General features: G+C 45.3%; 55 protein-coding genes and 5 tRNA genes (2 of these 60 cut by a window edge). 14 read left to right on the forward strand and 46 right to left on the reverse strand.

All coding sequences use genetic code 11. From position 1 onward, the window contains the following. Positions 1–1010 carry the 3' portion of a PucR family transcriptional regulator gene (locus tag ATL39_RS09035; protein ID WP_147419345.1) on the forward strand. Its footprint begins 601 nt before the window's first position, so the window shows 1010 of its 1611 coding nt (coding positions 602–1611); its start codon lies off the left edge, out of view; the stop codon is at positions 1008–1010. A 49-nt stretch (positions 1011–1059) separates the two neighbouring features. Here the strand turns inward: ATL39_RS09035 and ATL39_RS09040 are convergent, their stop codons facing one another. The 7 genes from ATL39_RS09040 to ATL39_RS09070 form a co-directional block, all read right to left on the reverse strand. Further along, the gene (locus ATL39_RS09040; RefSeq protein WP_120193019.1) at positions 1060–1278 is read right to left on the reverse strand and encodes a hypothetical protein; all 219 of its coding nucleotides are present in this window, start codon (positions 1276–1278) and stop codon (positions 1060–1062) included. Positions 1279–1293: 15 nt separating this feature from the next. After that, positions 1294–2763 (reverse strand): NCS1 family transporter, encoded by a 1470-nt coding sequence (locus tag ATL39_RS09045; protein ID WP_120193020.1) that lies wholly within the window; start codon positions 2761–2763, stop codon positions 1294–1296. Positions 2764–2809: 46 nt separating this feature from the next. After that, the gene (gene hydA, locus ATL39_RS09050) at positions 2810–4228 is read right to left on the reverse strand and encodes a dihydropyrimidinase (protein WP_120193021.1); all 1419 of its coding nucleotides are present in this window, start codon (positions 4226–4228) and stop codon (positions 2810–2812) included. 15 nt (positions 4229–4243) lie between these two features. After that, positions 4244–5518 (reverse strand): NAD-dependent dihydropyrimidine dehydrogenase subunit PreA, encoded by a 1275-nt coding sequence (gene preA, locus ATL39_RS09055; RefSeq protein WP_120193022.1) that lies wholly within the window; start codon positions 5516–5518, stop codon positions 4244–4246. Positions 5519–5545: 27 nt separating this feature from the next. Then, the gene (locus ATL39_RS09060) at positions 5546–6922 is read right to left on the reverse strand and encodes an NAD(P)-dependent oxidoreductase (protein ID WP_120193023.1); all 1377 of its coding nucleotides are present in this window, start codon (positions 6920–6922) and stop codon (positions 5546–5548) included. A 19-nt stretch (positions 6923–6941) separates the two neighbouring features. After that, positions 6942–7832, reverse strand: a complete 891-nt coding sequence (locus ATL39_RS09065) for a nitrilase-related carbon-nitrogen hydrolase (RefSeq protein ID WP_120193024.1) — start codon at positions 7830–7832, stop codon at positions 6942–6944. Positions 7833–8057: 225 nt separating this feature from the next. Next, positions 8058–9425, reverse strand: coding sequence for an aminotransferase (locus tag ATL39_RS09070; protein WP_120193025.1), 1368 nt, complete (start codon positions 9423–9425; stop codon positions 8058–8060). A 245-nt stretch (positions 9426–9670) separates the two neighbouring features. Here ATL39_RS09070 and ATL39_RS09075 point away from each other — a divergent pair, with 245 nt between their 5' ends. Further along, on the forward strand, positions 9671–10060 hold the full coding sequence (locus ATL39_RS09075; RefSeq protein WP_120193026.1) for a tautomerase family protein: 390 nt from the start codon (positions 9671–9673) through the stop codon (positions 10058–10060). 40 nt (positions 10061–10100) lie between these two features. Here ATL39_RS09075 and ATL39_RS09080 read toward each other — a convergent pair whose 3' ends face one another. Continuing rightward, positions 10101–11003 (reverse strand): DUF5996 family protein, encoded by a 903-nt coding sequence (locus tag ATL39_RS09080; RefSeq protein ID WP_120193027.1) that lies wholly within the window; start codon positions 11001–11003, stop codon positions 10101–10103. Between the two features lie 145 nt (positions 11004–11148). On the opposite strand from ATL39_RS09080, the gene ATL39_RS09085 reads away from it, so the two are divergent. Beyond that, the gene (locus ATL39_RS09085) at positions 11149–11592 is read left to right on the forward strand and encodes a hypothetical protein (protein WP_120193028.1); all 444 of its coding nucleotides are present in this window, start codon (positions 11149–11151) and stop codon (positions 11590–11592) included. A gap of 41 nt (positions 11593–11633) precedes the next feature. Here ATL39_RS09085 and ATL39_RS09090 read toward each other — a convergent pair whose 3' ends face one another. Further along, on the reverse strand, positions 11634–12650 hold the full coding sequence (locus ATL39_RS09090) for a serine hydrolase domain-containing protein (protein ID WP_120193029.1): 1017 nt from the start codon (positions 12648–12650) through the stop codon (positions 11634–11636). Positions 12651–12733: 83 nt separating this feature from the next. On the opposite strand from ATL39_RS09090, the gene ATL39_RS09095 reads away from it, so the two are divergent. Beyond that, positions 12734–13183, forward strand: coding sequence for a hypothetical protein (locus ATL39_RS09095; protein ID WP_120193030.1), 450 nt, complete (start codon positions 12734–12736; stop codon positions 13181–13183). A gap of 91 nt (positions 13184–13274) precedes the next feature. Then, complete coding sequence (locus ATL39_RS09100) at positions 13275–14123, forward strand: STAS domain-containing protein (RefSeq protein WP_120193031.1); 849 nt, start codon at positions 13275–13277, stop codon at positions 14121–14123. 44 nt (positions 14124–14167) lie between these two features. On the opposite strand, the gene ATL39_RS09105 is transcribed toward ATL39_RS09100, so the two are convergent. After that, positions 14168–14638, reverse strand: a complete 471-nt coding sequence (locus ATL39_RS09105; protein ID WP_120193032.1) for a hypothetical protein — start codon at positions 14636–14638, stop codon at positions 14168–14170. Between the two features lie 63 nt (positions 14639–14701). Further along, positions 14702–15751 (reverse strand): class I fructose-bisphosphate aldolase, encoded by a 1050-nt coding sequence (locus ATL39_RS09110; RefSeq protein WP_120193033.1) that lies wholly within the window; start codon positions 15749–15751, stop codon positions 14702–14704. A 139-nt stretch (positions 15752–15890) separates the two neighbouring features. Here ATL39_RS09110 and ATL39_RS09115 point away from each other — a divergent pair, with 139 nt between their 5' ends. Continuing rightward, positions 15891–16244 carry a carboxymuconolactone decarboxylase family protein gene (locus ATL39_RS09115; protein ID WP_120193034.1) on the forward strand — a complete coding sequence of 118 codons (354 nt, stop codon included), beginning with the start codon at positions 15891–15893 and terminating at the stop codon, positions 16242–16244. Between the two features lie 51 nt (positions 16245–16295). Here the strand turns inward: ATL39_RS09115 and ATL39_RS09120 are convergent, their stop codons facing one another. From ATL39_RS09120 to ATL39_RS09130, 3 genes are all read right to left on the reverse strand, one after another. Beyond that, on the reverse strand, positions 16296–16760 hold the full coding sequence (locus tag ATL39_RS09120; protein WP_120193035.1) for a DMT family transporter: 465 nt from the start codon (positions 16758–16760) through the stop codon (positions 16296–16298). A gap of 12 nt (positions 16761–16772) precedes the next feature. Continuing rightward, positions 16773–17201: a DMT family transporter gene (locus ATL39_RS09125; RefSeq protein WP_120193036.1), complete on the reverse strand. Its 429-nt coding sequence runs from the start codon at positions 17199–17201 to the stop codon at positions 16773–16775. 71 nt (positions 17202–17272) lie between these two features. Then, positions 17273–17587 (reverse strand): ArsR/SmtB family transcription factor, encoded by a 315-nt coding sequence (locus ATL39_RS09130; protein WP_120193037.1) that lies wholly within the window; start codon positions 17585–17587, stop codon positions 17273–17275. 131 nt (positions 17588–17718) lie between these two features. On the opposite strand from ATL39_RS09130, the gene ATL39_RS09135 reads away from it, so the two are divergent. Next, positions 17719–18060 carry a YflT domain-containing protein gene (locus tag ATL39_RS09135; RefSeq protein ID WP_170146884.1) on the forward strand — a complete coding sequence of 114 codons (342 nt, stop codon included), beginning with the start codon at positions 17719–17721 and terminating at the stop codon, positions 18058–18060. Positions 18061–18099: 39 nt separating this feature from the next. Here ATL39_RS09135 and ATL39_RS09140 read toward each other — a convergent pair whose 3' ends face one another. From ATL39_RS09140 to ATL39_RS09165, 6 genes are all read right to left on the reverse strand, one after another. Next, the gene (locus ATL39_RS09140; protein ID WP_120193039.1) at positions 18100–19398 is read right to left on the reverse strand and encodes an NAD(P)-binding domain-containing protein; all 1299 of its coding nucleotides are present in this window, start codon (positions 19396–19398) and stop codon (positions 18100–18102) included. A 52-nt stretch (positions 19399–19450) separates the two neighbouring features. Next, positions 19451–19777: an ArsR/SmtB family transcription factor gene (locus tag ATL39_RS09145; protein WP_120193040.1), complete on the reverse strand. Its 327-nt coding sequence runs from the start codon at positions 19775–19777 to the stop codon at positions 19451–19453. A gap of 87 nt (positions 19778–19864) precedes the next feature. Next, entirely contained in the window at positions 19865–20974 is a 1110-nt protein-coding gene (locus tag ATL39_RS09150) for a CdaR family transcriptional regulator (protein ID WP_170146885.1), read from the reverse strand. A 25-nt stretch (positions 20975–20999) separates the two neighbouring features. Further along, a complete protein-coding gene (locus ATL39_RS09155; RefSeq protein WP_120193042.1) occupies positions 21000–22343 on the reverse strand; it encodes a (Fe-S)-binding protein in 1344 nt (447 codons plus the stop codon). Further along, complete coding sequence (gene glcD / locus ATL39_RS09160; RefSeq protein ID WP_120193043.1) at positions 22340–23746, reverse strand: glycolate oxidase subunit GlcD; 1407 nt, start codon at positions 23744–23746, stop codon at positions 22340–22342. Before glcD ends, ATL39_RS09155 begins: the two co-directional genes overlap by 4 nt. 154 nt (positions 23747–23900) lie before the next feature. Continuing rightward, complete coding sequence (locus tag ATL39_RS09165; RefSeq protein ID WP_120193044.1) at positions 23901–24899, reverse strand: LacI family DNA-binding transcriptional regulator; 999 nt, start codon at positions 24897–24899, stop codon at positions 23901–23903. A gap of 241 nt (positions 24900–25140) precedes the next feature. Between ATL39_RS09165 and hisD the strand changes: the two genes are divergently transcribed. Beyond that, a complete protein-coding gene (gene hisD / locus ATL39_RS09170; RefSeq protein ID WP_120193045.1) occupies positions 25141–26418 on the forward strand; it encodes a histidinol dehydrogenase in 1278 nt (425 codons plus the stop codon). A 61-nt stretch (positions 26419–26479) separates the two neighbouring features. Here the strand turns inward: hisD and ATL39_RS09175 are convergent, their stop codons facing one another. Genes ATL39_RS09175 through ATL39_RS09185 form a run of 3 tightly spaced genes read right to left on the reverse strand, consistent with a single transcriptional unit; the run spans position 26480 to position 29122 of the window. Next, positions 26480–27025 carry a hypothetical protein gene (locus tag ATL39_RS09175; RefSeq protein ID WP_120193046.1) on the reverse strand — a complete coding sequence of 182 codons (546 nt, stop codon included), beginning with the start codon at positions 27023–27025 and terminating at the stop codon, positions 26480–26482. 27 nt (positions 27026–27052) lie between these two features. Further along, the gene (locus ATL39_RS09180) at positions 27053–28279 is read right to left on the reverse strand and encodes an NADH:flavin oxidoreductase/NADH oxidase family protein (RefSeq protein WP_120193047.1); all 1227 of its coding nucleotides are present in this window, start codon (positions 28277–28279) and stop codon (positions 27053–27055) included. Between the two features lie 36 nt (positions 28280–28315). Further along, positions 28316–29122: an alpha/beta hydrolase gene (locus ATL39_RS09185; protein ID WP_120193048.1), complete on the reverse strand. Its 807-nt coding sequence runs from the start codon at positions 29120–29122 to the stop codon at positions 28316–28318. A 198-nt stretch (positions 29123–29320) separates the two neighbouring features. Between ATL39_RS09185 and ATL39_RS09190 the strand changes: the two genes are divergently transcribed. The 3 genes from ATL39_RS09190 (at position 29321) to katG (ending at position 33244) form a co-directional block, all read left to right on the forward strand. Beyond that, a complete protein-coding gene (locus ATL39_RS09190; RefSeq protein WP_120193049.1) occupies positions 29321–29755 on the forward strand; it encodes a DUF1801 domain-containing protein in 435 nt (144 codons plus the stop codon). 26 nt (positions 29756–29781) lie between these two features. Continuing rightward, entirely contained in the window at positions 29782–30693 is a 912-nt protein-coding gene (locus ATL39_RS09195; RefSeq protein ID WP_170146886.1) for an alpha/beta hydrolase, read from the forward strand. A gap of 355 nt (positions 30694–31048) precedes the next feature. Then, a complete protein-coding gene (gene katG / locus ATL39_RS09200; RefSeq protein ID WP_120193051.1) occupies positions 31049–33244 on the forward strand; it encodes a catalase/peroxidase HPI in 2196 nt (731 codons plus the stop codon). A gap of 78 nt (positions 33245–33322) precedes the next feature. On the opposite strand, the gene ATL39_RS09205 is transcribed toward katG, so the two are convergent. After that, entirely contained in the window at positions 33323–34294 is a 972-nt protein-coding gene (locus ATL39_RS09205) for an ABC transporter substrate-binding protein (RefSeq protein WP_120193052.1), read from the reverse strand. 331 nt (positions 34295–34625) lie between these two features. On the opposite strand from ATL39_RS09205, the gene ATL39_RS09210 reads away from it, so the two are divergent. Further along, positions 34626–35177, forward strand: a complete 552-nt coding sequence (locus ATL39_RS09210) for an RBBP9/YdeN family alpha/beta hydrolase (RefSeq protein WP_120193053.1) — start codon at positions 34626–34628, stop codon at positions 35175–35177. A gap of 92 nt (positions 35178–35269) precedes the next feature. Here ATL39_RS09210 and ATL39_RS09215 read toward each other — a convergent pair whose 3' ends face one another. Next, positions 35270–35803, reverse strand: a complete 534-nt coding sequence (locus tag ATL39_RS09215; RefSeq protein ID WP_120193054.1) for a DinB family protein — start codon at positions 35801–35803, stop codon at positions 35270–35272. A 44-nt stretch (positions 35804–35847) separates the two neighbouring features. Between ATL39_RS09215 and ATL39_RS09220 the strand changes: the two genes are divergently transcribed. Further along, positions 35848–36420, forward strand: a complete 573-nt coding sequence (locus tag ATL39_RS09220) for a YdeI/OmpD-associated family protein (protein ID WP_120193055.1) — start codon at positions 35848–35850, stop codon at positions 36418–36420. Positions 36421–36513: 93 nt separating this feature from the next. Here ATL39_RS09220 and ATL39_RS09225 read toward each other — a convergent pair whose 3' ends face one another. The 21 genes from ATL39_RS09225 to ATL39_RS09325 form a co-directional block, all read right to left on the reverse strand. After that, entirely contained in the window at positions 36514–37647 is a 1134-nt protein-coding gene (locus ATL39_RS09225) for an NADH-dependent flavin oxidoreductase (protein WP_120193056.1), read from the reverse strand. Positions 37648–37939: 292 nt separating this feature from the next. After that, complete coding sequence (gene glmS / locus ATL39_RS09230) at positions 37940–39742, reverse strand: glutamine--fructose-6-phosphate transaminase (isomerizing) (RefSeq protein WP_120193057.1); 1803 nt, start codon at positions 39740–39742, stop codon at positions 37940–37942. A gap of 432 nt (positions 39743–40174) precedes the next feature. Beyond that, the gene (locus ATL39_RS09235) at positions 40175–41632 is read right to left on the reverse strand and encodes an alpha-amylase (RefSeq protein WP_120193058.1); all 1458 of its coding nucleotides are present in this window, start codon (positions 41630–41632) and stop codon (positions 40175–40177) included. Between the two features lie 237 nt (positions 41633–41869). Then, positions 41870–42682 (reverse strand): undecaprenyl-diphosphate phosphatase, encoded by an 813-nt coding sequence (locus ATL39_RS09240; protein WP_120193059.1) that lies wholly within the window; start codon positions 42680–42682, stop codon positions 41870–41872. Between the two features lie 25 nt (positions 42683–42707). Next, a complete protein-coding gene (gene zupT, locus ATL39_RS09245; protein WP_120193060.1) occupies positions 42708–43517 on the reverse strand; it encodes a zinc transporter ZupT in 810 nt (269 codons plus the stop codon). 106 nt (positions 43518–43623) lie between these two features. Beyond that, complete coding sequence (gene glmM / locus ATL39_RS09250) at positions 43624–44973, reverse strand: phosphoglucosamine mutase (RefSeq protein ID WP_120193061.1); 1350 nt, start codon at positions 44971–44973, stop codon at positions 43624–43626. Further along, positions 44966–46531 (reverse strand): CdaR family protein, encoded by a 1566-nt coding sequence (locus tag ATL39_RS09255; RefSeq protein WP_120193062.1) that lies wholly within the window; start codon positions 46529–46531, stop codon positions 44966–44968. The genes glmM and ATL39_RS09255 overlap by 8 nt, the downstream gene beginning before the upstream one ends. A gap of 2 nt (positions 46532–46533) precedes the next feature. Then, complete coding sequence (gene cdaA, locus ATL39_RS09260; protein ID WP_120193063.1) at positions 46534–47346, reverse strand: diadenylate cyclase CdaA; 813 nt, start codon at positions 47344–47346, stop codon at positions 46534–46536. 176 nt (positions 47347–47522) lie between these two features. Continuing rightward, the gene (locus ATL39_RS09265) at positions 47523–48152 is read right to left on the reverse strand and encodes an anti-sigma factor family protein (RefSeq protein ID WP_120193064.1); all 630 of its coding nucleotides are present in this window, start codon (positions 48150–48152) and stop codon (positions 47523–47525) included. A 16-nt stretch (positions 48153–48168) separates the two neighbouring features. Further along, a complete protein-coding gene (sigW, locus tag ATL39_RS09270) occupies positions 48169–48735 on the reverse strand; it encodes an RNA polymerase sigma factor SigW (RefSeq protein ID WP_120193065.1) in 567 nt (188 codons plus the stop codon). Between the two features lie 242 nt (positions 48736–48977). Beyond that, positions 48978–49053, reverse strand: a tRNA-Ala gene (locus ATL39_RS09275). Between the two features lie 17 nt (positions 49054–49070). Beyond that, positions 49071–49144: transfer RNA gene (locus tag ATL39_RS09280), tRNA-Gly, on the reverse strand. Between the two features lie 135 nt (positions 49145–49279). Next, entirely contained in the window at positions 49280–50797 is a 1518-nt protein-coding gene (locus ATL39_RS09285; protein ID WP_120193066.1) for a NarK family nitrate/nitrite MFS transporter, read from the reverse strand. A 232-nt stretch (positions 50798–51029) separates the two neighbouring features. Continuing rightward, a tRNA-Lys gene (locus ATL39_RS09290) sits at positions 51030–51105 on the reverse strand. 14 nt (positions 51106–51119) lie between these two features. Further along, positions 51120–51205 (reverse strand) — tRNA-Tyr (locus tag ATL39_RS09295). 47 nt (positions 51206–51252) lie between these two features. Beyond that, positions 51253–51327, reverse strand: a tRNA-Glu gene (locus tag ATL39_RS09300). A gap of 136 nt (positions 51328–51463) precedes the next feature. Continuing rightward, on the reverse strand, positions 51464–52678 hold the full coding sequence (locus ATL39_RS09305; protein ID WP_120193067.1) for a D-alanine--D-alanine ligase family protein: 1215 nt from the start codon (positions 52676–52678) through the stop codon (positions 51464–51466). Between the two features lie 20 nt (positions 52679–52698). After that, positions 52699–54285, reverse strand: a complete 1587-nt coding sequence (locus tag ATL39_RS09310) for a UDP-N-acetylmuramoyl-tripeptide--D-alanyl-D-alanine ligase (RefSeq protein WP_245960963.1) — start codon at positions 54283–54285, stop codon at positions 52699–52701. Next, entirely contained in the window at positions 54278–55060 is a 783-nt protein-coding gene (locus tag ATL39_RS09315; protein ID WP_120193068.1) for an alpha/beta fold hydrolase, read from the reverse strand. Before ATL39_RS09315 ends, ATL39_RS09310 begins: the two co-directional genes overlap by 8 nt. A gap of 355 nt (positions 55061–55415) precedes the next feature. Beyond that, complete coding sequence (locus tag ATL39_RS09320; RefSeq protein ID WP_170146887.1) at positions 55416–56189, reverse strand: M15 family metallopeptidase; 774 nt, start codon at positions 56187–56189, stop codon at positions 55416–55418. A 57-nt stretch (positions 56190–56246) separates the two neighbouring features. Further along, a complete protein-coding gene (locus tag ATL39_RS09325) occupies positions 56247–57068 on the reverse strand; it encodes an MBL fold metallo-hydrolase (protein ID WP_170146888.1) in 822 nt (273 codons plus the stop codon). Positions 57069–57237: 169 nt separating this feature from the next. On the opposite strand from ATL39_RS09325, the gene ATL39_RS09330 reads away from it, so the two are divergent. Next, positions 57238–57671: the 5' portion of a potassium channel family protein gene (locus tag ATL39_RS09330; protein WP_120193071.1), read on the forward strand. The gene runs 301 nt beyond the window's last position; only the first 434 of its 735 coding nucleotides appear in the window; it begins with the start codon at positions 57238–57240; its stop codon lies beyond the right edge, outside the window.

The raw sequence follows: 57671 nt of genomic DNA on the forward strand, positions 1-57671 counted from the left end.
AGGAATGGATCGAGCACAAAACATGGCACCACAGAAGCCTGCACACATCACGTCCTATTATGGTACTCACTCATTATTTCGCCGACTTAATCGCCTACAAAGACGGTCTTGCTTTCAGCGAATTTGATGAGCTTGCATTCGACCGCTGTGCTACCGCCATTGCTCAGGAAGTGATGCGGACCACCTATATGGAAGAGCGCCGCAGACAGCAGGAGGAGCGCTGGATGCATGATTGGATCAATAACGAAAACAATCAGGAAGAAGTTAACAGTGAACTCCAACAGCTGCAAAAAGGAACGTTTCACTCCATGGCTGTCGGACTAATTTCGAAAAATCATCTTCTTTCCTCTCATAAAAATAGAGAAGGACTTTTTATTCAAAAGTCGATGCTTGCCCGTTCAATTTTTGAAGAACGGGGAATAACGCTATTAGCCACTTCTATGCCGCACGCCTATGTGTTTATTCTGCTGTACCCGGGCAGTATCAGCGCTTCTGTTTTCCGCGAGCGCCTTTATTCCGGCTACCGGGCTTTATTAAAAGAAGACGAGCGGGGCACCTTTCCTTTCTTTGAATATCTCGTTTTCGGCAAAACGGTAAAAGCACCGACGGACGTGCCGGTAAGCTATTTGACCGCAAAGGAAACAGAAAAAGTGAAAAATCGTGTACCTTCTCTTGCTCTTCCTTTTTATGAAAACCTTCATCTTTTTCGTACGGTTCTTAAAATGGAAGAAGAAGGAGATATAGATGACTTTATTGATGAACATTTAGGAGAGCTGCTCCGCTTTGATGCAGACAGACAGGGGCATTTGATTCAGACTCTGCGGGTATACCTGCAGTGCTTCGGCTCCAAGCAGGATGCAGCGCGGGAGCTCTACGTCGTGCGCCAGACCCTCTATCACCGGCTTGATAAAATCAGCGAGCTGATGGGGGAAGATTTATTTTCTTCTCCAAAGCGCCTGTCGGTAGAACTTGCGCTGCATGCCTATGAATATCAGACAGGCACTAAGTAACTGTATATATGAAAGACAAAACCCGGCCGATGAATTCGGCCGGGTTCGTTTAAGTAGAAGCTGCTTCTTCTTTTTGTTTTTTTAATAAAAAGGAAAAATATTTTCTCGCATCTGCGCTTTCTATATGCAGATGCGCCTGCTTTTCCCCATTTGAAAACTGTACGAACGCTCCTTCCAGATTTTCCTGTACTGCGGTTATCTCGTAGCCATCCTCAATCAGAGCATCAATTTTTTCTTTTTCCAGCATAAATTCTGCATGCTCCCGCATTCACACCCGCCTCCATTATTTAAATTCAGTACTAGCTACTTCCTGCTGGGCTGCTTCTTCTTCTTTTATGGCCCAGTCGCGCCCAACTGTAATTCCTAAATACTTTTCATCACTTGGATCTTCTATTTCAGCCTGCTTGTATTTAGGGAACCACCAGAATTTACCTAATACATAGTAACTTCCCCCTCCAACAACAAAGCCGACTAGAAAAGAATAGTCCATCAATAAGTAGGCACTGACTCCGCCTATTATCCAGGAAATAAACCCGGCCGCGTTAATCCCTTTGAAATAGCGGTACTGCCCATCATGACGATATAGATCAGGCACGTTCACACGTCTTTTTCGCAGCACATAATAATCAACAATTAATATACCGACAATAGCTGATAGTATGCCTCCTACTACTAAAAGGAAAGGAACGAGGATTTCAAATAGGAGCCAGGGCTGTACAACAGTTCCGACAAAGCCTGCCAGAAACACACCTACATAAAAGGGAACCTTCGGACCGCCTGTATTAGAAAAAATAGTTGCAGCCGGAATTACGTTCGCTGACGTATTGGTCGACCACTGGGCAAAAACAATCATTAATAACAGAACGGCCAGGGCTATGCCTCTTGCTGTTTCCTGCAGAGCCACCACCGGATCAAAGTTACCGAGGGCAATATAACAGACACCGCCGATCAATACCATGAACGTCTGCACGAGCGGCAGGGAAATTACACTTCCTACAAGCGTTCCCTTGTTTCGTTTCCACCAGTTTCTTTCATACTGAGGGGCTTTAATAAACCTCGAGATGGAAGGAATATCCGCCGCAAGGGTTGCCCAGAATCCCATGTTGGCAAAAAGAACAATCAGAAACGCATTGACCGCCGTCGTTCCGGATACCGGAGCCTCCACACTGTTCCATACGTTTGTGCCACCTGCTGAAGCGGTAGAAGTAAGTACATAATACATCCAGATTGAAATAATAATAATAATGGGCGCTGCCAGATCTGCAAATCGCTCGACAGCTTTAATTCCTATTGCCGTATTAATCAGCTGGGCGGTTGCAAATAAAGCGTAGCAGAGAAGCCAGTTATCGAAGCCCATCATAATATTTAATATGCCGTTAATCGCGGTAGCACCAAAAAAGGTATTAATACCAAACCAGATGGAGGCGGTGATGCCGCGTGTTAACGAAGGAATATGTGTACCGACCGTTCCAAATGGCGCCCTCATATAGACAGGGAAGGATAACCCGTGTTCAATTCCAATATCTCCTACAATCGTTATGAAAATACCAATGGCAAGAGAACCAAGCAGAGAAGCCAGTACAACCCAGCCAAGAGGAAGCGACAATACACCATCACCGCCGATAGCAAAAGCAGCAAGCACGACGGCCATACCGACCCACATCACAGCAAAACCAAAAGTGCTGATCTTTTTGCCGGCATGAGACACCGGCAGCAGATCAGGCGATTTTAAATAACGGTCTTTTTGGCTCATTCATGTATCCTCCTACATATTTTTTATCCAGCTTCTCTCCTATTAATTAAATTAATGTTTCTGCTTTAGTGGGAGCGTTCAGGTTTTGAAAGGTTTTCCGCTTCATGTACCGGCCGCTTCCGGGCTTTCCAACGGTTTCTTTGTTCCGGACAACGGCTTTTCCGCGCACGAGTACCGTTTCCACTTCCCCCTGCACTTCCATGCCTTCAAAAGCGTTATAATCTACAGCCATGTGATGGGTATCCACGCTGATCGTTCTCGTCACGCCGGGATTAAAGATCACCAGATCAGCATCACTTCCTACTGCAATGGCTCCTTTCTGAGGGGAAAGCCCAAATAGCTGTGCCGCTCTGGCAGAAGTGATTTCTACAAATTTCTGCAGGGAGATCCGGCCTTTCGCCACACCTTCTGAATAAATAATACTGAAGCGGTCTTCAATCATCGGGCCGCCATTCGGTATTTTCGTAAAATCGTCTATGCCCAGATCTTTTTGGCCATGAAAGTCAAAAGAACACTGATCGGATCCAATCGTCTGCAGATCACCACTTTGTATTGCCTTCCACAGCAGCTCCTGATTCTTCTTATCGCGGAGCGGCGGCGACCAGACATATTTAGCTCCTTCAAAATTCGGCTTTTCCATGTAGGTCTGATCGAGCGCCAGATACTGCGGACATGTTTCGCCAAACACCGCGGCGCCTTTTCTTCTGGCGTCTGCTATTTTTTCCACCGCCTCCTGGCAGCTCACGTGAACGACGTAAAGCTGGGAGTCGGCAAGAGCCGTCAGCTGGGCGGCTCTTCCTGTGGCTTCCCCTTCGATCTCCGGCGGTCTTGTCAATGCGTGGTAGATAGGCTCGGTTTTACCTTCTGCCAGCGCCTTTTCTGTTAAGTAGTGGATCACATCACCGTTCTCTGCGTGCACCATGACAAGAGCCCCTAGATCTTTCGCAGCCAGCAGCGTTTCGAACAGCGTTTCATCATCGGCCTGGAAGACATTTTTATACGCCATAAATACTTTAAAGGAAGTAATCCCATGCTCTTCTATAATACCCGGCAGCTGATTAAGGACCGTTTCATTCATTTCTCCAATCATTAAATGAAAGCTGTAGTCTACGACTGCCTTATCTTTCGATTTGTCATGCCATTCCTGAATAGACTCTTCCAGCGGCTTGTCCTTTCCCGTCAGGCAGAAATCAATAACCATCGTTGTACCGCCGTGGGCGGCCGCAATCGTCCCTGTTTCGAAGTCATCCCTTGTAACGGTGCCGCCAAACGGCATTTCCAGATGCGTGTGCGGATCAATTCCCCCTGGAAACACATAACGGCCGGCCGCATCAATTACATCGGCTCCTTCCTCCGGAAACTCACGTCCGATCTGGACAATTGTTTCCCCTTTGATCAAAATATCCGCCTCGTAAGTTTCACTTGCCGTTACAATCGTTCCATTTTTGATTATTGTTGTATTCATCCATCCCGCTCCCTTCTATTTAACTCCCATCATGGACACCAGTGACTGCCTTTCATTCCATGTCATCGGCTCTTCACCGGTTTTACGCGGTGCTTCCACCATTTCAATTGCCCCATCTACAGGACAGACGATGGAACAGAGGTTACAGCCGACACAGTCATCCTCACGCACCTGAAGAAAGTCATTTCCCTGCTCGTCTTTAAGCATATCAATACACTGATGCGACGTGTCTTCACAGGCAATATGGCATTTATTGCAGTTAATACAGGTTTCTGTATCAATCTGCGCCACGACCCGGTAGTTCAGGTCCAGCTCTCCCCAGTCGGAATACTTCGGCACCGTTTTGCCGACAAGCTCGGCCACGCTGCCTATTTGCTTTTCATCCAGGTAATTGTTCAACCCGTCGATCATATCCTCTACAATGCGGAAGCCATGATGCATGGCCGCCGTACACACCTGCACATTGGAGGCCCCCATCAGCATAAACTCCGCGGCTTCTTTCCAGGAGGAGACTCCTCCCATGCCGGAAATAGGCACATTAATATCAGGCCGTCTTGCACATTCAGCTACCATATTCAGTGCAATCGGCTTTACGGCAGGTCCGCAGTATCCACCGTGCGCCCCTTTCCCGGCGACATTTGGCACTGTATTCCAGCTGTCCAGATCCACTCCAGCCAGGCTGTTGATCGTATTAATCATGCTGACGGCATCCGCACCGCCCTCTACGGCGGCTTTTGCTGTAAAGGTTATATCCGTAATGTTCGGGGTCAATTTAACAATAACCGGTGTCTGAGCGACTTCTTTTACCCAGGCGGTCTGTTGTTTCACAAGCTCAGGTACCTGTCCGGACGCGGCTCCCATACCGCGCTCCGCCATACCGTGGGGACAGCCGAAGTTCAGCTCCAGACCATCGACTCCAACAGCTTCCACCATTTTGACAATTTCATGCCACTTTTCCTGATTTGGTTCCACCATCAGAGAAGCGATAATCGCATGATTGGGGTATTTGATTTTTGTTTCTTCTATTTCCCGCAGGTTTACTTCGAGCGGCCGGTCGGTGATTAATTCAATATTGTTAAATCCCGCTACAGCCTGGCCGTTAAACGAGGTGGCGGCAAAACGGGAGGATACATTCAGGATCGGATCGCCAAGCGTCTTCCAGACAGCGCCGCCCCATCCTGCTTCAAATGCCCGCTGCACCTGATATCCGCTGTTTGTCGGCGGAGCCGAAGCGAGCCAGAATGGATTGGGAGATCGGATGCCCGCAAGCGATGTTTCGAGGTTTGCCATATCAAATCTCTCCTTTTTTGTTTCGTATTAGGCAGAATGGACGGCGTTTTCCGTCAGCTCTGAATGAATCGCCCAGGCGGCTTTTTTACCCTGCTGGGCAGCCGACACGACCATTGCTTCCCCCTGGCCTTTCCCAAAAATAATATCCCCGATTGCATAAACGCCGGTTTTTGACGTGGCATACGTTGTCTCATCTATTTGAATGACCCCGTCGGAATGCGTCACTTCAAATGCTTCGATAAGCGGATTCAGTCGTTCCTGGCCGATCGCTTTTATTACCAGGTCCACATCCAGCGTTTCTGTGGCGCCTTCAATTGCTTTTACCTTCTGACGCCCGTCCTCTCCAGCTGCTTCCAGCTTCATTTTATTCACAAGCAGGCCTGTTACTTCGCCGCTGCTGTTTCCTTCTATTTTTGCCGGAGCCGACAGCCATTTGAATTCAATGCCATCCTGCTTGGCGAACTCATATTCAAATGCATAGGCGGTCATCTCTTTTTCCGTGCGGCGGTAAACCATTTTCACATTCTCTGCGCCGAGCCGGACCGAACAGGTAGCCGCATCAACGGCTGTGTTGCCTGCTCCAATGACGGCTACTTTTTTGCCGCTGAGATTTTCCTCCCACTTCCCGGATTTCGTCATTTTTACAAATTCAATAGCATCCCGGACCCCTTCCAATTCTTCTCCGTCGATGCCAAGTGTTGGAACTTTGCCCATCCCGGCGGCAATAATAACAGCATGGTACTGCTCAGTGAGTTCAGCGGCGCTTATATCTTTTCCAACGATCGTATTCGTTTTGATTTCAACGCCCAGGTCTTTTACTTGTTTGACTTCCCAGGCGGGAATCTCTTTAGGCAGCCGGAATGAGACGATTCCGTATGTGTTCAGGCCGCCTGCCTCCGCTGACGCTTCGTAAATAGTGACCCGGTGCCCGAAACGGGCTAGTTCCCTTGCTGCAGAAAGCCCGGCCGGGCCGCTGCCAACGATAGCAATATGCTGCTTCGTATCTTCTCCTTTTTTAAAAAGAACCTGCTCATTTTTAATGGCCCAGTCGGTGGCATAGCGCTGGAGGTCACCGATCATTATCGGAGTAGATGCATGATTCAGCACGCAGGCCCCTTCACAAAGCTCCTCTGTCGGACATACCCGCGCACAGCTGGCACCCGATGGATTGGCATCCATGATCGTTACCGCCGATCCCTTCATGTTTCCGGACGCAATTTTCTTAATAAAGGCCGGAATGTCAATATCGGTGGGACAGGCGGTAATACAGGGGGCATCGTAACAGTATAGACAGCGGTTTGCTTCGTCGACCGCATCCTTTTGTTTTAAAGCCGGATGGGCTTCAGTAAAGTTTGCTTTAATATCCTCCACCGAAATCCATGCTTCTGATTGATTCGTAGCCATTGCATCGTCCTCCTCTGTATTATGGGATCTGCTGAATCATTTCGTCGTACGTTTCCGGGCGGCGGTCCCGGTAAAACTGCCAGGTATCGCGGACTTCGCGGATCATTTTTCTGTCTACGTCTCCTACAAGCACTTCATCCTCGTCCCGGCTTGCCATCGCCGTAAACTGCCCTCTTGGATCTACAATGTAGGACTGTCCGTAAAATTCACCCATGTTCCAGGGGCCTTCTGTCCCTACGCGGTTAATTGCTGCGAGGAAGTAGCCATTTGCGACCGCGTGGGCCGGCTGTTCGAGCTTCCATAAGTATTCGGACAGGCCCGCTACCGTAGCAGATGGATTAAACACAATCTCTGCGCCGTTCAGGCCAAGCAGCCTTGCACCTTCCGGAAAGTGCCGGTCATAGCAGATGTAGACGCCGATTTTAGCGTAAGCCGTATCAAACACGGGATAACCCATATTACCCGGTTTAAAATAAAACTTTTCCCAGAAGCCGTAGCCGCTATCACCGACACCGACGTGGGGAATATGATTTTTTCGGTATTTTCCTAAGTAGGAGCCATCCGCGTCAATAACTGCGGCAGTGTTATAGTACGTTGCAATACCTTCCACTTCGTAGATAGGCAGGACAATGACCATGCTGTGCTTTTTGGCAAGCTCCTGAAACTGCCTGGTTGTCGGTCCGTCAGGCACCTTTTCCGCCGCCTCGTACCATTTGGCGTTTTGTTCCGAACAGAAATACGGCCCGTAGAATATTTCCTGCAGGCAGACAATCTGCACCCCTTTTTCTGCCGCTTCTTCAATCATGCGGATGTGCTTTTCAATCGCTTTTTCTTTATGAAGGGCGACCGGCTCCGCCCCATCTACATCATTTGAGGCCTGAATCAGCCCGACACGTACTTGATCACTCATTTATGTTCCTCCTCGTAAAATGTAATGATGATTGACGCTAATATTAAAGAATCACAGGCCGATTAACATTAACAGGATGTGGAAGAATTCCCCATGATATTTAACATTTTGTTAAATCATCTGCTGTATCAGGCTGTTCTATTGTCAGATTTCTTTCCTTTAAATTTCTGAAAATTCGTTTTATTGACAAAAAAGCCTTCCCTTTAGAAGGAAGACGCTTTTCATTTATGCGGTTACACCGGCCAGTGCCTCTTTAAATACTGCAAGAATCTGCCTGATTTCATCTTTTGTAATAATAAAAGGAGGAGCGAGGGTAAGTACGTTTTGGAACCCGGGGACCGTGTCTCCATTTTTACCAGCGATAACTCCTTTTTCCCGGCAGAAGGCGAGCAGCTGATTCATCTTCTCCACAGCAAGAGGCGTTTTTGATTCGCGGTCTTCCACCAGTTCGATCCCTGCCATGAGGCCAAATGTGCGGATATCACCAACTACCGGAAACTCCCATAACACGCTCAGCTCTTCTGCCAGAAAAGCCCCCATGTCGCTTGCTTCCTCTACTAGTTTCTCCTCTTCTATAATAGCCAGGTTTTCAAGCGCGACTGCACAGGAGACAGGGTTGCCGCCGAATGTATTTACGTGACGGAAGTGGCTCGTCGCTTCTTTTTGTTTGAACACTTCATATATTTCCTGACGAACAGCAGTCGCAGAAAGCGGCGCATAAGCGCTCGTAATTCCTTTAGCCATCGTTACTATATCAGGGATCACATCGAAATTCCGGTGCCCGAATGGTTCTCCCGATCGTCCGAACCCACAGATCACTTCATCTACAATAAGAAGCACATCATGCCTGTCGCAGATAGCACGTAATTCCTGGAGATATCCATCAGGAGGTACAATCATGCCTCCTCCTGTAATCACAGGTTCTACAATCACTGCAGCAACAGAGGCTTCACCTTCCCACTCGATCATGTTTTCTATGGCAGAGGCACATTCGAGTGAACAGCTGTTCGGCTCTTTTCCAAACGGACAGCGATAGCAGTAGGGAGGCGGCACATGCTTGAATCCTTCACCCGCCGGCTCATACTTCAATTTTCTGGACGCCTGCCCGGTTGCCCCCATGGCACCCATTGAGTTCCCGTGGTATGCGCGGTACCGGGAAAGAATTTTGTACTTGCCGTAGGTGCCTTTTTGTTGGTGATACTGCCTCGCCATTTTGAAGGCTACTTCATTTGCATCCGATCCGGAATTCGAAAAAAAGAAACGGTAATCTTCTACAAGCCAGTCATTTAGGGCCTCCGCCAGGTTAACAGCCGGCGCATGCGAATTGGAGAGCGGAACATATCCGAGTTTTTTCATCTGCATCATGGCTGCTTCTGCTATGGTTTCCCTTCCGTGGCCGACATTCACACACCAGAGACCGGACATTGCATCAAGATACTCATTTCCATCGATATCGGTAACCCGGCTGCCCTGTCCTTTTTCAAAAATAATCGGATTTTCGTTGTGCGGGGATATGTGATGCCATAAATACTGTCGGTCTTTTTCCAGCAGCTCCTGCTTTTCTTCCTGTACATGGCTTGTTTTTTCGATCATCTCCGCCTCCTTTATTTTATATTAATGATAGCACCCATTTATCAGAATATTCACGATACATTATGTGCAGAAATTTCTTCTCCTACTTAACAGAAAGTAAAATGTCTGATAAAGAAAAGGACCGTGTTGGAATATCCTGATACATTTGCTTACACGATGGCTTGCCAGTACGTGGAGGGATCTATACAATAAGGAGCTGAACGCTTCTACTAGAAGCACACTTTGATAACACTGGAGGAACCGTCATGCCACTTATGAGATTTGATGTAATAGAAGGAAGAAGCAAAGAAGACCTGAAGAAGCTGCTTGATGCCGCGCACCGGGGAATGGTTGATGCATTTGAGGTTCCTGAAAAGGACCGCTATCAAATTGTTCATCAGCATGCACCGGAAGAAATGATCATTGAGGACACCGGCCTTGGGTTTACACGCAGTGAGAACGTTGTGCTGATCAGCGTGACGAGTAAGCAGCGTACCGAAGAACAGAAAAAGGCACTTTACCGCCATCTCGTCAAAGAACTGCATGAACAGTGCGGTATTTCCGAAGAGGACATTATGATTTCTCTCGTTTCAAACGGAGATGCCGATTGGAGTTTCGGTATGGGAGAAGCTCAATTTTTAACAGGGAAACTATAACAGCACAAAAAGACGCCCCGGGAGGCGTCTTTTCTTCATTCTATTCAACGGTTGGCTGCTTTTTCATTAACAATGGCTTTCTGTAATAGTCGCAGCCTTCCCAGCCGAGCTCTTCTGTCAAAATATCAAATGTCGTATGAAAAAATCGCTGAATCGGCTCGCTGGCAGGTATATCAGTATCCAGGTTCAGGAAAAATTCACTCAGTTTTTTGTCGTAATAAGCCTGTTCCGGTTCGAGCGAGTCGTCTTTAAGCTCTTTGTTTAGAAATGGATACGGCAGAACGAAAAAAGAAGGTACATCCACCTGGTCATCGCCGAGCCAAAAGCCGTATTCAATAAACTGCTCGTCAAACGCCGCTTTTTCAATGGGTTTATCCACCGGAAATGCCTCAGGGATATTACTTACAATAAGCGTAGAAACATCAAACGTACCCCAGAACAAGCCCGGCATTACTTTCCGGCAGCGCATGGAGCTGATAAAAGCCCGCTGCTCACGAAGAGCCATTTGAAACAAAGCCAGGCCTTCCAGCGCCTCTGACTGGCGGTAGGTGTGGTTAACTGTATCTTCATCGAGCATTGCGTCTATTTTCATCTCCTGGGGTTTGGGAAAGATAGAAATAGAGACACCGTGACTAGCTAACGTCTGAAAAATCCAGTGATAATATTCTTTGATGGTTTTTCCATCTTCCAGAGAATCTGTTTCCTGCTCATCGTCAACGTGCACAATCACTTCATTGCGGCGGATGTTCACCTCCACTTGAAGAGTATGGCTGCCATGATACAATAAACCTGTAGAAAAACCCCCGGGTGTTACATTCAGCATGACGTGTGCCCACTGCGGCTCTTGAGCGGCAAGTTCCAGTCTGATTTTCCCCAGAATCTGGGACAGTAAGTGAAGGGTACGCTTCGTGTCCTTCCAGTCGGAATGCTTCAATATGCTCACTGTACTTTCTTCCTTTCTATTGTTTAATAATAGAAACTGTATTGTAGTAACTTCTCCATACCGGCTGATCTTCCTGCCGGATAAGGTTTTTCTTTACACTGTAAAAGGGAAGAGATAGGAAAGATCCTGAAGGAGGACACCGATTTTGGACTTATCAACGATTAAAGAAAAAGTAAAAGAAGGCGCTCAGGGGAAGATGACGATTACACTTACCGAAGAGATGCTTCTTAAGCTGATGAATGTTAAAAAGATCGACAACGTCAAAATTACGAATGTTACCGTTGAAAAGCGCAAGCTGCGGATAGATGGTACAGTCACAAAAATGCATATCCCCATTCATTTCAACGTTCAGCTTCGTCCTGCTTATACCATTGACCGCTCCATCTTTTTTAAGATCAAAAAGATCCGTCCCATTAATGGAAAATGGCTGCGAAAAAAGATCTTTCATCAGCCTCCAATGATGACAATGAAAGGTAAAGTCGTCGGCTTTCACCTCGATTCCGTGAAACAGCTGCAGTATATTCCGGTCGGCCAGTTTGACTCCTACTATTTTGAGAACCGGAAAGTCCACATAAAACTAAAACTTTAATACACAAAAAAGCAGCCGCTCCGGCTGCTTTTCTTTTACTATTACTTTATAAAAATCTCTTCAATTTTCCTGACCATTTCGTGAGCTCCGTCTTCTTTATTGGAACATACCGCCACAGCAAGGTTCTGATCCGGTCTGTAGAAGGATCGGAAGTTAGCTCCTGGATCGTAGCCCATTAAAATGTATTTCACTACTTCCTCTCCTTCCCTTTCCATATAACCGGCATATCCGTAGGAAATAGATTCTGATAGGGATACATGCGGCTCTAAAAAGATCGTTGTCATTTCCTTCGACAGCAGTTTACAGCTCATCAGCGCTTCCCAGAAAAGTACCATGTCAGCAGCCGTTGTATAAGCTCCGCGGTCGGGGCCGCCTTTAATCGGAATGGCATAGTGGTTGGTTTTGGATTCTCCTTCTTTTGTTTCTATGTAGCCGACTGCCGTTCTCTCCGGAAGCTGGTCCAATTTGAAATAACCAGAATCTTTCATCCCGGCTTTTTCAAACACATGCTGCTCTATATACTCACTGAAATCCATGCCGGTAACCTGCTCTATAATCAATCCCAATACAATATATCCTGCGTGGTTTGCATGAAACATGGCTTCCACCGGTGATACCATTTTCTTCTGCTGAAACAATGATAGATAATCGCTCGTTTTTTTCATCCGGTACATCGGTTTCTGGATCCATAGATCTTCATATGCCCTCATTGTTTCGTCTTCAAAATAATCAGGAATGCCCGACGTATGAAGCAGCAGGTGTTTTATAGTAATATCTTCATCAAAATAAGGGAATGTAATATCCAGACAGTCCTTTAACAATGTATCGAAATCCAGCTTTTCTTCCTCTATCAGCCGGCACACCGCCACCGCTGTGAAAATCTGGCTGCCGGACGCCATGTTAAATCTTGTAGTTATCTGGTTTTCCCATTTTTCGGGTAGATTTGCAAAACCGCTGCTGCCGCTCCCCTGCTTCTCTTTACCCCTCGCGGAGAATGTGCCGGAAAAGCCTATTTCTTTTTGCAGTGCCTGAATTTGTTCTATTTCCTTATTATTCATGTTTGTTCTGTCCCCTTTCTTCTATAGGAAATGTATCACATTTCACTGCACTGCGATAATATTCAATTAAAGGAGAATGCCGTATGGACCGTTTTTTAAATGAGATAAAAAAGAAAGTCCAGCACTATGCTGAAAATGGTGTTACTATCCCCATCAATGAAACAATGCTTCGCAAGCTTCTTCAAGTAAAAAAGATAGAACAGGTGGAAGTGACACATGCAGCTATTCTGGATCAAATGATTCGTATAGATGGGACGTTTACGAAAATGCGTATACCTGTAAAATATTCTATTTATTTGGAGCCGGCCCACACCGAAGACCGCACGATTTATTTCAGATTAAGGCGGACCGCGCCCCTCGATGCTTCCTGGATTCACAAAAAAATATTTAACCGTCCGCCTTATTTTTCCATCGATGGGGATCTAATCGGCTTTCACATGGAAGTAATTAAACAGATGCAGCATATTCCGGTAGGAAAGGTAGATACTTTTTATACAGAAAACGGGAAGATTCAAGTCGTTTTAAAAGCCTGATCTCCTGTTTTTTCAATATTTCTTGTGCTATCTCCCCCCTGCCTCTATACTGTATGAGAACTACATTATCAACAGTGGGGGAAAGTGAAGGATGGATTACGATAAAGAACAAATAAATAAGTCCCTGCATCAATACTTGTCCGAAAATCTGGATACGATGAAAGATTTATGGAAAGAATCATATAAAGAGAACGATGTTACCGTCCCCAATGCCACTATCGCTGAAAAACTGGAAGAAATGAAGGAACACTTCATTACAGAGCTTCTTCATGTATTTAAGGATGATGAAACCAGTTTCTATAATCGGTTTCAAACTAAGATCGAGGAAGTCGTCGATGAAAGCCGCGAGATTTGGAAGCCGCTTCTTCTTGTACAGGAAGAGTTCACCAGATACAGAGAAATTATTCTTGATCATATAGAATACTTTATTACCCAGTATGATAACTCGGTGCCCATCGAACATGTGCTGGAGTGGCAGCGCAAGGCGCTTCGTGCATTCGATTTTGCCAGCAGTGCTTTTATGCAGCAGGCTCTTCTGCATATGGATGAAGAAATTCAGGATAAAGAAAATATGATCATGGAACTGACTGCTCCTGTTATTCTTTTGCAGCCGGGTATCGGCCTCCTGCCGCTCGTCGGAAATATCGATGTGGAGCGGGGCGATGTAATTGTTGAGAACACATTAAAGCAGTGTGCCCTTAAACAGATGGACCGACTGTATATTGATTTATCAGGAGTACTGCATATCAATGCTTTAGTAGCTGAAAAAATTAAGCAGCTCATTTCAGCTCTGCAGCTGCTGGGCATCGAAACAACCTTGTCCGGAATGCGCCCTTATATGGCGCAGCAGGCAGTACAGCTTGGCATTTCGTTTAAAGACGTACAGGTTGTCTCTGACCTCCCCCAGGCACTGCGGACCAATCAGGTACCTGTGCAGTGAAGGTAAAAGAAAAGCCGGAGTCTCCTGAGGGAGGATCCGGCTTTTTAGGATGTCAGTTTATTAATCTCAGCCATAATTTCCTGGGTTTTCACTGTATATATATAAGAAATGATGGCAAGAGACAAGGCATAAAACAAAACAATAGCCAGATTGATGTACTTTTTTTCAGAAGCTTCTTGCTCATAGCGCCGGTTTGTAAGAAAAGCCAACAACATAGTAATAAGAAAGGTACTTAATGTGAGAAGCGTATTCTGCTGGCTGCGAATATCTGATTTCAGCATAGCCAGCTCAAGCTCTTTTGTCGTATTACTTCCGGTTGAATAAAAAGTCGTTTCATTCTGCCCCATCATGCCCTGTTGAATCGAAAGCAATTCTCCATGCTCCTCATAATCAAAAGCTCCAGGGAAGAATGTCCCTTCATAGATGACGAAATAACAAAAAAGACCTGCCCCCAGAACGGCAGTTAAATCCACTACTATTCTAAATATGCTCGGTTTTTCAAGTTTATTATTCATAGACTGCTCCTTCTATGTAAAAAAATAAAACGGCACCTGGAAAATCCAGGCGCCTTATCTACATTAAGCCAGCGTCACGGATTCATCAGCGTATACGCTCTGCACAGCACGAATGATTTCGGCGCCTTCCTTCATCGGACGCTGAAACGCTTTTCTTCCCATAATAAGTCCCATGCCGCCGGCCCGTTTGTTAATCACGGCTGTCTTTACCGCCTCTACAAAGTCATTTTCCGCGGAACCGCCGCCTGAATTAATAAGCCCCGCTCTTCCCATAAAGGAATTCATTACCTGATAACGAGTGAGGTCAATCGGATGATCACTCGTCAGGTCAGAATATACTTTATCGTGGGTTTTTCCAAAGCCAACTGCTGTATAGCCTCCATTGTTAGTAGGAAGCTTCTGCTTTACAATATCCGCCTGTAAACTTGCCGATAAATGAATAGCCTGGCTGGATAAATCAGAAGAGGTATGATAATCCGTTCCGTCTTTGTCAAAACCGGGATTGCGGAGGTACGCCCACAAAACAGTAGCCAGTCCCAGCTCATGGGCCCTTTCGAAGGCTTTCGATACTTCCTGAATCTGCCTCCCGCTTTCCGCAGATCCGAAATAAATCGTAGCACCAACGGCTGCTGCCCCCATTTTATGAGCCTGATCCACTGATCCGAACATAATCTGGTCGTGCGTATTCGGATACGTTAAAAGCTCGTTATGATTAATTTTTGCGATAAATGGTATTTTATGCGCGTAATCACGTGCGATTGAGCCTAATGCACCAATAGTAGACGCTACAGCATTACATCTGCTTTCAATCGCCAGCTTTACGATATTCTCCGGATCAAAGTAGATCGGGTTTGGAGCAAATGACGCCCCGGCAGAGTGTTCAATGCCCTGGTCCACTGGAAGAATGGATAAATAACCTGTCCCGCCGAGCTGCCCATGGTCAAATAAACTCTGCAGATTGCGCAGCACCTGCGGAGAACGATCCGTCGATTTGTATACACGATCTACGAAATCAGGTCCCGGTACATAAAGATCCTCTTTTGAAATTGTTTTGCTCTCATGTCCTAGTAAGTATTCTGCGTCCCGGCCCAGCACTTCTTCTGTTGTTGCCATTTCACGACCTCCTTACTTAATTTGAGCGTTCTTCCATTCTCATTCCCTGATCCATATACTTCATAAACAAATATTTCCACATGTTTAAAAAGGAGGAGAAGGGGAACTTGCTTAGAAGATTATAAGGAGGTTTTTTATCATGGCTAAAATAGATGCGAAAGAAATCAGAAAGCAGTACCTTGAAGGCGTGGACAGCTTCAGCGACACATTTCCGGACATCGCTTCCCAGTACAATCATTTTACCGGCAGCTGTTTTGCAGATGGTGAACTTTCCGCTGCGCAGAAGCACTTAAGTGCTCTCGCTATCAGTATCAAAGACGCTGACGACACCTGTATTGTCTATCACATGGATCAATGCATCCATCACGGCTGTACCGAGCAGCAGATTAAAGAAACGCTCGCAGTTGCAGCAGCATTCGGCGGTGGCGCAGCAATGAGCAGCGCCGTAACGTCAGGTCTTGAAGCCTATGCCCAGCTAAAAGAAGACAAATAAAAAAACGGAATGGAGCTTTCTCCATTCCGGCTTTTATACATACCTGTTACACTAAACGGCTTCTGCTGCCGTTTGTTTTTTGTCTTTTTTAAATAAGAAATATAACGCGCCCAGCAGCAGGAGCACTCCGAAAAAACGCTGCAGATCAAATGGTTCCACCGGTGTGTGGAACCAGCCGAAATGATCGACTGCCATACTTGCTGCAAGCTGTCCGACAATCACGTTAACAACCGCTACGGTAACCCCTATGCGCGGCACCGAGAAAACCATTAGAGATAAATACAAAAATCCGAATACAGCGCATATCAGCTGCCAGACAGGCACCTGAAAGACATCAAGTATCGTGCCCCCGCCGAAAAACGGGATAACGATCGTTAGAATCACGGCGCCCGTGAAAAAAGTGAGAAAAGCACTTTCAATTGTGCCAATTTTACTGCCGAGTGTGCCATTAACGGCCGACTGGAGACTCAGTCCTATACCTGCCATTAATGGAATAAATATTGCTGCTGTAAGCATACTTTCGTCCTCCTATAAAATTAAAAATAACGATGCAATCAACAATCCACCTGCAATAAGGCGGTTTACGTTAAATCGTGCCTTCGGCGTGCCAAGCCAGCCAAAATGGTCTACGATCATACTCATGACGAGCTGGCCGATAATAACAGCTGTAACCGCCGTGCCTACGCCGACAAGGTTAACGCTGATAATAAGAAAAGCCAGGTAAATCACCCCAAGAACGCCTCCGATTAACTGCCATCTCGGCACTTTTGTTATCTGCTTCACATCACCTTTACCAAAGAAAAGAGCGATAAGAAAAGTAGCCATTGCTCCAATAATAAAAATAAAATAAGTGCTTTCCAACTCGCCGATATTTTCTCCCAGAGCTCCTCCTATAGCAGCTTCCAGGCTTAACGACATGCCTGCTATCAAAGCCAGAACATAAACTATAATTTTCATGTTTCCACTCCTCATCTAAATATCTAGAATAATCGATATAAAACAGCAAAGAAAAAAACAGAAATCCGGAATCAGATCTCTGTTTCGAGAAATGAAGCAAGCTCTTTAATCGTTTTTTCGTTTCGGCGGTAGTACGTCCACTGGCCGTAGCGAACTGATTCCAAAAGCCCTGCTTTCTGCATCATATTCAAATAGTGGGATACGGTGGATTGGGAAGCATTTACTTTTTCCTGAATGTCTCCAACACACACCCCGCCTTCCAGACTTACCTCTTTCGGAAGATGAGCCTGCTGCTCTGGAAAATGCTTTTCCGGCTCCTTCAGCCACATAAGAATATTTAATCTTGTCTCGTTTGACAATGCTTTAAAAAGATCGATGTTATTCATTTGCCCATTGTATATCGCACATATTCGATATGTCAACTTTTCTATTTCCATTAAGGTTAAGAGCCCATCATTTAGGGTAAAGATTTATAATATCCGTAAGAACCAGCTGTATATTTAAAGGAGGAAAGACATTGGATCCCAAGTTTAAGCTTTTTCACAACGATGAATCATTAGGAAAGTCGATTGGCAAGCTGACGAAAGCAGGTGTCAGCGGTGAGGACTTATACGTTATTTCCTTTGACCGCAGACGCACCCGCCGCAACAAGAAAAATACAGATGCCAAGAAAATCGGCAGAAAAGAAATGGGTGTCGGTACGGTACTCAAAAATATTTTCCGGGGCCGCCAGACAAAAGTTGAAGTAAAGCTGAAAAGAATCGGCTTTGATGCTGAAAAAGCCGAAAAACTCCGCGTAGAGCTGGAAAAAGGAAAAATTCTACTTATCGTTACCAATCAGGAAAAAGTTAGATTTTAACATAAGAAACGTCCGGGAGGCTTCCCGGACGTTTTTTTATCAGGAACAACAGCCGCCTGAAACAGCAATAGTCAAAGGGGATCGAGACGCCGGTTCAGCGGAGCACACTCCGGTTTCCGGAAGCTCCAGATGCACTTCTGCGGCTTCCGCTTTGTCGCCTGCAATATATGCAGCAACCGATCTGGCCTGCTCATAGCCTGTCGCCAGCAGAAATGTAGGAGCCCTTCCATAGCTTTTTGCTCCAATAATATAGACGTTTTCTTCAGGCTGGCGCAGCTCTTTTTCCCCATGGGGCCTGACAGTGCCACAGCTGTGTACGTTGGGATCGATTAACGGAGCAAGAGCCGGTACACATTCCAATGCTGCATCTCTGTCCCAGCGCAGCTCTCCCAGGAACTCAAAAGAAGAGCGCGATCCTGTGTTGCATATAATATAATCAAACGGTTCTGTTTCAGCTGGTACATTGTTTTGTATGCCTGACAGCGTCAGCTGATCCTTTTTCTCGTTCACCGATTCAATATAAAACGATTCGAACACCTGGATCTTCCCGCTTTCCCAGGCGCTCTTAATGAGACGGCCTAACTTCCCTCTAGCCGGCAGCTGATCCTGCTCCCCTCCCCCGAGTGCCTCCAATGTGCCAGGCTTCCGGTGAATCCAGGAAATGGTCGTTTCCGGATGACTCTGCTGCACCTCCAGCAGCTCCAGAAGAGACTGCATGGCAGAGTGTCCACTTCCCACTACAGCTGTGTTTGAATTTATATACACCGATGATTCAGCGTGTTTATTGTTGGGAATTCCGTAAAAAATGCGATTCATCCGCTTTTCCGTTAATAAATCACCGCCGGGGATGAGTGAATTAGGACGCTCCCATGTGCCGGTTGCATCAATAACAGTTCCGCTCTCCAGCACTTTTCGTTCTCCATCGGCATTCTCTGTTATTATATGAAAAGGTGCTTCTTTCCGGCCTTTTGATTTCATCTTGTCGAATCCTTTTCTGGAAATATGCACAACTCTGGTGCCAAAATATATATTCGGCTTCATTTCAGGCAGCTCAGTGAGAGGAAGCAAATACTCGGTCACGATATCTTTTCCGAGCGGCAGCTTTTCCGGATCCGGAAGCGCCACTTTGTATTTAGTCAATAAACGCCTGGCAGCATTATTCATATTATATTTCCAGGGAGAAAAGAGACGGACGTGGCCATAGTTAAGAAAATTCGTTCCAGGTCCCATTCCTGCCTCTAAAACTACAAACGCTTCCCCTTTTTCATGCAGTTCTGCGGCGGCGGCCAGTCCCACCGGTCCTCCTCCAACTATAATGACAGGCAGATCTTTCGTCATAATTGCTCATCCTTTCTTTTATATCAATTTTTTTTGATATATAAATCAAAAATTAAGAAGAAGGATAAAAAATACAGCAGAGCTCCTCTGAGAGAATATTTTTGACTTCTTTTTTATTTAACCGGTAATAGTTCCAGGTGCCGATTTTCTCTTTTTCTATTAATTCCGCGTCCAAAAGGATTTTCAAATGATAGGACAGCTTGGACTGTGGGAGGTTTACAAGGGTGGTAAGATCGCAGACGCAGATGGAAGGCTTTTGATTCAGTTCGTACATAATTTGTAAGCGGATATTATCTGCCAGTGCCTTAAATTTTATTTCATAGGAGGTGAAATCCATGGCTTCTGCCGTTGAACCTGTATGAAAGTCTATTGACTTCATTTTGTTTCCTCCTTATATATCAATTTTTTTTGATGTATAGCTAGTATAAAAGAAAACCGCGCAGCTGACAAGTAACGGCACGTTTTTCTATTTTAAAAATTCCAGGGCCAGATAAAAGGCAACAATACCTTCTGTCGTTCGGGGATCAATGCCTGTGCATTCTTTGATTTGTTTTAAGCGGTAATGAAGCGTATTGATATGAATATGCATCATTGCGGACGTTTCTTTTACCGATTGGTTGCACTGCAGATAGACTTCCAGCGTTTCCACCAGTTCCTTTTTACGCTGCAGCGGCTCGATTACCCGCGTTAAGAACGTATTGCGCGCTTCGTCCGACACGTCGCTCAACACCAGATCGATCGAGAGATCTTCATAAAAAATCAGCAGCTTTGCTTCCGTCGTCACCTGAAGAGCTTTCTTTGCGTTTTTATAGGCTTCTTCCATTACGATATTGTCCCGGCTGGAGCCAATTCCAATACGAACCAGCCCATCATACTGCTTTTCCATTTCTTTGCGGCACGATTCCAGCTTTCCGGGAAGTTCTTTTCGCTGCTGAGGAGTGCTTATTTCAATCATTAATAAAAACAGATCCTCTCCCCATCTGACAAAGAAATTCTCTTTACGCGGGAAGCAGGAATGAAAAGCAGAGCGGGTATAGCGTTCTGCCTGGGCGGGCTGGTTTTTTGGTTCTTTTGCTTCTACAAGACAGCATACGTATGGCCGGTCCAGCGGTATCCCTAGTCTCATTCCATGATTCATTAATTCCTGGTCCACACTTTCTGAACGGATCCATTCATTAAAAAACACTTCAACACTCCGGTCCTGCCACTTTTGTTCTTCAAGCAGAAATGCTTCATGTATCATCAGTTCTGTCAGGCGTCTTGTAAGTTCAGCAAATGCCTCTACTTTTTCCGGAGCACCGGTAATTCCTATGATGCCGACAACACTTCCATGGTTGATCAGCGGCATTGTAATTCCCTGCTTTACTCCTTTTAATGTTCCTATATTTGAATCATCAATATACAGCTTTTGCTTTGTCCGCAGCACAAGCTGGGCACCCTCATGGAGAGTCCCCTTTCGGCTTGGGTCTGTAGAAGCAATAATGGTGCTCGTATCATCAATGAAAATAACATCTTCCTTAATAACCCGCTTTACTTCTTCTACAATATTTTCTGCCAGTGCTGTATTCACATTCACATTAGCCACCTCGTTCTATGTCCCCTTATACAGAAGATACTTCTTTTTCTTCGTATTCCACTGCTTCCAAAAGCAGATCTGCTAAATGCACGGCCCGGACCTGGTCTGTCAGTCCTTCTCTCTCTATGCCCAGTTTCATCTGCAGCAGGCAGCCCGGATTGGTGGTAACAATGGTTGCCGCTTTGGCTGCTTTCGCATTGATCATTTTCGAATCCAGAATTTTCATCGACATTTCAGATTCAACAATATTATAAATACCGGCTGATCCGCAGCAGCGTCCGGCATCTTTCATTTCTTTGTATTCTGTTCCCTGAATGCTTTGAATCAGCTGTCTCGGCTCAGTCGTTGTATGCATCACGTTTTTGAGATGGCACGAGTCCTGATACGTAATCACCTGTGCCGGCAGACGATATCCCCTGCCCGGAAAATCGAGCTCCATCAGTACGGTGGACATGTCCTTCAGCTTTCCGGCAAATGTTTCCGCTCTCTCTGTCCATTCAGGCTCGTCTTTCAGCAGATGGCCGTAGTCGATTAAAAATGCTCCGCATCCGCCTGCATTCGTTACAATATAATCAACGTTTAATTCTTCAAATGCCTCTATATTACGTTTCGCCATTGCTTTTGCTTTTTCCTTCTCGCCGCTGTGACCGTGGAGTGCTCCGCAGCAGGCCTGACTTTCCGGAATCACAATATCGCATCCCGCTTTTTGCAGGAGCTTTGCTGTTGCGTCATTTGTGCTCATGAACATCGTATCCATCAAACATCCGGAAAAGAACGCCACACGCTTTTGTGGATTTTCTGTGTGATAATGCACCGGACGGTTTTTCATGTCGCGCATTTTCGGAACCTGCGGAAGCACTTTTTCCATTGTTCCCATTGGTTCCGGCAGTCTATTCAGCAGTTTCGTTTTCCGGACCGCTTTCTGCAGTCCCGTACGCTGGTATAAGCCAAGGAAGCCTACCGCCATTCTCATCCGGTTCTGGTGGGGAAACAGCTCATAGAACACTCCGTGGCGTATCACTTTTTCAGGGAAACTGTGTGTTTTGTTCTGGTTCACTACGTCCCGTACTTCTTCCAGGAGATGACCGTATTTAACTCCGGAAGGACAGACAGGTTCACAGGCACGGCATCCAAGACATTGATTTAAAGATTCTTCTACTTTTTCATCAGGCTCTATCAGGCCGTCAGCGACCCCTTTCATGAGCGCAATTCTCCCTCGCGGGGACTGGGATTCCTGAAATCCGGATTCTTCATACGTAGGGCAGGAAGGCAGACAGAAGCCGCACCGCATACAGTTCAGCATTTCATCCTGGTCCATCCGGTTCTGCCAGTCGATAATCATTTCCTGTTTTTTCGATTCCGTACTCATGAAGTCACCTCCTTTGGCTTTACTTCTCCGAATATTTTCTTAGGATTCATAATATTTTTAGGGTCAAGGCCCGTTTTGACCGCCTGCATGGCGGCAATCCCCTCCTGGCCGAGCTTCAGGTGAAGATACGGTGCCTTCATTTCGCCTACGCCATGCTCGCCGGTAATGGTGCCCCCCATATCAATCGACGTTTGAAAAATATCAGCGAAAGCTTTTTCCACGCGTTCCATTTCTTCTTTATCGCGCGCATCCGTCAGACAGGTAGGGTGCAGGTTGCCATCACCGGCATGGCCGAATGTACAGATTGTCACCTGGTATTTTTCTGCAATCTCATTGATCGCCTTTACCATTGGAGCTACCATCGACCGGGGTACGGTCGCGTCTTCGAGAATAGTCGTCGGCCGCAGGCGGGCCAAAGCGGCAAGTGCTGATCTTCTAGCCGTGCGAAGCCCTTCCGCTTCTTCTTCAGTCGCTGCTGCCTGAACCGATACCGCCTTATTTTCTTTGCAGACCGCCGTGATTTTTTCAATATCCGAAGCCACTACCGCTTCTGGTCCATCCTGCTCAATTAATAAAATCGCGCTTGCTTCTGTCGGCAGGCCGACGTGGGCAAAGTCCTCCACGACCCGGATCGTTCCCTGATCGAGAAATTCCAGCGTAGCCGGGATAATTTTATTGGAAATAATAGCCGATACCGAATCGGCTGCAGCTTGAATATCATCATACACCGCAAGCACCGTCTGTTTTGTTTCCGGAATGGGAATCAGCTTTAAAATCACTTCCGTTACAATGCCAAGTGTACCTTCTGCCCCAACAAATAGGCTTTTTAAGTCATATCCTGCTACATCCTTAGTCAGCTTCCCGCCAAGATGAATGATATCTCCATTAGCCACTACAACGGTCATGCCAAGCACATAGTCTTTCGTCACTCCGTACTTCAAGCCGCGCAGCCCTCCGGAATTTTCACTCACGTTGCCGCCGATAGTGGAAATTTTCATAGAGCTTGGATCCGGTGGATAGAACAGCCCTCTTGCCTCAACGGCGTGAATCATATCCAGCGTGATTACACCTGGTTCTACGGTGACAGTTAAATTATCCTCATCGATTTCCTTAATACGGTTTAAGTGCTTAAAAAGCAGGACAATCCCCCCTGAAGTCGGACACGTGCCGGCAGACAAATTGGTACCCGAACCTCTCGGGACAATCGGGATTTCCTTTTCGCTGCAGACTTTAACAACAGACGCTATCTCTTCTGTATTTCTTGGTGCAATGACTCCATCCGGCATCGACTGAAATTCCGGGGTGCCGTCATAAGAATACGTAAGCATCTCTGAAGGTGAATCAAAAAAGTTATCTACCCCTACGATTTCCGTAAATCGTTGTTTTGTATTTTCATCCAGCATACTGTTTCCACCCTTTCACCGCTCGTTTCCTTTATCCTAATACGATCAGCCGTGAATAGATATAGACAAACATACAAAAATAAAGCGTTTACATTTATTATTTTATATTATCATACAAAACAAACATAAATAAAACCTTTCCATAGGGGAAAGGTTATCGTTTCGGGCCTGTGGTGTTGCGGATAATCAGCGTTGGCTGAAGAGTGAGTGCCATTTCTTTTATCTGCTTTTCTTCTTCCATCATATAAATAAGATGTTCGATCGCATAAAGCCCCATCGGTTTTTTTGATTCGTGCGTTATCGTCGTCATTTGAATGCCGGCATGGGCCGTAATATCAATGTTATCCATGCCGCAGATGCTGAAATTATCCGGGATCGTATATCCCATTTTCATCAAATAATTCTGGCAGAAAAGCGCCATCGAATCGGTAGCAGCAAAAATAGCGGTTGGTTTATTATCCAACAGCAGCAGGCTGTCGACCGCTTCCCTCACCGATGCTTCTGTCGTATCGGTTTCTTTAATCCATTCCGGATCGACCTGATGATTGGTTGCCTGCATGGCTTTTTTATACCCTTCCAGCCGCCCCTGAAATGTGGAAGCAAAGGTTCTGCCCCCGATCCAGGCAATTTTTGTATGACCGAGTTTCAGCAGGTGGTTGGCAGCCAGTATACCAGCCTTTTCATTATCTGTTTCTACGAAATTACCTCCGGCCTGATGCCGCCTGTTAAACATCACAAACGGAACACCTGAGGCCTCCAGTTCTTTATAGATTGGATCCTCAAAAAAAATAGAAGATAAAATAATGCCGTCTACCTGCTGCTTTAACACTTCTTCATAAACGGAGAGATTGTCTCCCTGATCTTCAAAATACACTAACGTATGGTAGCCCTGCTGTTTTGCATATTCAACAATTTCCATTGTGGTATCAACAAAAAATGGATTATGTAAATGACCCGTAATGAGAGCGATAGATTTCGTTTTCCGCTGCTTCAGGCTTCGGGCAATTAAGTTTGGACGATAATTCAGCGATTTCATTGCTTTTTGCACATTGGCTACTGTTTCCGGATTTACTTTCGATGGATCATTCAGTACGCGTGATACCGTAGACTGTGAAACACCGGCTGTTTTTGCTACATCTTTGGAAGAAGCCATTTTGCATACCCCGCTCTGTTTGATTAATACGTATTCATAAATATATTAAAAGCTCCGTACCAGTTTGTCAATCTGCAGGCATTCAGAACTAATATACTATACTTCTGCATACTCCTTCCACACAGGCTTTTCACAAAAAAGACGTTTCTCTTTTCTTTTTTATAAAAATAGCATTTACATATAAGCGTTTACATTCTATAATGACTACGTATTCACAATAAACGTAAAGGGCGGGTGGGCTATGGTTACTTATATAAAAGAAGGACAGTCCGATCAGCAGAAACAGGATGCCAGTTCTAAGGTCGAACAGGCTGTCAGCGGCATTATTAAGGATATTGAGGACAGAGGCGATACTGCAGTTCGGGAGCTTTCCGAAAAATTTGATAAATGGAGTCCCGAGAGCTTTCTTCTGTCCCCGGAAGATATCCAGACTATTATCGGGGAACTTCCCAAACAAGTGATAGAAGACATTCAATTCGCTCAGGAACAGATTCAAAATTTTGCCCGGCATCAGCGCAGTTCTATTCAGGATATTGAAGTGGAAACAAGACCCGGTGTTTTTCTGGGACATAAAAATATTCCTGTTAACAGCGTAGGCTGCTACATTCCCGGCGGACGCTATCCAATGGTCGCTTCTTCCCACATGAGCATTCTTACTGCAAAAGTTGCCGGAGTAAAACGTGTAATTGCCTGCACCCCTCCAAGCAACGGCGAAGTTCCTGCAGCCACGATCGCAGCCATGCACATGGCAGGAGCTGATGAAATTTACCTTCTTGGCGGTGTTCAGGCGATGACTGCGATGTCTATTGGTACAGAGAGTATTGAACCGGTTGATATGATAGTCGGCCCCGGAAACGCGTTTGTCGCTGAAGCGAAACGTCAGCTGTTTGGAAAGGTCGGCATTGATTTACTAGCCGGACCTACAGAAACTCTTGTTATAGCAGACCATACAGCCGATGCTGAAATCGTTGCTACAGATATACTCGGTCAGGCCGAACATGGACCTACCTCCCCCGGAGCGGTCATCACTACATCGCGTGCTCTGGCTGAATCCCTGGAAGAAGAAATTGCGAGACAGCTGCAGACACTTTCCACTGCGGACGTAGCGGAAGTCGCCTGGAGAGATCACGGTTCTATTCTTTTAGTGGAAACGCTGCAGGAGGCTGTAGTAGAGGCGGATAAACTGGCATATGAACATGTAGAAGTACTGACAGAGCATCCTGATTATTTTCTGCAGAACCTGACCAATTACGGCGGTCTCTTTCTGGGGCAGGAAACAAATGTCGCTTATGGAGACAAGGTTATCGGAACCAATCACACGCTTCCAACGAAGCAGGCAGCGAAATACACCGGCGGCCTCTGGGTTGGCAAATTTCTAAAAAACTGCACGTACCAGCGCGTTACGGAAGAAGCCAGTGTCGAAATTGGAAAATACGCGGAGAGGCTTTGTGAGCTGGAAGGATTTATGGGCCATAAAGAACAGGCCTCGCTTCGGGTAAGGCGCTACGAAAAGAAATAATATCTATACAGCAACAAACAAGCAGAGGCCCGGCGCCCCTGCTTGTTTATGTTTCATTTTGTCATTTCCAGATGTTCATGTACTTCTTCTGATACTTCTCCCTGTCTTCTATGTCCATTAGTTCCAGCGCCTTTGCCTTAATGGCGGCATCCCCTGTTTCGTCAAAAAGCATTTTCAGGCCTTCCAGGATATCCGAACGAATCAACGTATCATTTTTTTCGAAAATGCATTCACGGAAACGATATTCCAATGCTTCCACAACGGCCTCTTTTTGGCGTGTTCCGCCAAGTCCTATTCTCCAGAAGGATTGGAGGGCATGCCGGGCGGTCACAAATTTGGGATCTCTTGTGACGTCATACAAGTCTGAAAAAACAGCAAATATCCGCTCTTCCGGATCGCTTTTCGCCAGACGGCACAGTATCTGTGCAGCTGTTGCCCGCCGATGCGGATCACGGTGTGTTAAATCCTGCGCACAGCGATCCCATACATCATAAGACCACGTATTTTCCTCTTCGGCCGCAGCCATCACATCCAGAAACGCCTGATACCGGATTTGTTTATCTTCGTGTTCCAGCCTTTCAAAGGCTTCCCACAGCGCTTGATCCATCTCATACCCTCCTGTCAGTAACAGCTGTTATGCACGCCTTTGTTCCAATACCCCTTTTCCGTTTTTCCATACAGTCAGTCCCAGTGATAACAGTGGGGAAAAGGACGGCTTTGTTCTTCCGCCGCTTCCGAGCCGATGCAGCTGCTGGGCATACCAGGTCAGCTCCAGAATGCCTTTTGAATCAATAAAGCCAATACCCGTTTTAATAGATTTTATGGAAAAATCAGAAGCTCTTCCCAGAAGCAGCTGATTGGCATAATCCGGATAGACTGCAAGCGGACGGGCCAGTCCGATAAAATCGGTGGCGTGTTTCTGCAGAGCTTCGTTCATTCCGTGCAGAGTCCGGAATCCCCCTGTAACGATAAGCGGTACATCCGCATGCTGCTTCAGCGCTTCGGCATACTCCAGAAAATAGGCTTCCCGTTCTGCGGTCGAAGCTCTCACACCTTTTCCCGTCATTTCCGGACGCTCATATGTCCCGCCGGAGATTTCAATCAAATCCACCCCCAGCCGGTCAAGTTCCCCGATCACATACCGTGATTCCTCTTCGGAAAAACCTGCCTTCATAAAGTCGGAGCTGTTAATTTTCACGCCGATGGGAAAATCAGGTCCTGTCTTTTCGCGGGCGGCGGTATAAATCTCCCGGAGAAAGCGGAAACGGTTCTCGATGGGCCCTCCCCACTGATCGGTCCGCTCGTTATGGCGCGGCGAAAGAAACTGGCTGATTAAATACCCGTGAGCTGCATGAATCTGGATACCCGTAAATCCAGCCTGTTTCGCAAGCTCTGCGGTGCGCGCAAATTTACGAATGATTTCCAGAATTTCTGATTCTTCCAAAGCCCGGCACATCGGGAAAAACCGCTGCAAAGCAGGCTCAAAAGGAACTGCAGACGGCGCTACCGCTTCTTCCGCCACGCCTTTAATTACCTGTTTGCCGGGATGATTGATCTGCATCCACAGCTGTGTGTTATGCTTCGTTCCGGCTTCTGCCCATGTTTGAAATTCTGCCAGATGATCCGCACTGTCCAGTACAACATTTCCCGGTTCTCCAAGCGCTTTTGCATCCACCATTACATTCCCGGTGATAACAAGGCCGCTGCCTCCTTTCGCCCATGCTTCATAAAGAGTGCAGAGTTTGTCTGTAGGAAGATGATTTTTATCGGCCATTGCTTCGCTCATCGCTGATTTCACAAGCCGGTTTTTGAAAACCGCCTGCTTGATCCAAAAAGGCTGGTTTATAGTTACAACTGTCATGTTATTTACTCCTCGGCGGCTAGTCTTTATTTCTTATTATACGCGTTCATTGATCCAATCGATAACTTCACCGTAAATAGTATATCTGGAAGGCTCATTGAAAATTTCATGCATCAACAAAGCATAAATTTTTAATGTTTTATCTCTGGAAGCAATGTCTGCATAAAAATCCCGGGAATCTTTCTCTGCCACAAGACCGTCCTCATTGCCGTGCAGAACGAGCACAGGGTCTGCGAAGCTTTCAGAGTGACTCTTCAGCCAATCAATCCCGGAAGGAAATACATTCAGCAGCCCGGCGGAAATTTTCTTTTCTACCAGCGGATCATTTTCATAAGCCCTCACAACTTCAGGATCGCTGCACACCCCGTCTCCAAGCTCATTATCGAAATAAAAATCATCCGGCCTATCAACAGGAAGCGGGCCGAAAATTTCTTTATTGTATCTCGTTAATGCTCCCGATAAAATAATACCATCGACATGTCCCGGGTATTTTGTTCCAAAAGCAGCCGCTGTAAATCCGCCCATGCTGTGGCCGATTAAAAAAACCGGCAGCTTCGGGTTTTCCGTTTTGGCAGTATCAACCATCTTTTTTGCATCATCCGGCATTTCATTAAAATCGCTGAAATACACTCGTCTGCCTCCGGAACGGGCGTGCCCCCGCTGATCATAGCGGTATACCGTTATGCGATGCTTCACCAGTGTTTCTGTAAGCGCCTCGTAGCGGTCCATGTGCTCTGCCAGACCATGTACAATCACCGCAGCAGCTATAGGCTCTTCTGCCGCATTCTTTTTGCTGAATAGTTCCGTTCCATCCATTGTTGTCATTTGTCGTTCCTCTTCCATATTGACTCCTCCGTTCATTTTTCAGGATAATCAGTCAGCTGTTTCTGCAATTGTTCTTTATATTCTGTAAAACAGGCCGTGATCCCTTTCCCAGAAGCAGAAAATGTTTTGCATGAATAGAAAATGGCCTTTGATTTTAAAGAAAAATACGCTTAGGATCAAAAGAAAGAGCTGGTAAAAAAAGGAGGAGGTCACCCTATGTCCGAGGTTCAGCAGTATGTAGAAAATATAGAGAAAAAATGGAAAAACTCATTTCCGGCCCTGCTAAAAGTGATTGATCAGCATATTCCCCCTGGTTTCGAATTGAACATCCAGTACGGTATGCCATCCTTTGTTGTGCCTTTAACGCTTTATCCAGAAGGCTATCACGTTGATAAAAATACGCCTCTGCCATTCATCAGTCTTGCCGCCCAGAAAAATTATATTTCTGTATATCATATGGGTATTTACGCCGATCAGGAATTATTGGAATGGTTTCAAAACGAATACCCTTCTCATATGAACACCAAATTAAACATGGGTAAAAGCTGTATTCGTTTTACAAACCCGAAAAACATTCCATATCAGCTGATGGGAGAACTTGCTTCTAAAATGACATGCGAAGAGTGGATTAATAAATACAAAGGGAAGTAAGCAGTACACGAAGGGAGATGTCCGGGATGCATCCTTATAAAATGCAGCTGTACACGGTCGTGCTCCGCACACTGCAGAAACAGCTGAGCCGATTTTCCCCTTTTCATATCGCGCCGCCTCTATCTATTACAACGGATGTTTCTTTTATATTGGAAACAGCAGCGGGTTTTACACAAATCCATATGTATTACCCGCCGGCTGACCCGGGAACGAATATGCCTGTGTTTGTAAACCTGCATGGCGGCGGTTTTTTTATGGGACGTGCCCGGGATGACGAAGGATGGGGGAAATATGTTGCCGCGCAGACGCCCTGCATTGTTGTAAATGTAGAGTACCACCTGGCTCCCAAAACACAATTTCCTGTTACTCTTTTTGAGATCCGCGACGTTCTCTCCTGGCTGCATGAAAACCAGTCAGCGCTCGGCCTCGATATGGCGCGCTATTCGCTTGGCGGTCACAGTGCCGGGGGCAATCTGGCAGCCGCTTCTGTACTTCTTCTTAGAGATACGGGAACGCCTCTGCCAGTTGTCCAAATTCTTGATTCCCCCATCCTGGATCTGGATACGAGTCCCCGCTGCAAGCCGGTCGTTTCCGGCGCTATCCCTGCAGCAATAGCGGAATTATTTGCGGCAAGCTATTTAAAGGATTACCAGAACCGCCGTCATCCTTATATATCCCCTCTGTATGAGCCATATCTCGAAGGACTCCCCCCTGCTCTTTTGTTTACTCCCGAATTTGATTCACTTGCCCGCGAAGCCAAAGAATACGCCGGACGTTTGCGAGAGGCCCGCACGTCTGCAGATTTCTATACGTTTCCCGGTACCTTCCACGCCTTTACTCATAACGGAAAAAAAGAATCCGCCCAACAGGCGTGGGACCTTATCATTAAAACGCTTCGGACTCATTTAAAAAAACCGGACCTGTCCGCAGGAAAATAAGTGATAATGCAGCGGTAACATTCTCATTTGACCGGCCTTTTACCTGGAATCTGCACTGCCTCTTCCCCTCTTTTACGGGGCTGTTTATGCAGGTGTCGGCGTTCTCCGCTGAATGTTCTTCAGGAACACGTTTAAACAATCCACCTCCGGGGCATTTATTCAATAACTTCTGCTTTTTTGCAGGGTCCTCAAGTAATTTTTCTAAATTCCTTCATTTTACTTTTTATTTACGTTATAATTTATTATAATTACAATGTAAGAATTAATACAGCCTTTTACCATTTTAGTATAAATGACCAGAGGCTGAACATCTTTGCTGTTTTATTCTTTAAAATAGAAAGGGGAATGTACGAATATGTCAGATAACGGAACAGGCGGCCAGTGTCCATTTACGGGCGAGGGCGCTCCAAGCAAACCAGTAAGCGGAACAAAAGGAACAACAAATAAAGATTGGTGGCCGGGTCTTCTCGACCTGAACGTTCTTCACCAGCACGACACGAAGACTAATCCACTTGGAGAAGACTTTGATTATACAGAAGAATTCAAAAAACTTGATTACGATGCAATGAAAAAAGATCTTCTTGATCTTATGACAGACAGCCAGGACTGGTGGCCTGCAGACTACGGACATTATGGTCCATTTTTCATCCGTATGTCATGGCATTCGGCTGGAACATACCGTACAGCTGACGGACGCGGCGGCGGCGGAAGCGGCTCGCAGCGTTTCGCACCTCTAAACAGCTGGCCGGATAACGGAAACCTTGATAAAGCACGCCGCCTCTTGTGGCCAATCAAGCAAAAATACGGAAACAAAATTTCCTGGGCCGACCTTCTTGTTCTTGCAGGAAACGTAGCTATCGAATCCATGGGAGGAAAAACTATCGGATTTGGTGCCGGACGTCCTGACATCTGGAGCCCGGAAGAAGACGTAAACTGGGGACCTGAGAAAGACTGGCTCGGTGATGAGCGTTATTCTGGCGAGCGCGAGCTTGAGAATCCTTTAGCCGCTGTTCAGATGGGCTTAGTTTATGTAAACCCTGAAGGTCCTAACGGCAAGCCGGATCCAGCAGGCAGTGCCCGCGATATCCGTGAAACGTTCAAAAGAATGGGAATGAACGACGAAGAAACAGCAGCCCTTACTGCCGGCGGCCATACATTCGGTAAAGCCCACGGCGCAGGTGACCCATCTCACGTAAGTGCTGATCCAGAAGGCTCTCAGCTTGAGAACCAGGGCCTTGGCTGGAAGAGCACCTACGAAAGCGGAAACGGTCCTTACACGATCACAAGCGGAATTGAAGGCGCATGGACGCCTACTCCAACAACATGGGACCTGAGCTATTTTGACATGCTGTTCGGCTATGAGTGGGAACTCACTAAGAGCCCTGCCGGTGCCTATCAGTGGGAGCCTGTTTCTCCTGATGAAGACCACCTTGCGCCAGACGCCGGTGATGCTGATAAAAAAGTAAAAACAATGATGACAACGGCTGACATGGCTATGCGCGTAGATCCAACGTATGAAAAGATCTGCCGCCGCTTCTATGCAAATCCAGACGAGTTTGCAGACGCATTCGCACGCGCCTGGTTTAAGCTTCTTCACCGTGATATGGGACCACGCGACAGATACCTCGGACCGGAAGTACCGGAAGAAGTATTTATCTGGCAGGATCCTGTACCAGAAGTAGATTACGAACTCAACGAAACAGAAATTGAAGAGCTTAAAGGAAAGCTGCTTGATTCCGGCCTTTCTGTAAGCCAGCTTGTTAAAACGGCATGGGCTTCTGCAAGCACGTTCCGCCATTCCGACAAGCGCGGCGGTGCAAATGGTGCACGTATCCGTCTTTCTCCACAGAAAGATTGGGAAGTAAATGAGCCGGAAGAACTTTCCAAAGTGCTCAGCAAACTGGAAGAAATTCAAAAAGGCCTCGACAAGAACGTCAGCATCGCTGACCTGATTGTTCTCGGCGGAAGCGCAGCTATTGAAAAATCTGCGAAAGAAGCAGGCTTTGACGTGAAAGTACCATTTACTCCAGGCCGCGGCGACGCGACGCAGGAGCAGACAGACGTAGACAACTTTGAAGCGCTTGAGCCGGAAACAGATGGCTTCCGCAACTATCAAAAGAAAGAGTATACTGTTTCTTTTGAAGAGCTGCTTGTCGATAAAGCACAGCTTCTTGGGCTTTCCGCTCATGAAATGACTGTATTAGTCGGCGGTATGCGCGCTCTTGACGCAAACTACAAAGGCACGAAGCACGGCGTCTATACAGACCGTCCCGGCGTTCTAAGCAACGACTTCTTCGTGAACCTTATGGATATGAGTGTAGACTGGAAGCCGTCAGAAACCGACAACGGCATTTATGAAGCATATGACCGCAAAACAGGTGAACTTGTCCGCACAGGATCAAGAGTAGACCTTGTCTTCGGTTCTCATTCCGTTCTCCGCGCTCACTCTGAAGTGTATGCGCAGGACGACAACGAAGAGAAATTTGTTAAAGACTTTATTAAGGCCTGGGTTAAGATCATGGACGCAGACCGTTACGATGTTAAAAAATAAGTAAAAATAGAACCGGGCTTTCCTGTTATTGCAGGAAAGCCCGGTTTTTTTTATACATAGTATTAAGATTATTTTATATTAATCCACTAATGTCTCTGCCACATAATCAATCGCCATTGTTCTGGCGTGAGGACCAACCTGAATAAACCAATCAGGAACAGTGTGAACATTACCTTGTTTCACTGCTTTCGTCTGCTGCCAGACGCGACTTTCCATTAACGTATTATATCTTTCTTCTGCCTGAGTATCCTGCTGGGATGCAGTATTGTATTCAAGAAGAAAATGATCAGCGTTAACTGTCGCTATTCCTTCAAGCGAGATAGCTTTTCTTTCCTCAGGTACTCCTTCAGATGGATTCAGTCCTAAATCCTGATAAAGCGTACCGTCAATAAACCGTTGATCCGTTGTGCCATGAATGCGGAATTCTTTTGGCAGTACCCTCATGAAAGCGACTGTTTCCCCGCCAAGGGATGCAGTAATCTTATGTTTGGCTTCTGCCGCTTTATCTTCATATTGATCGAGCCAAATCTTAGATTCTTCTTCCATACCTAAAATTTGTCCAAATGCAGCGTGTGTTTCACGCCATTCATCATTTCCCAGAATAACTGTAGGAGCAATACTGGAAAGGTCGTCGTACAGCTTCCCGGCTTTGTCCTGGCCAATAATCAAGTCCGGCTCAGCTTCAAGAATCGCTTCTAAGTTAAAATCGTCTCCCCCAATAAACTGAACATCTTCATATAATTCCTGCGGCAGATGTGACGATACCTTTTCATTCGTCAGCGAGGATTCAGCTGCCAGCACAGGGATTACATCATATACATACAAATTATCAACGTAGTTAGAACTAAGTACCGCTATTCTTTTCGGCTCATCCGGAACTTCTGTTACGCCCATTTCATGTGTAATTTCATGATAGTTCTCATCTGCTCCTTCAGCATTTGTTTCGTCAACTGTATTTGTACTGCATCCAGATATGAATAGTACTATAATAAGTGCACTTATTATGAGGAAATGTGTATAAAAAAACGAATGTGACCTTAACATTTGCATGATTGTCCTCCCATTTTCAATAAACAAAATTAATAAATAGGTTTCTCGCTTTATAAATGACTTTTGCTGTATATCTCCTTTTCTATATTTTATTGATTGCCTCCCCGTTCCCGGAAAATCATATGTATAATAACCAACAAATGATATTGATAATCATTATCATTTTATATCTATATCTTTCTTTTAGTCAATGATCATTTTTACACATACTCCTCCCTGCGTTATATAAAAATCGATTCGTTTATAGTCAACTGCATAAACCGGTGTTTCGCTATGACGCTAACGGGTAGTATATAACCACCAGCCAGCCTGCAGAAAGGAGGAGAAGAAAATGACAAAACAGGTGCTGTTCATTCATAGTGCAGGACCTCAGAAACCTTCTGAGGGAAGTAATGGTCTGACAGCCTATTTAAAAGAAGCACTCGGGGCAGAATACCAGCTGCTGACCCCGGAAATGCCCAACCCGGAAGATCCCAGGTATTCCTTGTGGAAGGAACAGCTTGAAAAAGAATTTACTGGACTCGATCGTGAGGTGATTCTTGTTGGCCATTCGTTGGGAGGATCTGTTCTCGTTAAATACCTTGCCGAAAAAACGGTAATCCCGGTGATTGCTGGATTGTTTTTAGTTGCCACCCCTTACTGGGGAGGGAAAAAAGGATGGCAGGCGGAAGAATTTAATTTTCCTGTCGATTTTGCCTCCCGACTTCCTTCCATCAGCAGAATATGTCTTTACCACAGCCAGAATGATGAGGTAGTACCATTCTCTCACCTGGAACACTTCAATAAACAGCTTCCCAATGCAGAAACCCGTATTCTTGAAGGCCATGATCATACGTTTCAACATGGGCTGCCCGCTCTTGTCGATGATATTCAGCAGATATAAATCAAGCTTTTATACGCAGAAAAAAAGCTCTGTACCGGCCAAATCCAGCGCAGAGCTTCCTTTACGTATAAAAACCAGAACCGGCTGCTCGATTACTGCTTCCCGGAGGTCGCGTAACTAAACCTCGCATACCCTATCTCGGAGGCATTTTTCATCAGTTCAAGATTCAGCCACGAGGCTGATTTATGAAATTCCACTTCGTTATTAAAAGGAAAAGAACTGTGCTGGCGGCTCATCCATTCCTCCTCCGTTAACTGGGAAAGCTTTTTTTCCCATCTATCGGCCAGTTCGTACAGATGTGCTTTTATTTTTCCTGCATCAGCCGTAACTTCTACATCGTCCTTTGTTAAATTTCCTTCTCCAAACGAATGGTTAAAGACCATTTCCCACCAAAAAGTGATATGCCATAGAGTCCATGCGATGCTTGGCGGACCAATATCGTAAGACTCTGTTTCAGGCAGTTCTGCATACCATACCCCATCTGCTTTTTTGAGATACAGGCTGCTGTTTGACGGCTGCCACATATATTCTTTCTGTTCCAGCGAAGAAAGATGGTATTCCAGAAGCTGTCTGGAAATACTGAATTGAAATTGAATATTGTCTTTTAATGCATCATTATTATTCATATACAAATCCTTTCTCGTATAACTTTATTTAAGGATGTGTCTACATGGAAATCGAAAATTTAATTCGGGTAAAAACAAGGCAGGAACTAAGAGATTGGCTTGAAACGCATGCCGCGTCAGAGAAATGCTGCTGGATCATTGTAAGCAGAAGTAAAACAGCAGGCGCTCTTTCTTATCTGGACGCCGTGGAAGAAGCGCTGTGTTTTGGCTGGATTGACGGCATCGTAAAGAAGCTTCCGGATACTGGTGAAACAGCACAGAGGCTCTCCCCGCGAAAGAAGAAAAGCAATTGGACGGAATTAAATAAAGAAAGAGTAAGAAGACTGGATAAGCTGGGATTAATGAAAGAAGAAGGGCGCAGGGTTCTCCCCGACATGCAGCCGGAATCTTTTACGATTGACGAAGAGATTGAAAGCCGCCTCAAAGAAGAGAAACAAGTATATCAGAACTTCCTTCACTTCCCTGAACTGTACCGAAGAATTCGAATTGATACCATCCAAAGTTATAAAAATGACCCTGAGCTTTTTTATAAACGATTGGATAAGTTCGTTGAAAACACGAGAGAAAATAAAATGTACGGGCAGTGGAATGATAACGGACGGCTGCTTGATTATTAAAACGAAGCTTATTTTTATTTTAAAATAAAAAAACCCCTCTGCCTGTAATTAGACAAAGGGGACTCACCTTTTTTTGGCGTTTGCTTTACAGAATTACTTACCATCAGTTCTTGGCAGTGGATAGAAACCCTCATTGAATTGATTCCATAAGTTAGGTGGTAAATCATGTTTCTCTTCACTATTGGGATCAAATTTTGAAACGATATCGTTCTCTTTGCCATTTTTAATTTTATTAATGAAATGATGATCTAATAGAATTTCCCTGCCCAAAGCTAATAGTTCAACATTTTTGGATTCTACAGCTTCTAGTGCTTGTTCAGCAGTGAATATGGATCCGATAACAACTAACGGCATACGGCCATCAATCCATTGATGAAGTAATTTAACTCTTCCTTCGCCTTGATACTTACCTTCACGAGTTTCAGCATTCACATCCATTAGGGAAACATGTAAATAATCCAACGGTTTTTCAATTAAATGTTTCACCAGTTCCTCCGTGGTTTCCATACGTATACCTGGAGTTTCTGCTTCTTCTGGTGAAAATCTATAACCAACGATAAATTTCTCATCTGCGTAGGTTTTAACCGTATCAACTACCTCATCTACAACTCTCATTGGGAAGTTTAATCTATTTTCTCCCCACTCATCCTCGCGACGATTATAGTATGGTGAAACAAATTGCTGTATTAGATAATGGTTGGCGCCATGAATTTCTACCCCATCAAATCCTGCTTCGATCACTCGACGTGCTGCCTCACCAAATGCTGTAATGGTTTGTTCAATTTCTTCGTTCGTCATTTCCCGGGCATGATGTTCTTCTTTTTCGTCGAAGCTTTGTAATGTGATAGGGCTTGGAGCAGCTGCATCTCCATTTGGTGTTAAACGCGGCAGTGACTGTGCCCCGCCATGATGGATTTGTACAATAGCTTTTGCTCCATTTTTTTTCATAGCTTCAGCTAAGCGTTTTAAGCCATCAATGTCCGAATCATGTGCAACCGATGGCTGTCCGGGAAATGCTTTTCCTAAATCGGTCACATAGCTGGCTGCAGAAATAGCTAATCCTACATCTTTAGAACGTTGTTCCACATAATCAATTTCTACATCAGAAATGGTACCATCATCATTGGAAGATACATGAGTGAGTGGTGCTAAGACAAATCTATTTCTTAATTCTACTTTATTTGGTAATGTTACTTTTTCAAATAATGGTGCAAACTTCTTATCCATTGCTGCAATGCCTCCTGTAATTTACATGTATCCTCGCCAGTTATATGCAAGTTGCATATATACAAATTAAAGGTGTATCCTGCCTGTGTCAAACCAAAGTACTTTTCATGGATGGAATGCGCCGGCTTTAATCGATATTTCTGAGCCAGTCGTCTGCATTTATACGGTTCATCGAGTCACCCCTGGATGACTTGTTCTCTATTGAACAAAAAAACACCCCAAACATTAGATATTTCTCTAACATTTGGGGTGCACTATCTATCTTAAAAGTTATTTTAATCCATTTATATTCCTATTCTACCGTTACACTTTTCGCAAGGTTTCTTGGCTTATCCACGTCGCAGCCTCTGTGGAGGGCTGCATAATAGGAGATCAGCTGAAGCGGAATAACAGACACAAGCGGTGTCATCAGTTCGTTGATCGTTGGTAGAACAATGCGGTCGCCGTCCTGCTTCGTGTCTTCGGTACTGATGATGCATGCGTTGGCGCCCCGTGCTTCTACTTCGCGCACGTTGCCGCGGATATTAAGGTTTGTGGCTTTCTGCGTCGTAACCGCAATAACCGGAGTTCCGTCTTCAATAAGGGCAATCGTTCCGTGTTTAAGCTCTCCTCCGGCAAATCCTTCTGCCTGAATGTAGGAGATCTCTTTAAGCTTCAAGGCACCTTCTTGAACGACGCTGTAGTCCATAGAGCGGCCGATAAAGAAGCAGTTGCGCGTTTCGAGCAGATAATCACGGGCAATCTGTTCCATGACGTCCTTTTGGTCACACAGCACTTCCATCGCGTTTGCAATCAGGCTGAGTTCCTGGATCGCATTAAAGTCGGTCTGAATTTCCTGCGCACGGGCACTGTCCATGGCAAGAATAGAGAATACCGCCATTTGGGCTGTATAGGCCTTTGTAGAGGCTACGGCAATTTCAGGGCCTGCGTACGTGTGAAGCGTGAAATCTGCCTCACGGGAAAGCGTAGAGCCCGGTACGTTTGTAATTGTAATGGAACGGTAGCCGTTTTTCTTGGCATTTACAAGAACGCCGCGGGAATCTGCGGTTTCGCCGCTTTGTGAAATAAAGATAAAGAGCGGATTGCTGGATAGTAATGGTTCATTATAGAGAAATTCACTGGCAATGTGTACTTCTACTGGTTTTTTTGCTACTTTTTCCAGCATTTCTTTTCCAACCAGTCCGGCATGATAGCTTGTGCCTGCGGCAATGATATAAATACGATCCGTATCATTGATGGCGGCACGGATATTTTCATCAAGCTTAATATCTCCGGATTCATCCTGGTATTTCTGGATAATGTTACGGATAACAAAAGGCTGCTCGTCGATTTCTTTCAGCATGAAGTGGGAGTAAGTGCCTTTTTCTGTATCGCTTTCGTCAATATCGGTTGTGAAGGTGTCACGGCTGACCGGATGACCGTCCAATGTTTTTACTTTCACATTGTTCTGCGTCAGCACGACAATTTCGCCGTCCATGATTTCCATGAATTCTTTTGTTACATGAAGCATAGCCATTGCATCAGAAGCAATAACGTTTACGCCATTCCCTACTCCAATAAGAAGCGGGCTTTTATTTTTACCAACGTAGATCACATCAGAATCATCGTTATCAATCAACGCGGTGGCGTAAGATCCTTCAAGAACGGAAAGAGTACGGCGGAATGCATCTTCAGTAGACAAGCCTTCATTTACGAAGTGCTCGACGATCTGCACAATAACTTCTGTATCCGTATCACTTATTAGTTTTACATCCTGCAGAAATTCTTTTTTCAGCTCGTTATAGTTTTCAATAACGCCATTATGAACAATGGTAAAACGCTCAGAAGTGCTCTGGTGAGGGTGTGCATTCAGGCGGCTTGGCGGTCCGTGGGTAGCCCAGCGTGTATGGCCGATGCCGATAGTGCCGGGTGCTTCCGTACCGACTGCTTCTTCGAGTACGGCAATGCGTCCCTGCTCCTTGTATAAATCAATGCCTTCATTTCCTACCAAAGCAATACCAGCCGAATCGTATCCGCGGTATTCCAGCTTCTTTAAGCCTTTTAAAAGAATATCTGCTGCCTGTTCATTTCCTATATATCCTACTATTCCACACATATAATCATGACCTCCTAAGGCGGGCCACAGCATGTACCTCGGGGCTGCAAGCTGTGCCCCGCTCTTTTCTTTTTATTAGTTTTGGCGGCTTGTGCAGAAGGACGTTGTGCAAAGAGTTGCCTCCTTGTTTTAATCCTGCTGCTGACGATTGTGCCGGACAACCGGGAGGCATCCGCCGATGCTCGATGAACCTCCTCCTCGTCAACTGTTCGTGTTGTTCTCCGTACGGAACAGTTCAGGCGCTGTAGTATGCGGTTTTCTCTATCCCCCTGTTCGTTAAATAGAATCATGGTTATCTTACTATCTTTTCCCATATAATGCAATATCTTTTTAAAAAGAAGTAATAAGTAAAGTATCGACAACCCATCCCATTAGACGCGAAAAAAGAATCCGGGTTACAGTTTTTCTGTAATTTTCCGGATTCTACTGTTTTTATTCGTCAGGTGTGGCCCAAACACTTACACTTTCTCCCATGACAGGAAAAGAAGCCGTACCATCTTCTTCGATGATAATTTCGTCCTTGCAGTTACGGGTATAGTCGACCCACGCCTCGCCGGCATGCTCTTCTCCTACATTCATGGTTAAACTGTTATCCCCTTCATTGGAAATAACTACGGCGCAGCCGGATCCTTCCATTTCTTCTGTTCCCCGGCGGACCCAGCCGATCAGGTTCGCTTCTTCAAAATAGTCTTCCTGTTCTCCGTAGGCTTTGTTTTTACGAACATAAAGAAGCGGATCAATAGCCTCTGCTTTTCCTTCTTCCGGAGCAGGTCCGTTGATGCCGAAATAATCTCCGTAAAATACGCAAGGATAGCCGTCTTCTCTTAATAAAATTAACGCATAGGCGCTCTGTTTAAACGGCTCTTCCACCCATGATTCCAGTGATTCTTCAGGCTGGGAATCATGATTATCCACAAACGTTACCGCATGCATCGGGTGGGACTTCACGAGCGTGTCCTCAAATATTTCCCGCAGGTCATAGTCTGCCCCGGCATTGGAAGCATTGTGCAGATTAAAGTGGAGCGATACATCAAACAGGTCGATCTTATAATCAATGTTATCCAGAAAAGCCTGGCATTCTGCTAAATCAGAGAGCCAGAATTCCCCGACAATATAAAAGTCTTCGCCGCCGTGCTCCATCGCCTGCTCGGCAAATTCCTTCACAAAATCATAGTTTATATGTTTAATTGCATCCAAACGGTAGCCGTCGACCTCTAAAGTATCCGTCAGCCATTTGCTCCAGGAGATCATTTCTTCTCTGACTTCCGGATTATTGTAGTCATAGTTTGCAAACATGAGAAAGTCATAGTTTCCAAATTCATCCGCTACATTCTCATTCCAGGCCTTATCTTCTCCAAGAATACGGAATATGCCTTCTTCATCGTCGCTTGCATTATAATCTGTACCGTTAAAATGCGTGTAGTTCCATTTGAAATCGGAATGGGTGTCCCCGCGTCCCGGAAACGTAAATTTCGTCCAGCCTTCCATTTCAAAAGGCTCTCCTATGTCTTCGTTTCGGTTCTCTTCGTTTACTTTTACTACTTCAAATGTTTCTTTTTCATCCGCTGCCGCTTTATGGTTCATAACAACATCGGCATAAACGCAGATGTCGTGCTCATGACAGGAGGCAATGGCTTCGAGAAGCTCTTCTTTTGTGCCGTATTTCGTCCGTATCGATCCCTTTTGGTCAAATTCCCCCAGGTCATACAGGTCGTATACTCCATATCCGTTATCATCAGGTGTTTCTGATTTAGCCGCAGGAGGAATCCAAACAGAATCGATTCCGTTTTCCTTCAGCATTGAAGCCATTTCCTTAAGCCTGTTCCAATGGGCGCCATCTGCTTCCAGGTGCCATTCAAAAAACTGCATCATTGTGTGATTTTTCTTCATGTTCACTTCTCCTATGATTAATTTTTCCATTAGACAGCTTATCGGATTCTTAAAAAAAAGAATCTTATCCCATAAAAAGGCTGAAGCCGGTTTGCGGCTTCAGCTGCCGTTTTATGAGAAAAAATGATTCTATTCTTATAGATTACCCTAAATATCATCCCGCCGAAACCTGCTGCGGTTAAAAAATACCTGTAAGCGCATGCTTACAGGTATTTTTCCTGGCATATTTTCTGTCAATTACCCGATAAATAAAAGAACCAGGGCACCGACAATAAAGCAGTAGATCGCAAAATACTTTAGATTTCCTTTTGCCATAATATTCATAAACCATTTTAAAGAGATGTAGGAGGTAATAATAGAAGCAATAAAGGCCACCAGGTAATTCAACCACATATCAGGCAGGTTTTCACCCAAAATAGTATCAAGGGATAAAACGGTCGTCCCAATGCTGATCGGAATGTAAAGCAGAAACGAGAAACGAAGCGCCGTTTCCTGTTTTGTGCCCAACAGCATAGCAGCTACAATAGTCGCTCCAGAACGGCTGATACCCGGAATCAAAGCCACTGCCTGAGCCAGACCAATAATAACGGCATCTTTCCAGTTCAGCTGGCCGTCGTTTCTGCTGCCCCGCAGATTACGGATAATCCACAGTGCAAATCCAGTAACAATCAGCGTGGCGCCGACAATCCATACTTTATCAAGCTCGGATTCAATATAGTCTCCAAGCGTCAGTCCTATCACGCCCGCCGGTATTGTTGCGATAACCAGATACAAAATAAAATCAAAGTCATCCCGCGCAGCAGCTTTTCTCGTCGTTACGTAAGTGATGCCATTTGCTGCGAGTTTAACGATATCATGCCAATAGACAACCAGTACGGCAATCAATGATCCAAAATTAACAAGCACAAGAAATTCGAGCCCTGTGTTGCCAAGTCCGATTAACTCCTGAACAATAACAAGGTGTCCGCTGGAGGAAATCGGGATTGGTTCGGTAATCCCCTGAAAAAGCCCTAGAAATAAATATTTAAGAAGCGTCCATATATCCTGCATATCACTGAACATCCTTTGTAGGTTATTAGATAAATAAAAGCAGGCTGACAGCCATTACGGCCATACCGGCGATCAGTCCATAAATTGGAAGGTGTGTTTCGTCATACCGCTTTGCGGCCGGCAGAAGCTCATCCAATGAAATGAAAACCATAATCCCTGCCACCCCGGCAAACATAACGCCGAACGTCACGTCGTTTAAAAAAGGCATTAAAAATAAAAAGGCAATAATTGCACCAAGCGGCTCGGACAGCCCGGATAAAAAAGACAGTTTGAACGCTTTGCGTTTGCTTCCCGTAGCAAAATAAATAGGCACCGATACAGCAATCCCTTCCGGAATATTATGTATCGCAATCGCTACAGCAATGGCTATCCCAAGCGTCGGATCCTCAAGAGCTGAAGCAAATGTGGCTATCCCTTCCGGGAAGTTATGAATCGCAATCGCAAGAGCCGTGAACGTTCCCATTTTCAGAAGATCCGGCTCTTCTCTTGACCGGTTGACCGCAGACATATCCTCTACACGTTTTAATTCATGGGGATTTCCCTGCTTAGGTATCAGCCTGTCAATCGCCGCAATCAAAAGCATTCCTCCAAAAAAACCACCAGCAGTAGACCACTGCCCGCCCACATTTCCAAGAGCGCTTACGAGTGATTCCTGGGCCTTCACATATATTTCAATCATGGAGATATAAATCATCACGCCTGCGGAAAATCCAAGCGAGACGGAAAGAAATTTTGTATTTGTCGTGGAAGTAAAGAAAGCCAGAAAGCTTCCTATTCCTGTAGCCAGGCCTGCCATAAGTGTCAGCGCAAGGGCAAAGAGGACATTTTCCGGCACGTTTGGCTCCTCCTTTTAAAATAAAATAAGTTATTTCAGCGATGAACAGGAGGCATTCCAAAAAACACCTCAGGCATTCAGGCCCAAGATGCTTTTGGAGAAGCGTTTATGCCCTCTGGGTTCCCATGTGTTCTTCTACCACACTTGCTATTTCTTCTACGTAACGATTGCATAATTCCTTTGTTTCGGCTTCTGCCATTACCCGTACAAGCGACTCTGTACCGGAAGGACGGACAAGAATACGTCCATTGCCGTTCATTTCTTTTTCTGCTTTATCAATAGCTTCTTTCACATGTGGATTGGAAGCTACTTCGTGTTTATTGTGGACTCTCACGTTGATAAGCTTCTGCGGAAAAATTTCCATTTCGGAAGCAAGTTCAGACAGCTTCTTTCCGGTCGATTTCATAATATCAACCAGCTGAAGCGCTGACAGCATGCCATCCCCTGTTGTAATATGATCAAGGAAAATCAGATGTCCGGACTGCTCACCGCCAAGACTGAAACCGCCTTTACGCATTTCCTCCATAACATAACGGTCGCCTACTGCAGTTTTTTTCGTTTCAATGCCGATTTTTTCCAGTGCTTTATACAAGCCCAGATTGCTCATTACTGTAGTAACCAGTGTATTCTCGGTAAGTCTGTTTTCCTGCTTAAGATGCTTGGCACAAATATACATAATCTGATCGCCGTCTACAAGCGTTCCTTTTTCGTCCACTGCGATTAAACGATCTGCGTCTCCGTCAAATGCAAGCCCGATATCTGCTCCTTTTTCTTTAACAAAAGCAGCTAAACCTTCCGGATGCGTAGATCCTACGTTATCATTGATATTCAATCCGTCCGGGTTGTTGCCCATAGTGGAAATATCCGCTTCCAGATCTGCAAACAGGTGCGGCGCGAGCGATGAAGCAGCTCCATGAGCACAATCCAAAGCGACATGCAGTCCTGCAAAATCTTCATTAATCGTTTGTTTTAGGAAGTGGATATACTTTTGTCCGCCTTCAAAATAGTCATTGACGATACCAAGATCTTTTCCTGTTGGGCGCGGAAGAGTATCCTCCCCGTCCAAAAGTACCTCTATCTCGGCTTCCTGAGCATCTGTAAGCTTAAAGCCGTCGGAACCAAAAAATTTAATGCCGTTGTCTTCTACTGGATTGTGGGAAGCTGATATCATAACGCCTGCCTGCGCGCTGAGGGCTTTTGTTAAGTAAGCGACTCCGGGCGTTGAAACTACGCCAAGCCTCATTACTTCTGCTCCGATGGAAAGAAGGCCTGCAACTAGTGCTCCTTCAAGCATTTCACCTGAAATGCGGGTATCTCTTCCAATAAGTACTTTAGGATTTTCCGTTTCTTTTGTAAGTACATATCCGCCGGCGCGGCCGATACGAAAAGCGAGTTCCGGTGACAGCTCTGTGTTGGCTACCCCTCTTACACCATCCGTTCCAAAATATTTACCCATTATCTATCTCTCCTTCATTTTCGTTTTCATTTTCCGTTTGATTTATCTCTGCACTGCCCGTAGGATCTGAATTGTTTTCGCTGCTTTCTACTCCATTGGAGCCGTCATCCGGTTCTTCTGTAGTATCGGGTTCTTCCGGAGATTCTTCCACTGGATTTTCTTCTTCCGGCTGCTCTGGAGAAGGCTCAGACTGCGGTTCATCCGGACTTGCCGGATCGGCTGGATCCGCCTCCGGCGTTTCAGATTCCGTTTCGGCATCGTCCGGATTTTCCGGCTCTTCAGCACCGCCTCCGGATTCTTCATTACTTTCTACAGTCGAAAGCGTCACTTCAGAGGACTCAGGAAAAACTTCTATATTATCCGGACCGGATACCTGCAGTGTCAAGGTTTTGGCTTCGCCGGCTTCTGTACTTCCACCTTCCTGCCAGTCTGCACTCAAAGAAATATCCCCGGCATTAAGGCCGTCAACCGAATCAGCCGTTCCTTCTACTGATACGTTCATGGCTCCGTCTGCCGGAGACTCCCACTGTACTGTTCGTCCTTCCGGAACATTTTCAATGTTTATAGGAATATTGGAGAAGGCGGCTGTCCCGCCTTCTCCCACTTCCACTTCTACGTCTATCGTTTCCGGCTGTACAGCCTCGACTCCTTCAGGAAGGGGGATATCGACTTCTATCGTTCCGCCTTCTTCGCCGATGGCTGATAAATCAACAGGTACTTCAATTGTATTCAGACTATCCAATACGTCCTGAGGCGCTGAAACCAGCGCTTCTTCCTGTGAAGGAGTCAGGGCAGCAACGCTCGCTCCATTCTCCGGTGTTCCTTCTCTTATAAGAGTAATCGGCAGTTCTGCGGACGTTCCGCCTTCGTCTCCCATTGTTACATTTACAGCCTCGGGCTCTATTTGAATATCAAGTTCATTTCCCTGGTTATCGTAGGCGATTACTTCCTTTTCGCCTTCAATAGTATTGGCGGCTCCCGACACGTCAACAAATACGGAGACCTCATTTATACTTTCATGCACACTGGAACCAGCCTGAATGTCCACACTGCCGGGATTAACTGAGAAATCATCTGTTTGATAAGTTTCTTCCGTATCGTCTTCGTTTGTTAATTCTACTTCTACCGGATAAGACATTGTTTCCAGCTCTTCTACCACTACCGTAGCATACTCCGGAGAAACAGATACTTCAAGATCCGCCGGAAAATTCCTATTTTCAATCGGTACCTGATGCTCTCCCGGGCCAAGATCTTCAGCATTCACAAACACTTCATGAGAAGTGTTGGAAAGCTGAAATAAGGTAAGGGAGGTTTGAGAGCCGGAAAGCTGAACGATCAGATCATCCGGCGTGGTTGCCGTCGCGGAATAACTTTCCTCATCATAGTCCACAACTAATTCTACATCTTCCAGTTCTACCGTGCTGTCTTCACGATCCGGCAGTACACTTGCCTGATTGCTTACATTGTTATTCATATTAACCATCATAAACAGCATGATGGCAATGCACAGGGATATAAAACGGACAAACCATTTATTGCTGAACATATTATCCATCATAATTAGGATCTCCCCCACTGCCACAAACTACTGCTGTGACGATCATCGGAAATAAGTTCTTTTTCCAGCATGGCAAGAAGCGTATCCTCGTCTAAATTACGATGGAGCTCCCCGTTTTTGGTTACCGACACGCTTCCGGTTTCCTCCGACACTACTACCGTCAGACAGTCTGTAACCTCGCTGATACCCAGTGCAGCTCTGTGCCTGGTTCCAAGTTCTTTCGAAATAAAAGGATTTTCAGACAGCGGCAGGTAACAGGCAGCCGCTGCAATTTCATTGTTGCGCATAATCAGCGCTCCATCGTGCAAAGGGGCGTTTGGAATAAAAATATTAATGAGCAGCTCCGAGGTAATCGCAGCATTCATCGGAATGCCTGTTTCTACATAATCATTCATTCCCGTCTCTTTTTCAATAGAAATTAATGCGCCGATCCGCCGCTTGGACATATACCGCACAGATTTAGTAATCGCGTCCACTGTTTTCCGTGAACTTTCCTCTGTAGGCATTAAAGCACGTCCAAATAACCTGCCTCTTCCGAGCTGTTCGAGCGCTCTTCTAAGCTCCGGCTGAAAAATAATAATAATAGCCAGAAGCCCGTATGTAACAGCTTGGGACATAATCCACTGCAATGTTCTCAGGCCAAATACACTGCTTAAAAACCATATAATAAGAATAAATAAGATCCCTTTGACGAGCTGAACAGCTCTTGTTCCCCTAATTACGGTAATTAATTTATATAATACGTAGGCAACAAGCACAATGTCCACTACTGCGCCAAGGGTTCGCAACAGGTTAAAATCCTCTCCAAAAAACATGCGCTTTTCCTCCATTTTTGTCTAGCGAAAAAAGAAAACAACAGATCCATTATAGCATAAGTTCTCTATTGTTCTTCTCGAAAAACGACAGTGGTTTTTTCTTTTTCTGAAGTAGGTATAGACGTTCTTCATTCCATATTCGTTTCACTGCCGAAGAAAAAACAGCACATTTGATTTTATTCTTCTGTATTCCATGTAAATGCTTCTGTCGTGAATTTCTTTGTGTAATACCACATCCACTCCAGTGCCTGGTCTACATCTTCAATATCCCCCGCTACATGACCGGCTGAAGCTAAATAAGGTTCTCCGTTTATAACGGTCAGGTCTCCTTGAATTTCTCCGTGCACCTCTACTTCACCGTTGCGGACCATCAAGTCTCCCCGGACGACTTCGCCTTCCGGCACAATGACCTTCCCGTGTTCATGATCCACTTCCACATTTTCACCGCCGGCTACTGCAATCTGGCCGGCGCTTTGATCATTCCAGATGGACATCATGCTGGATGACATTAACAGAACAAAAATAGCTGCGGCTGCCATTATTGGGTGACGCCTGCCCCATTTCCTCCAGCCTGGCTTCTTTTTTCTGGAAGGAAGGTTCTGCATGATCTGGTCGGTCATGCGGGGAGGAGCCTCTAGATGAGAAGTACTCTGGACAAACATTACTGTTTTATTTAATTCACGATAATGAGCAGCACATGCCGGGCATTTCTCAAAATGAGCAAAAAGCTCTTTTCTTTCCGCTGCGCTTAGTTCTCCATCTAAATACTGATCAATTTGCTTTTCTTCTTTTTTCTGGCAGGCCATGACAGTCCCTCCCCTCTTAAATATTTCTAAGTCTTTTACGAAGTGCTTCTCTTCCACGGTGAATGTGTGTTTTCACTGTATTATCCGGAAGATCGAGAATATCGCCAATTTCCTTTATAGATAAATCTTCAATGTATCGAAGAATAATAGCGGAGCGGTACTTGGGCGGCAGCTTTGCAATTTCAGTCTGCACCCAGTCCTGCATTTCAAAAGCTACGACCTGCTCTTCAGGAAGCAGCTCTTCAGAAGACAGCTGGGAATAGCCGCTCAGTCCCTCTGTTCCTTTAATCTCCGCATCAAGAGAGTAATCCGGTTTCTTCTTGCGGAGCCGGTCAATGCACAAATTAGTCGTGATTCGAAACAGCCATGTGGAAAATTTTCTGGATTCATCATAGCTCTCCAAATTGGCATAAGCCCGGAGAAATGCTTCCTGCGCCACGTCCTGAGCCTCATAGGAGTTTCCGGTCATCCGGTATGCGATTTGGTACACTTTGTCTTTATACAGGTCCACAAGCTCTGCAAAAGCATCCTGATCGTCTTCTTTTTTTATCGCCTTAATCAGGCGTTTGACAACCGCATCCATCTCTTATGACCTCCACCCTTTCCGGGTCTCTTAATTACGCAGAATAAACCCTTTCGTTTCATTACGGATATATGTATGGTTATTTACAGTTTATTTTTCGTGCTGAATCGTCGTCAGTTCCCATTAAACACAATTTATTGTACCACGGTTCGCTGGTTTCGGATAATAGAGGCTTGCTGCACGAAAAATCCATACAAAAAAAGCCGCCGGCCTACAGCCGACAGCTTTGTATCTTATAGAATTGGTGGAGCCTAGCGGGATCGAACCGCTGACCTCCTGCGTGCAAGGCAGGCGCTCTCCCAGCTGAGCTAAGGCCCCTTCTATCATAGTATGTATGGAGCGGGTGATGGGAATCGAACCCACATCATCAGCTTGGAAGGCTGAGGTTTTACCACTAAACTACACCCGCATAAACATTCCCTTTTTTCTAGGACATGTTCCACTATACCATTCTTATTTTTTAACGTCAACAAAGCTTTTATTTTCAACGGATTACAGACAGAAAGCCCCGTTTCTCCCGGAGCTCCGCTGTCCAATTAAAGTACTACCTTTTGTTTGCCGCTACTTCTTTTGCTGCTATTTTTTCATCTGATTCCTGCGCAAGCGCCAGATCATCTTCCGAATAATAATAGTCTTCGCTGAAGGAATTCTGCGGTTCTTCCAGCGTAAAGTAACAGATAACAAAGCTTGTGAAAGCCCCTCCTGCCAGAATAAAGAAAAACTGCTGAGGCGTTACAAAAGTATAAAGAGTTAAATAAACAGCAGCACCAACGTTTCCGTATGCACCTGTCATACCGGCCACCTGGCCGGTAATGCGTTTTTTAACCATAGGGACCATAGCAAACGTTGCGCCTTCCGCCCCCTGTACAAACATGGAGGTGAAAATAGTCACCAGTACGGCTAAAAAAAGCGGCCAGCCGGAATTAATCATTCCCATACCAATTAAGCCAAATGAAATACCAAACATATAAATCAGCATTACCGACCGGCGGCTTCCCATTCTGTCAGAAAGAACTCCTCCAAGCGGCCGTGCCAGCAGATTAATAAATGCAAATGACGCGGCAAGCAATCCTGCCTGGGCCGGCGAAAGCGAAAATGTCAGCTGAAAAAACATAGGCAGCATAGCCACAATAGCAAGTTCAGCTCCGAAATTAGCAAAATATGTACTATTTAGTGCCCCCACCGTCTTAAAATTGTAACGGTCATCTTCAGGAACACCTTTTTTCAAAATAGGCAGATTCACCTTTAAAATATTGTATACCTGATAAATAACTACTACGAGAATGATCGACCATATCGTGTACAAGGCTGTTTCAGACACGAAACCTAGTTGTTCAATTCTCCATACGCTGAGCGCCAGCGCCCCGCCAAGCGGAAGCGTCCAGAAAATAAGCTGGGCCATATCCTTATAGCTGCTTACCTCCATTGCACTTGCTTTCTTCGGCTTGATCATCGCCCGGCCGTCCGGCGTATCTTTCACATTAAAGTAGAAAATAAAACCATACACAAAAGTGACCACCCCGGTGAAGGCTACAGCATATCTCCAGCCCTGATCACCGCCGAACAGCGTTAAGGCAAGCCATGGAAGAAGCATAGCTGCTGCAGCGGATCCAAAATTACCCCATCCGCCATAAATACCTTCAGCAAACCCCACATGTTTCGGCGGGAACCATTCCGACACCATCCGGATACCAACAACAAAACTTGCCCCAATGCTTCCGAGCAGCAGCCTTGAAATCATCAGCTGCATCCAGGTGTCTCCAAATGCGAATATAAAAGTAGGAAAAGACATGACTACCAGCAAAGAAGAATACACAATCCTCGGCCCAAACCGGTCCAGCAGGCTTCCTATTACAATACGGGCCGGAATGGTCAGAGCTACGTTAATAATTCCCAGCGCCGCTATATGCTGAGTTGTCAGCCAGCCCATATCATCCATCATCGTTGTAGCAAGCGGAGCCATGTTATACCAGGCAAAAAAGGAAACGAAAAAAGCAAACCAGCAGAAATGCAGAATTTTAATGCGTTCATCCTTAAACGTAAAAATGTCTTTAACTCTCATGCTATGCCGTCACCTCATATGCTCAAAGTAAAATCTTTCATCAAGGTAGCATGAAATTCAGCGAGGGTTTGAGGTTTCGGAAGATAATATAACGAGCTATTTAAAATTATGTATTTTATATGCATATTATTAGAGATATTTTCCTTTTTTTTACTTCTTTTCCGCTTTTTTCGTTATTGATTTTGCTTCTAAAACACAAAAAAACCATGACGCCTTTGTCATGATTGAAAAATGGTGAGCCATGGAGGATTCGAACCTCCGACCCTCTGATTAAAAGTCAGATGCTCTACCAACTGAGCTAATGGCTCGTTCTATTTTTAAATGGTGGAGGGGGACGGACTCGAACCGCCGAACCCAGAGGGAGCAGATTTACAGTCTGCCGCGTTTGGCCAACTTCGCTACCCCTCCATAACAAACTTTCCATATCGATCTGCTTGGTATAAACAAAATAATAATGGTGACCCGTACGGGATTCGAACCCGTGATACCGCCGTGAAAGGGCGGTGTCTTAACCACTTGACCAACGGGCCTTATAAGCAGAGAAACATTAAATTCCTTACTGCCAAATGATATTATACCCCAGGATAATATAGGATGCAATCTTTTTAGTATAAAAAAATAAAAAAAGAACCGGCAGTCTTTCTCCGGTTCCTTTCCTTACCATAACTAGCTTCGGGAAGCAGTTTTAGCTCCATTTTTTCCACCTTTGAGTCCGCCTGCACTCTGGGTGGAAAACAGGTTTGAATCAATAGAGAAAGTCAGTTTTTCGCGTTCTCTTCTACGCTTTAATGCCATTTGAATCAGCTGATGCGTTAACTGTGTATAATCTTTTCCAGCCGGGTCCCAGAGGTAAAAGGAGAGGGATCCGGGAATGGTGTTGATTTCGTTCACATAGATCATGCCGGAAGCCTGGTCGATCATGAAATCAATACGGGACACCCCGCTGCAGCCGAGCGACTGGAATGTATCTTTCGCAAGCTGTTGAATATCCTCTGTCTGCTCTTCATCCAGAGGAGCTGGAATAACACGATCTGTGCTTTCCATTCCTTTTGCACCGTCGCCGCCTTTGCCGCCGCCCTGGTATTTATCCTGGTAGCTTAAAATGTCTTCTGTTTTCAATACTTCTTCCAATACAGAAGCTTCTACTTCTTCATAATCACCTACGACTGAACAGTTGATTTCCTTCATGTCTTCAACCATGTGTTCTACAAGAATCTTGCTGGCAAACTCCATGGCTTCTTCTACCGCCATTCTAAGTTCATCGCGGTCGCCGGCTTTACTGATGCCGACACTTGATCCAAGGTTAGCCGGCTTTACAATAACCGGGTACTCTAATGTTTCTTCCACTAATGCGGTAATTCCTTCCGGATTGTCAGACCAGTGTGTTCCATAGAACCAAATATCATCAAGAACAGGAATCTGCGCATCACGAAGCACCTGTTTCATAATAACTTTATCCATGCCGACAGCAGACGACATAACATCACACCCTACATAGGGAATATCCATCAGTTCAAAGAAACCCTGGAGAACTCCGTCTTCTCCAAACGTACCGTGAACAATCGGAAAAGCTACATCAATTTCCGCGACAATACGCTTTCCGAATTTAGGAACAGGCTTTTTCTGCAGCACAACGCCGCCGTCATCCCCACCCGTAACGGTAACTTTCTGAAGTTTTTCAAACAGCTGGTTAAGGTCTTTATAATTCTCAATGTCGCGAAGCTCTTCTCCTGTATACCACTGGCGGTCTTTTGCGATATAAACAGGTACTGCTTCGTATAATTTTTCATCAAGGGCATGCATCGCCTGTACCGCTGAAATAACCGATACTTCGTGCTCTACAGAAATCCCTCCGAAAAATACACCAACTCTAGTTCTCATAGGTAAGTCCCTCGCATTCTTTACTCATTAAATGTATCCGGCAGATCATTTTCCAATAATACAATGGATTTTTGGACAGCTTTCTCATGCATTTTGTTTAAAGCGTCCTGAAGATCAGCCGCTACATAGTATTTCTCTTCCGGAAATTCTTTTTCCAAAAGGCCGTCCTGCATAGGCTTTGTCTGCTTTTTCCCTACTAAAATAATAAAATCACACACATCAGCCGCATACTCGGCAAATGCTTTATTCAGGTCATACTCTTTATCACCGAGCTCAATCATACCCGGAGTAATAAGCATCTTGTACTCCGGCATCTGCCCAAGCACTTCAAGAGCCATTCTCGAGCCAACCGGATTGGAGTTAAAAGCGTCATCAATAATTGTAATGTTCCCCTGCGGTTTCTTCAGTTCCAGACGGTGCTCGACCGGCTGAAGCTTTTTCACTGCGCGGGCCATTTTCTCCAGTGGAATACCTTTTTCCGAGCCGATAGCTACGGCGGCCAGAATGTTATAGATATTATGGCGCCCTAGCAGCTTTGTCTCCACGTCTACAGAACTGCCATCATATTTCATAATGGTAAAGGTGGACCCTTTGGAAGAAAAGGCAATGTTTTCTGCTCTAAAATGAAGGTCCTCCGCGTCAATTCCATAGTACATCGTGCGTACCTGATTGCGCTGTTTGTAGGACATAATATTTTCATCATCTTTATTTAAAAATGCGGTGCCGTCATTTGGAAGGCTTTCCACAATTTCAAACTTTGTCTTTTTGATGGTATCAAGCGTTTTGAACGTTTCAAGGTGCTGTTCTCCAATAGCTGTGATAATACCATACTTTTGGTGAACCAGATCACATACCGCCTGGATATCGTGTTCTTGTTTGGCACCCATTTCGGCGATGAAAATTTCATGATACGGCTTCAGCATATTGCGAATGGTTAACGTAATACCCATTCTTGTATTGTAGCTCTCCGGCGTCATCAGGACATTAAACTGAGAGGAGAGAACGGCTTCGAGTACGTGTTTTGTACTTGTCTTGCCGTAACTTCCGGTTACTCCTACCGTTTCAAGGTTAGGCATTTCTTTAATAATCCGCTCGGCATCATTAAAGAAATGCTGGTTAATCTGCCGTTCAATCGGCATGTTAATCAAGTTCGCGGTCATGACCATAAAGTACACAAAAATATTAGTCAGAATGGCCAGTGCAATCAGCCAGAAATAAGAGCCGTCGATACCGGCGCTCAGCGACAGACCTATAATAATGACGGCTGCATATAAAAGAGTAACAGTAATAAACAGACGCCGGACCCTTTTTGTCACAACAAGCTTCTTTTTCTCTGTGGTTTCCTGCATCATTAATACATTAAATCCGTACAAGATAATTCCAATCGTCAGGGCGAGCCAGACGTTTCCGGCAAACAACGGCAGCAGGGCCAGAAGCGGCCAAAAGCTTCTAATAGGAAACACACGGTCCTGATGTTCTTTCATCCATTTCCAGATTCTTTCGTTTCTATAACTGTTCAACTGGAGCATATGCGTGCTTCGCTTGACGAGACGCAGCGTGTAATACCCCCAGGCAATAATAAAAAGCAAAATAAGCAGACTAATCAAGGCTTGCTGCCTCCTTTTTTTCTTTTTGGAGGAAATGGTCGATAATGACGATAAATTCGTTTAAATTATCAAGATAGGAATAATGGCCTGCCCGTTTCAATACGACCAATCCTGCATCTGGAATCAATTCTTCCATCCGTTTTCCATCCGCCACCGGCGTAGCTTCATCATTTTCTCCCCATACAAGAAGAACAGGGACTTTAATATCCGGCATGTGATGGGTTAAATCTTCGTTGACTACTTTGACAAAAGTCTGCTGCATCACGCCGGAAACATCCTTATAGTCAGAGGACCCCACTTTTCCTTTGACGCGGTCCATTATTGACTGCTCGTATTTATTAATAAGAGGCAGTTTCAGCAGTTTCTTTAACGTCTTGTACGTATACACTTTATAATAATATTTAAAAGTCCGTTTCGGCAGCACACCTGCACTGTCCACGAGAATAACTTTACGAACAGCATTGGCCGCTGAATATTTAATAGATACTCTTCCGCCGAAAGAATGTCCCATCAGAATCGGGTCTTCAATATCAAGCCTGCGGATCAATTTACCAAGCATCTCCGTATAGTCTCCTACAGACCAGGGCTCCGGGGGTTCGTCACTTTCACCGAATCCGGGAAAATCAATAGACCACACTTTAAAATCCTTTTCCAGGCGCTGGTGGACCGGTGCAAACGTTTGGACATTTGCACCCCATCCGTGAAGAAGCATGACGTTGGCTCCTTCTCCCGACACCTGGTAATGGACGTTCACTCCATCAATATCAATGTACACTGCTAACGCTCCTATTCTTTAAAACCAAGGTTTTTAATTAAAATGACATCATGTTATCTCAGCGCTGTTGAAAAAGCACTCCAACTCTCTGAATTCTTTCTCTAAAAAACAGAAGTCACGGGGCAATAGTATATATGTAGACGGACTATTTACTAATTTTAGCAGCTGTTTGCTATTTAAACAGAATAACACCACTATATCTTACCATAGAAAATCTCCGGCGGAAATTATCTTCTGAAATAAACCATGAAGGCCTGCGCTCTATAGAGCCGCCTGCACAGAAAATAGTTCCTTTTTACCGGATGGTTTTGGAAGAGGAGACACGAAAAGAGAGAACAGTCTTCACTGCTCTCTCTTATTCTCCCAGGCCGTAATACTCCTCAAGCGTTAACTCTTCTTTATAGAGTTCTTCAGAAAGCTCTGTGCCTACATACCGAAGGTGCCACGGTTCATATTGATAGCCGGTAATATCTGTTTTGTCCTCCGGGTAACGTACGATAAATCCGTACGTATGCGCATTTTCTGCCACCCATTGACCTTCCGGGGTTTCTCCGAATTCCGTACTCAGCTGATTCCCGATAGATTCGGAGCTCACGTCCATGGCCAGACCGCTTTGGTGTTCACTTTCGCCGGGCTTTGCGCTGTACGTATTAGCCTGCTCTTCCCCATCGCGTTCGGCGTTCTGGGTGAAGATAACGTCCTGACGATCGTAGGAACGATAGCCGGAAACTGCATACAGCTCGTGTCCGGCTGATTCAGCATCGGTGAAAAACTGTTCAAGCGGTTCTGCTGCCGGTTCCCTGATCAGATTTTTTTGATTATCTCCAGGAGAAGCATATCGGATATCTGCCTGGATAAGATCTTCCGGCTCATAGTCGGAAGGTAAATGATATTCCCGGTTCACAAGCGCATCTACTGCATCAGGGTCCTCGATTTCCCCTTCGTCATTAAGAGAAGGGGGCTCCGGTTCCGGCTGCGTCTCGTCTGCCGGTTCCTCCGCTGGTTCTTCTTCTGCCGGAGCGGCTGATTCTGCTTCAGAAGATTCTTCAGCTTCCTCTGGGCCGCCTGCAGAGCAGGCAGCTGCACCCAACAAAAGAAACAGAGCTGTAATAGCTGCTGGTTTTTTCACTTTATCGCTTCCTTTAGTAAAATGAAAATCTATTCACTTGCTTTGCTGTCTTTTACTTTAAGCGTCTTTCTCCCGCTTTACAAGTTCAATATTTTCGTGATGCATTTTCTTCATAAATGTTGAAAACCCATACCCGTCCACAAAAGCTTCCAGCACATGATATTCCCCATCTTCTTCCATTGTTTTCCGGAGCTGTTCAATGTACCAGAGAGAGTCATCCAGCCTGTCTTTTATCTCTGCAGGGCTTGAAGTTACAGACCCATGGCCCGGGATGAGAAAATTAATTTTCTGCTTTTCGTAAAGACTTTTTACTTTTTGGAGAGACCGTTCATAAGCCTCGCTGTTTTGATAAATAAATGGAAATTCCACATCACTTAAATAGTCTCCGGTAATAAGTACTCCCAGATGGTCAATTAAGATAAACATTCCGTCCACATTGTGCCCCGGCGCCAGGTAGAAAGTCAGCGTATGAGAGCCTGTTTCAATCATCTGCTCGTCGTTATCAATAATGATATCAATGTAGGGATACTCTATTCCATAAGGTCTTACAATGTAGTAATTGTCATCAAACTGCTTTATTTCTTCTACCGTTTCTTCTTTTCTGGAATTTGACACAAAAGCTCTGGAAGCAATAGTTACAGCTTCCGGAAAGGCATGATATCCTAATATGTGATCATAATCCGAATGGGTAAAGACAAGGTACTGCTTTCGTCCTTTGCTTACAAGCGCTACATGATTCTGAATTTCTCTTATTTCTTCGGGCAGCCAGGTAGGGTCTACAATAATAACTGCTTCTTCTGTTACAGCTACCGTTGAAGTTGTCTGGAATAATGCGCTTTGGAATACGGTAATGTTCTGGTCTTGATAATGTACCGGCATGCCGATCATCCTTTCGGGCTTTAGTATAAAATAAGTATTTTCACAATAAGTGCTTATTTGTATAGATATTCCCGTTTTACTATAGAAATATTCCCATTTTTGTTTTATTCATTCAAAAACAGCGGGTGCTTTGCGGGAATAGATACAATAGAAGAAAAGAGGCTCGATCATGAAAACAAGTCGATTTCATATAGTGTATGAAAGCATCATGATTACTTTGGCAGTCATATCCCTTTCTGTTGCGTGGTCTGCCAATGAATGGTTTATACGGATTGACTTCGTGGTCTGGTTAATTTTTTTCATAGATGTAAGTATTCGGTTCATAAAAGCTCCGGACAAATGGCTTTACATTCGAAAAAACCCTTTTGATTTTATCGCAATTATTCCTCTTAGTGCCATTTTCCAAATGGCTCGTATTGCAAGACTGCTCAGCGCCCTGCAGCGTCTTTGGATTCTCCGCCACTATCTTCGCGATTTTATGGGAATTCTGCAGACGAATTACTTAAACCGGGTTTTTATCGCAGTAAGCCTGCTCGTTATTTTGAGTTCCATTCCGATCCGTTATTTAGAACCCAGCATTGAAACATACGGGGATGCCGTATG

Source organism: Sinobaca qinghaiensis, assembly GCF_003610495.1.
Lineage (GTDB): Bacteria > Bacillota > Bacilli > Bacillales > Marinococcaceae > Sinobaca > Sinobaca qinghaiensis.

Coding starts and splice junctions, on each gene's coding strand:
- ATL39_RS09165 (WP_120193044.1), bottom strand. CDS start 24,899: ATGGCTTCTTCCAAAGATGTAGCAAAAACAGCCGGTGTTTCACAGTCT.
- ATL39_RS09100 (WP_120193031.1), top strand. CDS start 13,275: ATGGATTACGATAAAGAACAAATAAATAAGTCCCTGCATCAATACTTG.
- ATL39_RS09115 (WP_120193034.1), top strand. CDS start 15,891: ATGGCTAAAATAGATGCGAAAGAAATCAGAAAGCAGTACCTTGAAGGC.
- hisD (WP_120193045.1), top strand. CDS start 25,141: ATGGTTACTTATATAAAAGAAGGACAGTCCGATCAGCAGAAACAGGAT.
- ATL39_RS09110 (WP_120193033.1), bottom strand. CDS start 15,751: ATGGCAACAACAGAAGAAGTGCTGGGCCGGGACGCAGAATACTTACTA.
- ATL39_RS09185 (WP_120193048.1), bottom strand. CDS start 29,122: ATGGAAGAGGAACGACAAATGACAACAATGGATGGAACGGAACTATTC.
- ATL39_RS09105 (WP_120193032.1), bottom strand. CDS start 14,638: ATGAATAATAAACTTGAAAAACCGAGCATATTTAGAATAGTAGTGGAT.
- ATL39_RS09175 (WP_120193046.1), bottom strand. CDS start 27,025: ATGGATCAAGCGCTGTGGGAAGCCTTTGAAAGGCTGGAACACGAAGAT.
- ATL39_RS09235 (WP_120193058.1), bottom strand. CDS start 41,632: ATGAAGAAAAATCACACAATGATGCAGTTTTTTGAATGGCACCTGGAA.
- glmS (WP_120193057.1), bottom strand. CDS start 39,742: ATGTGTGGAATAGTAGGATATATAGGAAATGAACAGGCAGCAGATATT.
- ATL39_RS09210 (WP_120193053.1), top strand. CDS start 34,626: ATGACAAAACAGGTGCTGTTCATTCATAGTGCAGGACCTCAGAAACCT.
- sigW (WP_120193065.1), bottom strand. CDS start 48,735: ATGGATGCGGTTGTCAAACGCCTGATTAAGGCGATAAAAAAAGAAGAC.
- ATL39_RS09155 (WP_120193042.1), bottom strand. CDS start 22,343: ATGAGTACGGAATCGAAAAAACAGGAAATGATTATCGACTGGCAGAAC.
- ATL39_RS09285 (WP_120193066.1), bottom strand. CDS start 50,797: ATGAGAGTTAAAGACATTTTTACGTTTAAGGATGAACGCATTAAAATT.
- ATL39_RS09180 (WP_120193047.1), bottom strand. CDS start 28,279: ATGACAGTTGTAACTATAAACCAGCCTTTTTGGATCAAGCAGGCGGTT.
- ATL39_RS09205 (WP_120193052.1), bottom strand. CDS start 34,294: ATGCAAATGTTAAGGTCACATTCGTTTTTTTATACACATTTCCTCATA.
- ATL39_RS09325 (WP_170146888.1), bottom strand. CDS start 57,068: ATGCCGGTACATTATCAAGACCAGAACATTACCGTATTCCAAAGCGCA.
- ATL39_RS09140 (WP_120193039.1), bottom strand. CDS start 19,398: ATGACGAAAGATCTGCCTGTCATTATAGTTGGAGGAGGACCGGTGGGA.
- ATL39_RS09040 (WP_120193019.1), bottom strand. CDS start 1,278: ATGCGGGAGCATGCAGAATTTATGCTGGAAAAAGAAAAAATTGATGCT.
- ATL39_RS09195 (WP_170146886.1), top strand. CDS start 29,782: ATGCATCCTTATAAAATGCAGCTGTACACGGTCGTGCTCCGCACACTG.
- ATL39_RS09255 (WP_120193062.1), bottom strand. CDS start 46,531: ATGATGGATAATATGTTCAGCAATAAATGGTTTGTCCGTTTTATATCC.
- ATL39_RS09190 (WP_120193049.1), top strand. CDS start 29,321: ATGTCCGAGGTTCAGCAGTATGTAGAAAATATAGAGAAAAAATGGAAA.
- ATL39_RS09095 (WP_120193030.1), top strand. CDS start 12,734: ATGGACCGTTTTTTAAATGAGATAAAAAAGAAAGTCCAGCACTATGCT.
- ATL39_RS09070 (WP_120193025.1), bottom strand. CDS start 9,425: ATGATCGAAAAAACAAGCCATGTACAGGAAGAAAAGCAGGAGCTGCTG.
- ATL39_RS09145 (WP_120193040.1), bottom strand. CDS start 19,777: ATGAAGTCAATAGACTTTCATACAGGTTCAACGGCAGAAGCCATGGAT.
- ATL39_RS09305 (WP_120193067.1), bottom strand. CDS start 52,678: ATGAGAACTAGAGTTGGTGTATTTTTCGGAGGGATTTCTGTAGAGCAC.
- hydA (WP_120193021.1), bottom strand. CDS start 4,228: ATGAATACAACAATAATCAAAAATGGAACGATTGTAACGGCAAGTGAA.
- ATL39_RS09065 (WP_120193024.1), bottom strand. CDS start 7,832: ATGAGTGATCAAGTACGTGTCGGGCTGATTCAGGCCTCAAATGATGTA.
- glcD (WP_120193043.1), bottom strand. CDS start 23,746: ATGCTGGATGAAAATACAAAACAACGATTTACGGAAATCGTAGGGGTA.
- ATL39_RS09060 (WP_120193023.1), bottom strand. CDS start 6,922: ATGGCTACGAATCAATCAGAAGCATGGATTTCGGTGGAGGATATTAAA.
- preA (WP_120193022.1), bottom strand. CDS start 5,518: ATGGCAAACCTCGAAACATCGCTTGCGGGCATCCGATCTCCCAATCCA.
- katG (WP_120193051.1), top strand. CDS start 31,049: ATGTCAGATAACGGAACAGGCGGCCAGTGTCCATTTACGGGCGAGGGC.
- ATL39_RS09220 (WP_120193055.1), top strand. CDS start 35,848: ATGGAAATCGAAAATTTAATTCGGGTAAAAACAAGGCAGGAACTAAGA.
- ATL39_RS09265 (WP_120193064.1), bottom strand. CDS start 48,152: ATGGCCTGCCAGAAAAAAGAAGAAAAGCAAATTGATCAGTATTTAGAT.
- ATL39_RS09125 (WP_120193036.1), bottom strand. CDS start 17,201: ATGAAAATTATAGTTTATGTTCTGGCTTTGATAGCAGGCATGTCGTTA.
- glmM (WP_120193061.1), bottom strand. CDS start 44,973: ATGGGTAAATATTTTGGAACGGATGGTGTAAGAGGGGTAGCCAACACA.
- ATL39_RS09075 (WP_120193026.1), top strand. CDS start 9,671: ATGCCACTTATGAGATTTGATGTAATAGAAGGAAGAAGCAAAGAAGAC.
- ATL39_RS09215 (WP_120193054.1), bottom strand. CDS start 35,803: ATGAATAATAATGATGCATTAAAAGACAATATTCAATTTCAATTCAGT.
- cdaA (WP_120193063.1), bottom strand. CDS start 47,346: ATGTTTTTTGGAGAGGATTTTAACCTGTTGCGAACCCTTGGCGCAGTA.
- ATL39_RS09120 (WP_120193035.1), bottom strand. CDS start 16,760: ATGCTTACAGCAGCAATATTTATTCCATTAATGGCAGGTATAGGACTG.
- ATL39_RS09225 (WP_120193056.1), bottom strand. CDS start 37,647: ATGGATAAGAAGTTTGCACCATTATTTGAAAAAGTAACATTACCAAAT.
- ATL39_RS09240 (WP_120193059.1), bottom strand. CDS start 42,682: ATGCAGGATATATGGACGCTTCTTAAATATTTATTTCTAGGGCTTTTT.
- ATL39_RS09130 (WP_120193037.1), bottom strand. CDS start 17,587: ATGAATAACATCGATCTTTTTAAAGCATTGTCAAACGAGACAAGATTA.
- ATL39_RS09090 (WP_120193029.1), bottom strand. CDS start 12,650: ATGAATAATAAGGAAATAGAACAAATTCAGGCACTGCAAAAAGAAATA.
- ATL39_RS09045 (WP_120193020.1), bottom strand. CDS start 2,763: ATGAGCCAAAAAGACCGTTATTTAAAATCGCCTGATCTGCTGCCGGTG.